The organism is Providencia sp. PROV150 (genome assembly GCF_028481025.1).
Lineage (GTDB): Bacteria > Pseudomonadota > Gammaproteobacteria > Enterobacterales > Enterobacteriaceae > Providencia > Providencia hangzhouensis.
The window spans coordinates 173,015-230,685 of sequence record NZ_JAMPPJ010000015.1 but is presented as its reverse complement, the minus strand read 5'-3'; the positions used below and the strand labels follow the sequence as shown (position 1 = coordinate 230,685).

General features: G+C 41.1%; 47 protein-coding genes (1 of these 47 cut by a window edge). 27 read left to right on the top strand and 20 right to left on the bottom strand.

The genetic code is table 11. From position 1 onward, the window contains the following. The 3 genes in view from rbsC to rbsD are tightly spaced (at most 7 nt apart) and all read right to left on the bottom strand, a layout consistent with a single transcriptional unit that may run on beyond the window. Positions 1-128, bottom strand: the 5' end (the start) of a protein-coding gene (gene rbsC, locus PSE83_RS12830) for a ribose ABC transporter permease (protein WP_004906340.1). 835 nt of this gene lie to the left of the window's left edge; 128 of the gene's 963 nt are visible here — the first part of the coding sequence; its start codon is at positions 126-128; its stop codon lies beyond the left edge, outside the window. Further along, complete coding sequence (gene rbsA, locus PSE83_RS12825; RefSeq protein ID WP_096863684.1) at positions 125-1,639, bottom strand: ribose ABC transporter ATP-binding protein RbsA; 1,515 nt, start codon at positions 1,637-1,639, stop codon at positions 125-127. Before rbsA ends, rbsC begins: the two co-directional genes overlap by 4 nt. Positions 1,640-1,646: 7 nt before the next feature. Continuing rightward, positions 1,647-2,066, bottom strand: a complete 420-nt coding sequence (rbsD, locus tag PSE83_RS12820; protein ID WP_004906336.1) for a D-ribose pyranase — start codon at positions 2,064-2,066, stop codon at positions 1,647-1,649. Between the two features lie 280 nt (positions 2,067-2,346). On the opposite strand from rbsD, the gene ravA reads away from it, so the two are divergent. After that, the gene (ravA, locus tag PSE83_RS12815) at positions 2,347-3,864 is read left to right on the top strand and encodes an ATPase RavA (protein ID WP_036959195.1); all 1,518 of its coding nucleotides are present in this window, start codon (positions 2,347-2,349) and stop codon (positions 3,862-3,864) included. Between the two features lie 2 nt (positions 3,865-3,866). Next, positions 3,867-5,324 (top strand): ATPase RavA stimulator ViaA, encoded by a 1,458-nt coding sequence (viaA, locus tag PSE83_RS12810; RefSeq protein ID WP_096863682.1) that lies wholly within the window; start codon positions 3,867-3,869, stop codon positions 5,322-5,324. On the opposite strand, the gene asnA is transcribed toward viaA, so the two are convergent. Then, on the bottom strand, positions 5,325-6,317 hold the full coding sequence (gene asnA, locus PSE83_RS12805) for an aspartate--ammonia ligase (RefSeq protein WP_004906329.1): 993 nt from the start codon (positions 6,315-6,317) through the stop codon (positions 5,325-5,327). A 161-nt stretch (positions 6,318-6,478) separates the two neighbouring features. Between asnA and asnC the strand changes: the two genes are divergently transcribed. The 15 genes from asnC (at position 6,479) to glmS (ending at position 21,427) form a co-directional block, all read left to right on the top strand. After that, a complete protein-coding gene (gene asnC / locus PSE83_RS12800; protein ID WP_094962010.1) occupies positions 6,479-6,940 on the top strand; it encodes a transcriptional regulator AsnC in 462 nt (153 codons plus the stop codon). A gap of 91 nt (positions 6,941-7,031) precedes the next feature. Next, complete coding sequence (gene mioC / locus PSE83_RS12795; protein ID WP_004906324.1) at positions 7,032-7,472, top strand: FMN-binding protein MioC; 441 nt, start codon at positions 7,032-7,034, stop codon at positions 7,470-7,472. Between the two features lie 377 nt (positions 7,473-7,849). Further along, the gene (gene mnmG / locus PSE83_RS12790) at positions 7,850-9,739 is read left to right on the top strand and encodes a tRNA uridine-5-carboxymethylaminomethyl(34) synthesis enzyme MnmG (protein WP_004906322.1); all 1,890 of its coding nucleotides are present in this window, start codon (positions 7,850-7,852) and stop codon (positions 9,737-9,739) included. Position 9,740: 1 nt separating this feature from the next. After that, entirely contained in the window at positions 9,741-10,361 is a 621-nt protein-coding gene (rsmG, locus tag PSE83_RS12785) for a 16S rRNA (guanine(527)-N(7))-methyltransferase RsmG (RefSeq protein WP_004906320.1), read from the top strand. Positions 10,362-10,962: 601 nt separating this feature from the next. Beyond that, a complete protein-coding gene (gene atpI / locus PSE83_RS12780; RefSeq protein WP_004906317.1) occupies positions 10,963-11,340 on the top strand; it encodes a F0F1 ATP synthase subunit I in 378 nt (125 codons plus the stop codon). Between the two features lie 33 nt (positions 11,341-11,373). Next, positions 11,374-12,192: a F0F1 ATP synthase subunit A gene (gene atpB, locus PSE83_RS12775; RefSeq protein ID WP_004906316.1), complete on the top strand. Its 819-nt coding sequence runs from the start codon at positions 11,374-11,376 to the stop codon at positions 12,190-12,192. Positions 12,193-12,240: 48 nt separating this feature from the next. Next, positions 12,241-12,480 carry a F0F1 ATP synthase subunit C gene (gene atpE, locus PSE83_RS12770; RefSeq protein ID WP_004093904.1) on the top strand — a complete coding sequence of 80 codons (240 nt, stop codon included), beginning with the start codon at positions 12,241-12,243 and terminating at the stop codon, positions 12,478-12,480. A gap of 58 nt (positions 12,481-12,538) precedes the next feature. Then, a complete protein-coding gene (gene atpF / locus PSE83_RS12765) occupies positions 12,539-13,009 on the top strand; it encodes a F0F1 ATP synthase subunit B (protein WP_004906301.1) in 471 nt (156 codons plus the stop codon). A 12-nt stretch (positions 13,010-13,021) separates the two neighbouring features. After that, the gene (gene atpH / locus PSE83_RS12760) at positions 13,022-13,555 is read left to right on the top strand and encodes a F0F1 ATP synthase subunit delta (RefSeq protein ID WP_004906300.1); all 534 of its coding nucleotides are present in this window, start codon (positions 13,022-13,024) and stop codon (positions 13,553-13,555) included. A 14-nt stretch (positions 13,556-13,569) separates the two neighbouring features. After that, a complete protein-coding gene (atpA, locus tag PSE83_RS12755) occupies positions 13,570-15,111 on the top strand; it encodes a F0F1 ATP synthase subunit alpha (RefSeq protein WP_004906297.1) in 1,542 nt (513 codons plus the stop codon). Between the two features lie 51 nt (positions 15,112-15,162). Further along, on the top strand, positions 15,163-16,026 hold the full coding sequence (gene atpG, locus PSE83_RS12750) for a F0F1 ATP synthase subunit gamma (protein WP_004906295.1): 864 nt from the start codon (positions 15,163-15,165) through the stop codon (positions 16,024-16,026). Positions 16,027-16,060: 34 nt separating this feature from the next. Next, positions 16,061-17,443, top strand: a complete 1,383-nt coding sequence (gene atpD / locus PSE83_RS12745) for a F0F1 ATP synthase subunit beta (RefSeq protein ID WP_004906293.1) — start codon at positions 16,061-16,063, stop codon at positions 17,441-17,443. 21 nt (positions 17,444-17,464) lie between these two features. Continuing rightward, a complete protein-coding gene (locus PSE83_RS12740) occupies positions 17,465-17,890 on the top strand; it encodes a F0F1 ATP synthase subunit epsilon (RefSeq protein WP_004906291.1) in 426 nt (141 codons plus the stop codon). A gap of 126 nt (positions 17,891-18,016) precedes the next feature. Then, positions 18,017-19,387: a bifunctional UDP-N-acetylglucosamine diphosphorylase/glucosamine-1-phosphate N-acetyltransferase GlmU gene (gene glmU, locus PSE83_RS12735; RefSeq protein WP_004906289.1), complete on the top strand. Its 1,371-nt coding sequence runs from the start codon at positions 18,017-18,019 to the stop codon at positions 19,385-19,387. Between the two features lie 207 nt (positions 19,388-19,594). Further along, positions 19,595-21,427, top strand: a complete 1,833-nt coding sequence (gene glmS, locus PSE83_RS12730; RefSeq protein ID WP_036959190.1) for a glutamine--fructose-6-phosphate transaminase (isomerizing) — start codon at positions 19,595-19,597, stop codon at positions 21,425-21,427. Between the two features lie 187 nt (positions 21,428-21,614). On the opposite strand, the gene PSE83_RS12725 is transcribed toward glmS, so the two are convergent. Then, positions 21,615-21,794 carry a hypothetical protein gene (locus tag PSE83_RS12725; RefSeq protein ID WP_004906283.1) on the bottom strand — a complete coding sequence of 60 codons (180 nt, stop codon included), beginning with the start codon at positions 21,792-21,794 and terminating at the stop codon, positions 21,615-21,617. Between the two features lie 683 nt (positions 21,795-22,477). Next, positions 22,478-23,017: a TetR/AcrR family transcriptional regulator gene (locus PSE83_RS12720; RefSeq protein WP_172766707.1), complete on the bottom strand. Its 540-nt coding sequence runs from the start codon at positions 23,015-23,017 to the stop codon at positions 22,478-22,480. Between the two features lie 95 nt (positions 23,018-23,112). Between PSE83_RS12720 and PSE83_RS12715 the strand changes: the two genes are divergently transcribed. Continuing rightward, on the top strand, positions 23,113-24,609 hold the full coding sequence (locus PSE83_RS12715) for an MFS transporter (protein ID WP_262961027.1): 1,497 nt from the start codon (positions 23,113-23,115) through the stop codon (positions 24,607-24,609). A gap of 48 nt (positions 24,610-24,657) precedes the next feature. Here PSE83_RS12715 and PSE83_RS12710 read toward each other — a convergent pair whose 3' ends face one another. Further along, positions 24,658-26,067: an MFS transporter gene (locus PSE83_RS12710; protein ID WP_272660901.1), complete on the bottom strand. Its 1,410-nt coding sequence runs from the start codon at positions 26,065-26,067 to the stop codon at positions 24,658-24,660. Between the two features lie 74 nt (positions 26,068-26,141). On the opposite strand from PSE83_RS12710, the gene PSE83_RS12705 reads away from it, so the two are divergent. After that, a complete protein-coding gene (locus PSE83_RS12705) occupies positions 26,142-26,804 on the top strand; it encodes a helix-turn-helix transcriptional regulator (RefSeq protein ID WP_096863658.1) in 663 nt (220 codons plus the stop codon). Positions 26,805-26,841: 37 nt separating this feature from the next. Here the strand turns inward: PSE83_RS12705 and PSE83_RS12700 are convergent, their stop codons facing one another. The 6 genes from PSE83_RS12700 to nagK all read right to left on the bottom strand — a co-directional run bounded on the left by PSE83_RS12700 (position 26,842) and on the right by nagK (position 39,331). Next, entirely contained in the window at positions 26,842-29,355 is a 2,514-nt protein-coding gene (locus PSE83_RS12700; protein ID WP_110592762.1) for a penicillin G acylase, read from the bottom strand. 166 nt (positions 29,356-29,521) lie between these two features. Further along, complete coding sequence (locus PSE83_RS12695) at positions 29,522-30,097, bottom strand: rhomboid family intramembrane serine protease (RefSeq protein ID WP_004906266.1); 576 nt, start codon at positions 30,095-30,097, stop codon at positions 29,522-29,524. Next, on the bottom strand, positions 30,097-35,034 hold the full coding sequence (locus PSE83_RS12690) for a DNA repair ATPase (RefSeq protein WP_272660900.1): 4,938 nt from the start codon (positions 35,032-35,034) through the stop codon (positions 30,097-30,099). The genes PSE83_RS12695 and PSE83_RS12690 overlap by 1 nt, the downstream gene beginning before the upstream one ends. 80 nt (positions 35,035-35,114) lie before the next feature. Then, positions 35,115-37,316 (bottom strand): flotillin family protein, encoded by a 2,202-nt coding sequence (locus tag PSE83_RS12685; RefSeq protein ID WP_004906264.1) that lies wholly within the window; start codon positions 37,314-37,316, stop codon positions 35,115-35,117. Positions 37,317-37,391: 75 nt separating this feature from the next. After that, complete coding sequence (locus tag PSE83_RS12680; RefSeq protein WP_136134570.1) at positions 37,392-38,030, bottom strand: OB-fold-containig protein; 639 nt, start codon at positions 38,028-38,030, stop codon at positions 37,392-37,394. Positions 38,031-38,419: 389 nt separating this feature from the next. Next, positions 38,420-39,331: an N-acetylglucosamine kinase gene (gene nagK / locus PSE83_RS12675; protein WP_272660902.1), complete on the bottom strand. Its 912-nt coding sequence runs from the start codon at positions 39,329-39,331 to the stop codon at positions 38,420-38,422. 251 nt (positions 39,332-39,582) lie between these two features. Between nagK and PSE83_RS12670 the strand changes: the two genes are divergently transcribed. The 3 genes from PSE83_RS12670 to asd all read left to right on the top strand — a co-directional run bounded on the left by PSE83_RS12670 (position 39,583) and on the right by asd (position 41,428). Further along, positions 39,583-39,843 carry a type B 50S ribosomal protein L31 gene (locus tag PSE83_RS12670; protein ID WP_004906261.1) on the top strand — a complete coding sequence of 87 codons (261 nt, stop codon included), beginning with the start codon at positions 39,583-39,585 and terminating at the stop codon, positions 39,841-39,843. 2 nt (positions 39,844-39,845) lie between these two features. Next, entirely contained in the window at positions 39,846-39,986 is a 141-nt protein-coding gene (gene ykgO, locus PSE83_RS12665) for a type B 50S ribosomal protein L36 (protein WP_004906260.1), read from the top strand. Positions 39,987-40,321: 335 nt separating this feature from the next. Then, positions 40,322-41,428 (top strand): aspartate-semialdehyde dehydrogenase, encoded by a 1,107-nt coding sequence (gene asd / locus PSE83_RS12660; RefSeq protein WP_004906258.1) that lies wholly within the window; start codon positions 40,322-40,324, stop codon positions 41,426-41,428. A 70-nt stretch (positions 41,429-41,498) separates the two neighbouring features. On the opposite strand, the gene PSE83_RS12655 is transcribed toward asd, so the two are convergent. The 7 genes from PSE83_RS12655 to dnaA all read right to left on the bottom strand — a co-directional run bounded on the left by PSE83_RS12655 (position 41,499) and on the right by dnaA (position 52,941). Beyond that, entirely contained in the window at positions 41,499-41,846 is a 348-nt protein-coding gene (locus PSE83_RS12655) for a DUF1622 domain-containing protein (protein WP_004906256.1), read from the bottom strand. Positions 41,847-41,915: 69 nt separating this feature from the next. Next, positions 41,916-43,499, bottom strand: a complete 1,584-nt coding sequence (locus tag PSE83_RS12650) for a phosphoethanolamine transferase (RefSeq protein ID WP_136134572.1) — start codon at positions 43,497-43,499, stop codon at positions 41,916-41,918. Positions 43,500-43,709: 210 nt separating this feature from the next. Further along, positions 43,710-46,607, bottom strand: coding sequence for an autotransporter domain-containing protein (locus tag PSE83_RS12645; RefSeq protein WP_164564170.1), 2,898 nt, complete (start codon positions 46,605-46,607; stop codon positions 43,710-43,712). Positions 46,608-46,906: 299 nt separating this feature from the next. Continuing rightward, the gene (gyrB, locus tag PSE83_RS12640) at positions 46,907-49,321 is read right to left on the bottom strand and encodes a DNA topoisomerase (ATP-hydrolyzing) subunit B (RefSeq protein ID WP_004906247.1); all 2,415 of its coding nucleotides are present in this window, start codon (positions 49,319-49,321) and stop codon (positions 46,907-46,909) included. An 18-nt stretch (positions 49,322-49,339) separates the two neighbouring features. After that, complete coding sequence (gene recF, locus PSE83_RS12635) at positions 49,340-50,434, bottom strand: DNA replication/repair protein RecF (RefSeq protein ID WP_004906245.1); 1,095 nt, start codon at positions 50,432-50,434, stop codon at positions 49,340-49,342. Between the two features lie 9 nt (positions 50,435-50,443). After that, a complete protein-coding gene (gene dnaN / locus PSE83_RS12630; RefSeq protein ID WP_004906243.1) occupies positions 50,444-51,544 on the bottom strand; it encodes a DNA polymerase III subunit beta in 1,101 nt (366 codons plus the stop codon). 5 nt (positions 51,545-51,549) lie between these two features. Continuing rightward, complete coding sequence (dnaA, locus tag PSE83_RS12625) at positions 51,550-52,941, bottom strand: chromosomal replication initiator protein DnaA (RefSeq protein ID WP_004906241.1); 1,392 nt, start codon at positions 52,939-52,941, stop codon at positions 51,550-51,552. 785 nt (positions 52,942-53,726) lie between these two features. On the opposite strand from dnaA, the gene rpmH reads away from it, so the two are divergent. The 5 genes from rpmH (at position 53,727) to mnmE (ending at position 57,593) form a co-directional block, all read left to right on the top strand. Next, entirely contained in the window at positions 53,727-53,870 is a 144-nt protein-coding gene (gene rpmH / locus PSE83_RS12620; protein ID WP_004906236.1) for a 50S ribosomal protein L34, read from the top strand. A 21-nt stretch (positions 53,871-53,891) separates the two neighbouring features. Then, positions 53,892-54,251, top strand: a complete 360-nt coding sequence (gene rnpA / locus PSE83_RS12615; protein ID WP_004906229.1) for a ribonuclease P protein component — start codon at positions 53,892-53,894, stop codon at positions 54,249-54,251. Then, a complete protein-coding gene (gene yidD / locus PSE83_RS12610) occupies positions 54,215-54,475 on the top strand; it encodes a membrane protein insertion efficiency factor YidD (RefSeq protein WP_036959180.1) in 261 nt (86 codons plus the stop codon). The genes rnpA and yidD overlap by 37 nt, the downstream gene beginning before the upstream one ends. Before the next feature lie 2 nt (positions 54,476-54,477). Then, positions 54,478-56,127: a membrane protein insertase YidC gene (yidC, locus tag PSE83_RS12605; RefSeq protein WP_004906225.1), complete on the top strand. Its 1,650-nt coding sequence runs from the start codon at positions 54,478-54,480 to the stop codon at positions 56,125-56,127. A gap of 101 nt (positions 56,128-56,228) precedes the next feature. Further along, positions 56,229-57,593, top strand: coding sequence for a tRNA uridine-5-carboxymethylaminomethyl(34) synthesis GTPase MnmE (gene mnmE / locus PSE83_RS12600; protein ID WP_136134574.1), 1,365 nt, complete (start codon positions 56,229-56,231; stop codon positions 57,591-57,593). The last annotated feature ends 78 nt before the right edge of the window (positions 57,594-57,671 follow it).

Sequence of the window (57,671 nt, the reverse complement as noted above, 5' to 3'; positions counted from 1 at the left end):
ACCGTAAAAAAATTCGGGCTTAATGTTGATACGATTGCAATCAAAACTAATAGTGCGATTAATGATTTTTGCTCCATCAGCCATGCTTTGCTGAACCAGCGTTTTGATGATGCGGTAGTTGAACTCATACTGATAACTCCTGAACTGAGCCATAATTTTTACCCACTGCGGCAGCCATTAAGGCTTCCTGAGTCGCGTCTTTGGCTGAAAATTCGCCGCTGATATGACCTTCGTGCATCACCAAAATGCGGTCACTCATTCCTATTACTTCAGGCATTTCTGAAGAAACTAAAATGATACTCAGCCCTTCTTTTTTAAACTGGTTAATTAGTTGATAGATTTCTTTTTTAGCACCAACGTCTACACCACGAGTTGGCTCATCGAGGATCAGTACTTTTGGTCTTGTCATCAAACCGCGCGCAATGGCCACTTTTTGCTGGTTTCCACCAGAAAGATTACCAATTATTTGGTCCATAGACGGGGTTTTAATATTGAATAATCGTATGAAATCGCTAACGGTTTGCTGCTCTTCACCATGCTTGAGGCTTCCCCCCGCACGACTGAAATAACGTAATGCCGTCAATGACATATTTTCTTTCACTGACATGCCTAATACTAATCCATCACGTTTACGGTCTTCTGAAATATAAACAATGCCACTGTTTAAGCCATCTTGTGGTGTTTTCAGTGTTACGGGTTTGCCTTCCAGTTTTATCGTGCCTGATTTTTTTGTCGCCGCGCCGTAGATGATTTTCATCAACTCTGTACGCCCCGCGCCCATCAAACCAGATACACCTAAAATTTCCCCACTCTTCAGGGTGAAATTGGCATTTGTTACACCTGGTCCAGATACATCTTCAAGCTGCAGCCTAATTTTTCCAGTTTCTACCTCAACCCTTGGATATTGGTCTTCAAGTTTACGACCAACCATCATTTCAATGAGTTTTTCTTCTTCTAATTCACTCACGGGTTTCTCACCAATAAACTGGCCATCGCGAAACACCGTTACATCGTCGCAAATTTCAAAAATTTCTTTTAAACGATGAGAAATATAAACAATGCCACAGCCTTGAGCTTTTAAGTCTTCGATAACTCTAAATAAGGATTCTGTTTCCGTGTCCGTTAGCGCATCAGTGGGTTCATCCATGATAATCACTTGTGATTGGAAGCTAAGGACTTTGGCGATTTCCACCATTTGTTGTTCGCCAATAGAAAGCTCTGCAATAGTTTGATGGCTATCATAATCAAGGTTAAGCCGTTTAAGCAGTTTGTCAGACTCACTGAACATTTTTTTCCAGTTAATTTTGCCAAATGCATTAACATACTCTCGGCCTAGAAAAATATTTTCAGCGATGGTTAATTCAGGGATCAGGTTGAGTTCTTGGTGGATAATCCCAATACCCGCCTCTTGGGAACTTTTGGGCCCATTGAACGCCACCTCTTTGCCTAAATAGCGGATTTGCCCGGCATCTTTTTTATAAATACCTGTCAGCACTTTCATCATGGTTGATTTGCCAGCCCCATTTTCCCCCACCAGCGCCATGACTTTCCCTGGATAGACATTCAATGTCGCACCACTGAGGGCTTTTACCCCTGGAAATGATTTATCAATCCCGATAAGTTCTAATAAAGGTTGCATAGTCACCTCAGAAAGTCACACCAGAACAAAGAATAACGTTAGCGAACGGTGAACATTCCCCTGTTCGGATCACCGCTTTACTGTCATGAGTCAGTTGTTTAAAACGTTCATGACTGCAATAAATAATTTCAATCGTATTGTTTTGAGTGACTTCTAACTGTTGTAAGTGAGCCAAAATAGCAGCTTCCATTTGTGGGTTAATGGTGCTGATTTCCTCTGCTAGAATGACTTTTTCAACTTGCATCTCTTGGGTGATGACACTTAAAACTGACATGAAATCTGGTAAGCCTTGCGTAATGGCTAAATCAATACGTTCCGTTCCTTGATAAATGGGTAAACCTGCATCAGCAAGCGTTATTTGGTCTGTATGACCTAATCTTGCGATTACAGAGGTAACGTTGGCATTAAGTAAAACACCCTTTTTCATTTTTCACCGCCATTCCAGTAAGCGAAACGTTTCGCTCATGTAATAATAGTAAAGATAAGTCACAACTCAATATTGATGATTAATATTTGTGATCAATATCGAAACGTTTCGTTCGTGTTGAGAAAGTTTAAAAACAATAACTTATTGAATCACTTATAGCTGAATCGTTTTTTCTGATTTCTTGGGGCATATCAAAGAAAAATGGAAAAATAGGTCGCAGTATGTAATAAAAGAAATTGATAGTTTTAATATCAACGCTTCTACAATAAAAGGAATGAATATGCAGCTTGCTGAACGAATAGCCCAATTAAGCAATTACCTTGAAAGCGGTTTATATGAACGCCAGCAAGCTATTCGTTTGTGCTTATTAGCCACATTAAGCGGTGAAAGCGTATTTCTATTAGGCCCTCCAGGTATTGCCAAAAGCTTAATTGCACGAAGAATGAAATATGCTTTTCGTCACGCAAACGCTTTTGAATACTTAATGACGCGATTTTCAACACCGGAAGAAATCTTTGGTCCTCTTTCAATACAGGCGCTAAAAGATGAAGGACGATATGAACGTTTAACCAAAGGTTATTTACCAGACGCTGAAGTCGTATTTCTTGATGAAATATGGAAAGCGGGCCCAGCCATTTTAAATACCTTATTAACGGCGGTAAATGAGCGCAAGTTCCGTAATGGTGATGAAGAAAAATCCATCCCTATGCGGTTATTAGTAACTGCATCAAATGAATTACCCGATGCAGATAATAGCCTCGAGGCGCTATTTGACAGAATGCTAGTACGTATTTGGTTGGATAAAGTACAAGAGAAACAAAATTTTCGCGCACTGTTAACAGGAAAATCATCGCTGAATGAATCTCAAATGCCAGAGCATTTAAAAATCAGTGATGAAGAGTACCAACAGTGGCAACAAGAAATTCCTAAAATTACGCTACCCGATCACTGTTTTGAATTGATTTACCAATTACGCCAACAATTAGATGCTACAGAGAAGCAGCTTTATGTTTCTGATAGGCGCTGGAAGAAAGCGGTTTACCTATTACAAGCAAGTGCTTTCTTTAATGGTCGCAACAGCGTATCTCCTCTAGATCTTGTGTTATTAAAAGATTGTCTCTGGCATGACATGCAATCGATGAATACTTTACCGCAACTATTGCAATCATTATTACAAGAAGATGGCTGGCAACAGCGAAAATTAACCCGTGAAATAGAGCAAATTTATCAGCAATGGATGTCATCGACCCAAGATCAAAACAACCAAGATGCATTTAAAGTCAATAAAAACAATGCAATGTTTGCTCGTAAGGCATCTTATGTATTGCCTGAAAATATCAGTGACGGCCGAATTACGCTGTTTTTACATCGCCCACTGCAACTGCATAATATGAAAGTTACCTTTGTAACAACTGATAAAAAGTCACTAATAACCTTCTTAAATAAAGGAACGACACTGTCCGCTCATCTAAATGGGATTGGTTTTGCGCAAGACATTGCTGCTGAGGTAAATAATTTAAACCAGATACAGTTATTAGATGTAAGTCATCAATCATCTACTTTATATATTCAAGATAAAACCTCGTCACTTGCGCCAAATACAAATAACCAAGAGTGGCTAGACAAGCTAGATAAAATTCAAGGTGAGATTCAAGCCGCACGCTATCAGTTTGAAAAACAGCAGCCCAACTTATTTATTGAACCACACTGGCTTGCGGATATTGAACAAAGTTTTATAAAGCTCACTGAAAAGCTAAACCAATTACGTAACCAAATCACGGGTAAAGTGGCCGAATAGCGATGATGAGTTTAGCCACATTAGAAATGCTGCTTTCGGTTAATGAAGGCCAATTAATTGAAGAGATAATTATATCTTTGCTAGCAACTCCTCAATTAGCGGTATTTTTTGAAAAACATCCTCGATTAAAAAAAGCTTTACTCAAAGATTTATCGGGTTGGAAAAAGGATCTCAAACAGCGTATGCAAGATGCGCTTGTTCCCGCACAACTTTCAGAAGAATTTGAACTTTATCGTCAGTCCCTTGGGATTTCGACAGATGCCTTTTTTATCCGATTACCTAATGTCATCGCAAAACTTCACCAACTGGATTCCCCTTTTTACCGTGAGGCATATCAGCTACAGAGTGGGAAAATAGAGAACCGCAGTGCAAGACAATCATTATTTGTTCAAAGATGGCGTATTAGCTTAATTTTACAAGTTACAACACTACATAAAGAGCTACTAGAACAGGAAAAAGAACAATTATTGGCAGAATTACAACGCCGACTGGCTCTAAGTGGTAATTTAGAAGATATTCTTGGCGAAAATGATCGTGCTGCTGGCCGGCTGTGGGATTTAACCAAAGGTGTGAACATGACTTCCGCTTATAATGACCAATTATTAAGCCGATACAGTGAATTTTTACGTCAGCAGCCTGAATTAGAAAAAATAGCCCAATTATTAGGCCGTAGCCAATCCGCTCAATCCATTCCTGATGATAGTGTTTTTCTTGAACCAATGACTATCATGGAAAAAGTGCCTGAAACGGTTCCTGAGCAAGTTAATGGCTTAAATCAAAGTGATGATATTTTACGGTTATTGCCTGCAGAACTCGCTATGTTAGGCCTTGAAGATATTGAATTTGAGTTCTATCGAAAATTACTCGAAAAACAGCTTCTAACTTATCGGTTACAAGGAGATAGCTGGCAAGAAAGAAAAGTTCTGCGCCCTATTACCCACCACCATAATGAAGAACAGCCAAGAGGACCATTTGTTGTATGTATTGATACATCGGGTTCGATGGGCGGTTTAAATGAACGCTGCGCCAAAGCATTTTGCCTCGCGCTAATGAAAATTGCGCTGGCGGATAATCGCTCATGCCATGTGATGTTATTTTCCACAGAAATTGTGCATTACGATTTACTTTCTATTGATGGCTTAGAGCAATGTATTCGTTTTTTACATCAAACATTTAAAGGTGGGACTGACCTTGCGGCTTGTTTGCAAGAAACCGCAATAAAATTGGAATCAAAACAGTGGATTGATGCAGATGCCGTGGTGATTTCTGATTTTGTTGCTCAGCGTTTACCGGATGAGTTAATTCAGAAAATAAAGATTATGCAGAAGAAAGGTAAATACCGCTTCCATGCGGTATCTGTATCAAATTATGGGAAACCCAGTATCATGAAGATCTTTGACCATATTTGGCGTTTTGATACTGGGTTAAAAAGCAGGCTGTTACGCCGCTTTAGCCGCTAATTACAGCATACCTTCAACGGATTCTTGCATTTCAGCACCCCATACACCACATTGCACTTGGCCAATGTGTTGACGCTGAAGAAGTAGCATAACTAAGCGAGACTGGCCAATACCACCACCGATAGTTTGTGGCATTTCACCTTTCACTAACGCTTGGTGCCACTCTAATTCCATACGTTTTTCATCGCCAGTTAAACTTAATTGACGAGTTAAACACTCAGGACTTACGCGAATTCCCATTGAAGAAAGCTCAAATGCGTCCTGTAAAACAGGGTTCCACACAATGATGTCGCCGTTCAAACCACAAAAACCGTCTTCATTTTTTGTTGTCCAGTCATCGTAGTCTGGCGCACGAACATCATGTGATTCACCGCTAGATAGCTTACCACCGATACCAATTAAGAATACTGCGCCTAATTCTTTTGCGATTGCGCGTTCACGCCCTTTCGCATCTAAATCAGGGTAGCGCTGTAACAACTCTTCACTGTGAATAAAGTGGATTTGGTCAGGCAGGAACGGTGCCAACCCAAATTCTTTACTTACGGCAGCTTCTGTTTCTTTTATTGCCTTATAGATTTTACCCACTGTCTGCTTCAGATAAGGAAGTGTACGTTCCTCATCTGCCATCACTTTTTCCCAATCCCACTGATCAACATAGACGGAGTGGATTGGGGTTAAGCGATCCTCGTCCGGACGCAACGCTTTCATATGCGTGTATAAACCTTGGCCTTTACTAAAACCGAAACGCCCTAAGGTTTTACGTTTCCATTTAGCCAAAGAATGAACCACTTCAAAGGTTGCACCTGGAATTGATTTCACTTTCACTTGAACGGCTTTTTCGCTGCCAGATAAGTTGTCTTGAGTACCATCCCCTAAGCGGCTTAGGATTGGCCCTTGAACTTCAATTAACCCTAATTCTTTTTCAAGTAAACGTGAGAAATATGATTTCACAAAACTAATTTGTTGCTGATGTTCGATAAATGACTTGTCCATAATTTATTCCCATAATTTGTTAGCTGTATTAGCTGATGTATAGATTAAGCAACAAAATGAGGTATAAATTCAATATCCATCATTAAAAAAAGCCTTTACTGTTTATTTTGAATAAAAAAACAGGTATAAAAATGAATAATCGTTAAAATAGAGGTGAAATAATGCCGGAAAATTATCAAATCGATAATCTCGATCGTGACATACTTCACGAATTAATGGCAAATGCACGCATACCGTATGCTGAATTAGCCAAAAAATTCGTTGTTAGTCCCGGGACAATTCATGTCCGTGTCGAAAAAATGAAACAAGCAGGAATTATTAAAGGCACACGTATTGATATAAACCCAAAACAATTAGGGTTCGATGTTTGCTGCTTTATTGGCATTATTTTAAAAAGTGCAAAAGATTACCCAACCGCACTAAAAAAATTAGATGCCTTAGAAGAAGTTGTCGAGGTGTACTACACAACAGGGCAATACAGCATTTTTATTAAAGTAATGTGCCGTTCTATCGACTCTTTACAAGACGTACTTATCAACAAAATTCAGACCATTGATGAGATACAATCCACAGAAACACTGATCTCCTTACAAAACCCGATCTTACGAACAATCAATCCGTAGAAAAAAAATGATATAACCACATTATCCACAGGTAGATCCCAGCTCATTCACAGCGTACAATAGCGCCCTATTATTGTGAAAGAGAATCACCATGACAAAAGTAACCTTAATAAGTGGCAGTACAATGGGCAGTGCGGAGTATGTTGCCGAGCACATGGCTGAGATTTTAGAAGAACTCGGTCATGAAACCGAAATTCAACATGGCCCGGAGCTTGATGACTTAACACTTGAAGGCATATGGCTGGTGGTGAGCTCAACACATGGTGCAGGTGATCTCCCTGAAAATATTCAACCTCTTTTTGATTCAATAGAAGAAAGTGCTCCTGATCTAAGCCAAGTTCAATTTGGCTCGGTAGGGATCGGTAGCTCTGAATATGACACTTTTTGTGGTGCGATCCATAAAATAGATGACTTGTTAACCAAGCAAGGGGCTAAAAGGATCGGTGAATGTTTGGAAATTGATGTCCAACAACACGAAATACCCGAAGATCCCGCAGGGGAATGGGTTAAAATTTGGGCAAACGGACTCTAATTTGATTAAAATAACAGCAATCAACTGTGGATAACTCAGGGAAGATCCCGGTATTAACCCGTAGTTATCCAGAGTATAAGTTTTAGGTTCCCCATGCCCTGTGTATAAGTACCCTTTTTGATCCCAGCTTATACGCAAATGGATCACGGATCATTCACAGTATATGATCCTTTACACTTTTATGATCTTTAAAGTGAAAATCCACTTATCCACAGAAACGAGTGATCCTAATAAAAGATCTAATAAAGAGATCTTTAAATAAAAAGATCTTTATATTATATAGGGGAGAAACCTAAAGCTTGGTCTCTTCCTCAAACTTGAGTAGAATTCTCTCCTCAAATGCACAATCCGCATTTTCTAACGTTTAAGGTCCACACATGTTTTATCCAGAGCAATTTGACGTCATCGTAATTGGTGGTGGTCATGCCGGTACTGAAGCAGCAATGGCAGCTGCACGTATGGGGCGTCAAACCCTATTACTGACTCACAATATTGATACATTGGGCCAGATGTCTTGCAACCCAGCCATCGGTGGGATCGGTAAGGGGCATCTGGTTAGAGAAATTGATGCCCTTGGTGGTCTAATGGCCACAGCAACAGACAAAGCAGGTATTCAATTTAGAACATTAAATGCCAGCAAAGGGCCTGCAGTTCGTGCAACCCGAGCACAAGCTGACCGTGTTCTTTATCGCCAAGCTGTCAGAATGGCTTTAGAAAATCAGCCTAATTTGATGATTTTCCAACAACCTGTAGAAGACTTAATTGTTGAAAACAATCGAGTTACAGGGGCTATTACTCGCATGGGCTTAAAATTTAAAGCCAAAGCTGTAGTATTAACCGTTGGTACTTTCCTTGATGGCAAAATTCATATAGGTTTAGAAAATTACAGTGGTGGTCGTGCAGGTGATCCCCCTTCAATTTCACTTTCTCAACGTTTGAGAGAATTGCCTTTACGTGTTAATCGTTTAAAAACAGGAACGCCACCACGTATTGATGCAAGAACTATTGATTTCAGTCAGTTAGCTCAACAGCTAGGTGATGATCCAATGCCGGTATTTTCATTTTTAGGTTCACAAGATCAACATCCACAGCAGATGCCTTGTCATATCACCTATACCAATGAAAAAACCCATGAAGTGATCAGAAATAACTTGGATCGTAGCCCTATGTATGCAGGGGTTATTGAAGGGATCGGCCCACGTTATTGCCCTTCGATCGAAGATAAAGTTATGCGTTTTGCCGATAAAGACTCACATCAGATCTTCTTAGAGCCAGAAGGCTTAACAAGCAATGAAATTTACCCTAACGGGATATCCACCAGCTTACCATTTGATGTTCAAATGCAAATTGTTCATTCCATGAAAGGAATGGAAAATGCAAGGATCATTCGTCCTGGTTATGCTATTGAATATGATTTCTTTGACCCTAGAGATCTAAAACAAACGCTTGAAAGTAAATTTATTGATGGCTTATTTTTTGCTGGCCAAATTAACGGTACAACAGGTTATGAAGAAGCAGGAGCCCAAGGGCTACTAGCTGGGCTTAATGCTGCACAACATGCCTTTGGTTTAGAAGGTTGGTTCCCTCGTCGTGACCAAGCTTATATCGGTGTTCTCGTTGACGACCTTTGTACTTTAGGGACAAAAGAACCTTACCGTATGTTTACCTCACGTGCTGAATACCGTTTGATGCTTCGTGAAGACAATGCAGATTTACGTCTGACAGAAAAAGGCCGAGAGTTAGGTTTAGTTGATGATGTTCGCTGGGCGCATTTTAATAACAAAGTCGAATTGATTGAAAAAGAGCGTCAGCGCTTAAAAGATATCTGGGTTCATCCTAAATCGGATAACCACACAGAAATAGATGGAATTTTAACCGTTCCATTATCTAAAGAAGCAAATGGGGAAGATTTACTCCGTCGCCCAGAAATGACGTATAAGATGTTAACTTCACTCAACCTTTTTGCACCGGGTATTGATGATCCTCAAGCTGCGGATCAAGTGGAAATCCAAGTTAAATACGAAGGGTATATTGCTCGTCAAAAAGAAGAAATTGAAAGACAACTGCGTAATGAAAATACCTTGTTGCCTGTTGACCTTGATTACAAACAAGTCAAAGGGTTGTCTAACGAAGTGATGGCGAAACTAAACGATCATAAACCAACATCTATTGGTCAAGCATCGCGAATTTCAGGGATCACGCCTGCTGCAATCTCTATTTTACTTGTTTGGCTGAAAAAACAAGGCATGCTACGCCGGAGCGCTTAACGTGGATTTATTATCAAAACTTAATCAATTGCTAGTAAAAACCGATATCGACTTAACGGAAAAGCAAAAACAGCAGTTAGTTGATTATGTTGGGTTATTAGCGAAATGGAATAAAGCCTATAACCTGACATCGGTACGTGACCCACAGCAGATGTTAATCCGTCATATCATGGATAGCATAGTGGTGAACGGTCAACTCAACGGAACAAAATTTATTGATGTAGGAACCGGTCCTGGTTTACCTGGTGTTCCTTTAGCAATTGTTCGACCTGATTCCCATTTTGTTTTATTGGACAGCTTAGGGAAGCGCATACGCTTTCTAAAACAGGTTCAACATGAGTTAGGGCTAACTAATATTGAGCCTGTTCAATCACGTGTTGAAGAATATCGGATTGAAAATGGTTTTGATGGTGTGATTAGCCGCGCATTTGCTTCACTGAATGATATGTTGGGTTGGTGCCATCATTTACCTTCATCTGAAGGGCGCTTTTATGCACTTAAAGGTGTCATTCGTGATGATGAAATGGTGCTACCAGAAGGTTTTGTGATTGAATCTATTACAGAGCTTGAAGTACCTGAACTTGATGAGCAGCGCCATTTAGTTAAAGTTTCTATAAAATAAAGTTGCTTTCTGTCAAAATATTTTGTCTTTTAGAGCGATAGTCGGTGTGTTAAAAAGCACCGGCTATTTCTATTTTTAGCTAAAGAATAAATACTTATTTTTCACGTGTTATTTACATGGAAATAACGAATAAGTTTCAAAAATAAAGTGTTGATAGAAAAAATGCTGGCTAATTGGCAATTTTTACTTAATCGATTTAGCTAGGTAAATAGTTAACAGTGAAATATTTGATTTATCACGTTTAAATTTAACTTAAAAAACTAATTCTTTAATTGTTTGATTTACAGATTAAATCTATTTTTTGTTGTCAGTAAAGTTGAAAGAATAAATAAAGAGGATAAAGTCAAATGTGATATTTATCACATTAATGTGAATATATGCAGCAATTCATTAACTATTTATTAATTATTACAGCGACAATTCTGCGCCAACTCGAAAAAATTAAATATTTATTCACCTTTTCGCTACTTACTGATTGAATTCATTTCGCCTGCCCGTATAATTTGCACGTTTTTGTCTCTTGACACATTTACGCAAAGGCAGTTTTATACAACACTTAGCGTTTCTGAGGCTGAGAAGAGCTGGGAGTAAACAAAAAGTTATGTCTGTATCCCTTTATGACAACAAACACGCTGCAAAGCAGTTGTCTGTTCAGTTTATAACTTTAGTGATCCTCAGTGGGGCTTTCTGTGCAAATAGTATAGAATGGGGGGCCTCTGCTCTTGCTGGTGGGTTAGCATGCTGGTTACCAAATATCGTATTTATGCTGCTAGCACAATTTCAGAAAGCAAAAGGAGAGGATGAACCTGTCCGCATTGCCTGGTTCTTAGCATTAGGAGCAGGGCTAAAGGTTGTTACAACTATCGCTGTCTTAGTTGTTGCTTTCGGTGTGTTCAAAGCGTCATTAACACCACTGGGTTTGACCTATTTAGCGGTGCTAATTGTTCAGATTGTTGCACCAGCCGTTTTTAAACGGTAAGTATTTTTAAACTACAAAAGGGTAAGAGGCATCATGTCTGCATCAGGAGAAGTGATGACTACAGAGGATTACATAGGCCACCATCTGAAAAACCTTCAGTTGGACCTGAGTACCTTTAAGTTGGTCGATCCCCACGCTAGTCCAACATTTTGGACGTTGAACATTGACTCGCTTTTTTTCTCGGTAGTTCTCGGGGCTCTGTTCCTGTGGCTATTTAGAAGAGTTGCAGCCAATGCGACTAGTGGCGTACCCGGTAAGTTACAGACTGCAATAGAACTGATCATTGGTTTCGTTGATAACTCAGTCCGTGATATGTATCACGGCAAGAGCAAAGTTATTGCTCCTTTAGCATTAACTGTGTTCGTCTGGGTATTCTTAATGAACCTAATGGATTTACTCCCAATTGATTTCCTTCCGTATATTGCTGAGCATTATCTCGGGTTACCTGCATTACGTGCAGTACCAACCGCAGATGTTAGTGTCACATTATCGATGGCTATTGGTGTGTTTATCCTAATCCTCTTCTACAGCATCAAAATGAAAGGAATTGGCGGATTTACAAAAGAGCTCACAATGCAGCCTTTTAACCATCCTGTCTTCATTCCAGTCAACTTGATTCTTGAAGGGGTAAGCCTGCTGTCAAAACCTGTATCACTCGGTCTGCGACTGTTTGGTAACATGTATGCAGGTGAATTGATCTTTATTCTTATCGCGGCTCTGCTTCCGTGGTGGTCACAGTGGTTGTTAAGCCTACCTTGGGCTATCTTCCACATACTGATTATTACGCTACAAGCCTTTATTTTTATGGTTCTGACGGTTGTTTATCTGTCGATGGCATCTGAAGAACACTAATTTAATTTTATCAATAATTGTATTAACTGAAACAAACTGGAGACTGTCATGGAAAACCTGAGTATGGATCTGCTGTACATGGCTGCCGCTGTGATGATGGGCTTAGCGGCGATCGGTGCTGCGATCGGTATCGGCATCCTAGGTGGTAAATTTTTAGAAGGTGCTGCTCGTCAGCCAGATTTAATTCCTCTGCTGCGTACACAGTTCTTTATCGTAATGGGTCTGGTCGATGCTATTCCGATGATTGCTGTTGGTCTGGGCTTGTATGTAATGTTCGCTGTTGCCTAATTAACGTTACGGAACACTGTAAGAACATTAATTCACTAATGAATATGAGGTATTGTCTGTGAATCTAAATGCAACAATCCTCGGCCAGGCTATCGCGTTTGTCCTGTTTGTTTGGTTCTGTATGAAGTATGTATGGCCACCGATTATGGCGGCCATTGAAAAACGTCAAAAAGAAATTGCTGACGGTTTATCTTCCGCAGAACGTGCTAAAAAGAACCTGGAACTGGCGCAAACCGACGCAACCGACCGACTGAAAAAAGCGAAAGCTGAAGCACAAGTCATCATTGAACAAGCGAATAAACAGCGCGTTCAAATGATTGATGAAGCAAAAGCAGAAGCGGAAGCAGAACGTGCAAAAATCGTCGCGCAAGCGCAAGCTGAAATTGATGCTGAGCGCAAACGTGCACGTGAAGAGTTACGTAAACAGGTTGCGATGCTTGCTATCGCAGGTGCCGAGAAGATCATCGAACGTTCCGTGGATGAAGCTGCTAACAGCGACATCGTTGATAAACTAGTCGCTGAACTGTAAGGAGGGAGGGGCATGTCTGAAATTGCTACTGTAGCTCGCCCCTACGCCAAAGCAGCTTTTGACTTTGCTGTGGAAAACCAAGCTGTTGCTAAATGGCAGGAAATGCTAGCCTTCACCGCTGAGGTGACGCGCAATGAACAGGTTGGAGAGCTGCTTTCTGGTTCTATTGCACCAGAAACATTAGCTAAAACGTTTATCTCTGTTTGTGGAGATGAAATTGACGAGCATGTTCAGAATCTGATTCGTGTTATGGCAGATAACGGGCGTTTAACGACGCTACCAGAAGTGTTAACGCAATTTATCCAATTGCGCGATTCTCTGGAATCAACCATTGAAGTTGATGTGATTTCTGCTAACGAACTGAGTGAACAGCAGTCAGCTAAAATTTCTGCAGCGATGGAAAAACGTCTGTCACGCAAAGTTAAGCTGAATTGCAAAATTGATAAGTCTGTTATTGCTGGAGTGATCATTCGTGCTGGAGACCTCGTTATTGACGGGAGTATCCGCGGTCGCTTAGAGCGTTTAACTGACGTCTTGCAGTCTTAAGGGGACTGGAGCATATGCAACTGAATTCCACCGAAATCAGCGAACTGATCAAACAGCGTATTGCTCAGTTCGATGTTGTGAGTGAAGCTCACAATGAAGGTACGATTGTATCCGTTAATGACGGTATTATTCGTATTCACGGTTTAGCCGAAGTCATGCAGGGTGAAATGATCGCGCTGCCTGGCAACCGTTACGCTATCGCACTGAACTTAGAGCGTGACTCTGTTGGTGCGGTCGTCATGGGTCCTTATGCCGACTTGGCAGAAGGCATGAAAGTTAAATGTACTGGTCGTATTCTTGAAGTTCCAGTAGGCCGTGGCCTGCTAGGACGTGTTGTGAATACACTTGGTCAACCAATTGATGGTAAAGGTCCTGTTGATAACGATGGCTTCTCTCCTGTAGAAGTTATTGCTCCAGGTGTTATCGACCGTCAATCTGTTGATCAACCAGTTCAAACTGGTTATAAATCAGTCGATGCCATGATTCCAATCGGTCGTGGTCAGCGTGAGCTTGTTATCGGTGACCGTCAAACAGGTAAAACTGCTTTGGCTATCGATGCAATCATCAACCAACGCGACTCAGGCATCAAATGTGTGTACGTAGCTATCGGCCAGAAAGCGTCTACCGTTTCTAACGTAGTTCGTAAACTGGAAGAGCACGGCGCACTGCAAAATACTATCGTTGTTGTTGCTACAGCATCTGAATCAGCTGCTCTGCAATACTTAGCACCATATGCTGGTTGCGCGATGGGTGAATATTTCCGTGACCGCGGTGAAGATGCACTGATCGTATACGATGACCTGTCTAAACAGGCTGTTGCATATCGTCAAATCTCACTGTTGCTGCGTCGTCCACCAGGACGTGAAGCTTACCCAGGTGACGTTTTCTATCTGCACTCACGTTTACTTGAGCGTGCTGCTCGCGTTAACGCTGAATACGTAGAAAACTTTACTAAAGGTGAAGTTAAAGGCAAAACAGGTTCATTGACAGCTCTGCCTATCATTGAAACCCAAGCTGGTGACGTTTCTGCATTCGTACCAACAAACGTAATTTCGATTACAGATGGTCAGATCTTCCTGGAATCTAACCTGTTTAACTCTGGTATTCGTCCAGCGGTTAACCCAGGTATTTCAGTATCTCGTGTTGGTGGTGCTGCTCAGACTAAAATTATCAAGAAACTGTCTGGTGGTATCCGTACCGCACTTGCTCAGTATCGTGAACTGGCAGCGTTTGCTCAGTTTGCTTCCGACCTCGATGACGCGACTCGTAAACAGTTAAGTCATGGTCAGAAAGTAACTGAACTGCTGAAACAGAAACAGTACGCACCGATGTCAGTAGCAGAGCAGGCACTGTCTCTGTTCGCGGCAGAACGTGGGTTCTTGGATGATGTTGAGTTAGCGAAAATTGGTGCGTTTGAAGCTGCTTTAGTTTCTTTTGCACAGCGCGAGCATGCTGACCTTATGAACGAAATTGGCCCGGCTGGTAGCTATAACGATGATATCGAAGGCAAGTTGAAAAAACTGCTCGAATCATTTAAAGCAACTCAGTCCTGGTAATACTATTCGGCCCAGTTCTTAGGGCCGTCTGGTTAATAAGGAGAAGCAGAAATGGCCGGCGCAAAAGAGATACGTTCCAAGATCGGAAGTGTACAAAATACACAAAAGATCACTAAAGCGATGGAAATGGTCGCTGCGTCCAAAATGCGTAAAACGCAGGAACGCATGGCGGCCAGCCGTCCTTATGCAGAAACCATGCGCAGTGTGATTGGTCACCTAGCGTTAGGTAATCTGGAATATAAACACCCATATCTCGAAGAGCGCGAAGTTAAGCGTGTCGGGTATCTGGTTGTTTCAACAGACCGTGGTCTGTGTGGTGGCTTGAACATTAACTTGTTCAAAAAACTGTTAGCAGATATGAAGTTATGGTCTGAGAAAAACGTTCAGGTTGATTTGGCTTTAATCGGTTCTAAAGCGGTTTCATTTTTCGGTTCTGTGGGCGGCAATGTCGTGACTCAAGTTACCGGAATGGGGGATAACCCAACGCTTTCGGACTTGATTGGTCCAGTTAACACTATGCTACAAGCCTATGATGAAGGGCGTTTGGATAAACTGTATGTGGTGACGAATAAGTTCATCAATACAATGTCTCAGGAGCCAACTATTCTTCAATTGTTACCATTGCCTGCAAGTGATGATGAAACACTGAAGAAGAAGTCTTGGGATTACATTTACGAACCCGATCCTAAGGCGTTGCTGGATACCCTGCTACGTCGTTATATCGAGTCGCAGGTTTATCAGGGCGTCGTTGAAAACCTGGCTAGTGAGCAGGCCGCACGAATGGTAGCGATGAAAGCCGCTACTGATAATGGTGGAAACCTGATCAAAGAGTTACAGTTGGTTTACAACAAAGCTCGTCAGGCCAGCATTACTCAGGAGCTTACCGAAATCGTTTCGGGTGCTTCCGCGGTTTAACAGCTAGGTTTACGAATTACGTAGAGGATTCAAGATGGCTACTGGAAAGATTATCCAGGTAATCGGCGCCGTTGTGGACGTCGAGTTCCCTCAAGATGACGTACCAAAAGTGTACGACGCTCTTGAGGTTGTTAACGGTAAAGAAAAACTGGTGTTGGAAGTTCAGCAACAGTTAGGCGGTGGTGTTGTCCGTTGTATCGCAATGGGTACATCAGATGGTCTGAGCCGTGGTTTAGAAGTTGTAAACTTAGAGCACCCAATTGAAGTACCAGTAGGTAAAGCAACTTTAGGACGTATCATGAACGTTCTGGGTCAACCTATTGATATGAAAGGTGATATCGGCGAAGAAGAGCGCTGGTCAATTCACCGTGCTGCACCTAGCTATGAAGAATTAGCTAACTCAACAGAACTGCTGGAAACCGGTATCAAAGTAATGGACTTAATCTGTCCATTCGCGAAAGGTGGTAAAGTTGGTCTGTTCGGTGGTGCGGGTGTTGGTAAAACAGTAAACATGATGGAACTGATCCGTAACATCGCGATTGAGCACTCAGGTTACTCAGTATTCGCTGGTGTTGGTGAGCGTACTCGTGAAGGGAACGACTTCTATCATGAAATGACCGACTCAAACGTTTTGGATAAAGTATCACTGGTTTATGGCCAGATGAACGAGCCACCAGGAAACCGTCTGCGCGTTGCGTTGACTGGTCTGACTATGGCTGAAAAATTCCGTGACGAAGGTCGTGACGTACTGCTGTTCGTTGACAATATCTATCGTTATACACTGGCAGGTACTGAAGTATCAGCACTGTTAGGCCGTATGCCTTCAGCGGTAGGTTATCAGCCAACGCTGGCGGAAGAGATGGGTGTTCTGCAAGAACGTATTACCTCAACTCAAACAGGTTCTATCACTTCCGTTCAAGCGGTTTACGTTCCTGCGGATGACTTGACTGACCCATCACCAGCAACCACCTTTGCTCACTTAGACGCAACGGTAGTTCTGAGCCGTCAAATCGCATCACTGGGTATTTACCCTGCGGTTGACCCTCTGGATTCTACTAGCCGTCAACTTGACCCACTGGTTGTTGGTCAAGAGCACTATGATGTTGCTCGTGGCGTTCAGTCTATTCTGCAACGTTACCAAGAACTGAAAGATATCATTGCAATCCTGGGTATGGATGAACTGTCTGAAGAAGACAAACTGGTTGTTGCTCGTGCTCGTAAGATCCAGCGCTTCCTGTCTCAACCATTCTTCGTTGCTGAAGTATTTACCGGTTCACCAGGTAAGTTCGTTTCTCTGAAAGACACTATCCGTGGCTTCAGTGGGATCCTGAACGGTGATTACGACCACCTGCCAGAACAAGCGTTCTATATGGTTGGTACCATTGAAGAAGCTGTGGAAAAAGCTAAAAAGCTTTAATCCAGCTGACAGGAGGTTGATATGGTAGCTGCAATGACATACCACCTGACTGTAGTGAGTGCTGAAAAACAAATGTTTGAAGGCATGGTACAGAAAATTCAGGTGACAGGTAGTGAAGGTGAGCTGGGGATTTATCCGCAGCATACCCCGCTGCTGACTGCCATAAAACCGGGCATGGTACGTATTACCAAACAGTTTGGTGAAGAAGAGCTAATTTACCTCTCCGGTGGTATTTTAGAAGTGCAACCAAATGGTGTTATCGTACTCGCTGATACAGCGATCCGTGGTAAAGATTTAGACGAAGCTCGTGCAGTGGAATCTAAACGCAAAGCGGAAGAACACGTCCGTAAAGCTCACGGCGATGTTGATTATGCTCAGGCATCAGCAGAACTTGCAAAAGCAATAGCGAAACTTCGAGTCATCGAGTTAACTAAAAAGCTAATGTAATGATAGCGGTATAGTAAAAAAAGCCAGTTGGTTAAGTCTAACTGGCTTTTTTATTTGAGCGAAATATGTAGTAATTTATAAAGGAAATAGGTTTACTTTCATCCCTAAGTTGGAGTTTCAGGAAAAATGACTGTGCAAAGAAAAAGTGTCGTGATTTTAGCTGCCGGTAAAGGCACACGGATGTATTCAGAGCTACCTAAAGTTTTGCATTTGCTTGCAGGCAAACCAATGGTTCAGCATGTTATAGATACAGCAAAATCCATTGGTGCATCAGATATTCATCTGGTATACGGACATGGCGGTGATTTACTGAAAGAAAAACTGGGTGAGCAAAACCTCAATTGGGTATTGCAGGCGGAGCAACTCGGTACGGGCCATGCGATGCAACAAGCTGCCCCTAGCTTCCAAGATGATGAAGATATTGTCATGCTCTATGGTGACGTGCCATTAATCGCTAAAGATACCTTGGACAGGCTGATTGAAGTCAAACCACAAGGCGGTATTGGTTTACTGACGGTTATCTTAGATAACCCAACAGGGTATGGCCGTATAATTCGTGAAAATAATGAAGTTGTCGGTATCATTGAGCAAAAAGATGCCAGTGAAGAGCAACGTAAAATCCAAGAAATCAATACAGGAATTATGGTTGCTAGTGGCAAAGATTTTAAACGTTGGTTGGCACAGCTGAACAACGATAACGCACAAGGCGAATATTATATTACTGATATTATTGCATTAGCACATAAAGAAGGTAATAAAATTGCAACCGTTCATCCTAAACATTTAAGTGAGATGGAAGGCGTGAATAACCGCCTACAACTAGCTGCGTTAGAAAGAGTTTATCAGAAAGAACAAGCGGAAAAACTGTTATTAGCCGGCGTGATGTTGATTGACCCTGCACGTTTTGATCTGCGCGGAACGCTGACTCATGGTCGCGATATTATTATTGATATTAACGTGATTATTGAAGGTAATGTCACATTAGGGAATAACGTACATATTCAATCTGGCTGTATTTTGAAAGACTGTGTAATCGGTGATAACTCAGTGATTAGCCCATATTCAGTCATAGAAAACTCTGAATTATCAGCTGAATGTACGGTTGGCCCTTTTGCGCGTTTACGTCCAGGTGCTAAATTAGCAGCCAAAGCACACGTCGGTAATTTCGTCGAAATGAAAAATGCCTCTTTAGGTTTAGGTTCTAAGGCGGGTCATTTAAGTTACCTCGGGGATGCCCAAATTGGTGATAATGTGAATATTGGCGCAGGTACCATCACTTGTAATTATGATGGTGCCAATAAACATAAAACCATTATTGGTGATGATGTGTTTGTAGGGTCTGATACTCAGTTAGTTGCGCCAGTTTCTGTTGCCAAAGGTGCAACAATAGGCGCTGGCACGACGGTTACACGTGATGTGAATGAAGACGAACTTGTCGTTAGCCGTGTAAAACAAATGCATATTAAAAACTGGCAACGTCCAGTTAAGAAAAAATAAGTAAATATTGAGGAGAGGTAGCAATATCTTTCCTATTATAAATGCGAATTAATCGCGAAAATTAAAATAGCTACTCAAGGTAGCAATATAAAAATAATATCCCCATTTTCTACAAGGCTGGGGAGCAGTGAAAACTGTACAACAATTAGGTTGCGACAAATGAAGGTTTCTCAAGAAAGGAACCTTTTGTCTAGGAATCAAAAAAATATGTGTGGAATTGTAGGTGCTGTTGCACAACGTGATATTGCAGAAATTCTGTTAGAAGGTCTTCGTCGTCTTGAGTATCGTGGTTATGATTCAGCTGGTATGGCTGTCGTTGATCACGAAGGTCATTTGCAACGCTTACGTGAAGTCGGCAAAGTGCAAATGCTAGCTGAAGAAGCGGAGAAAAACCCAGTATCGGGTGGAACGGGGATTGCACATACCCGTTGGGCGACTCATGGTATTCCAAGTGAACGCAATGCTCATCCGCATACCTCTGGTTATATTGCAGTTGTTCATAACGGCATTATTGAAAACTATTTAGAACTGAAAGATGAACTGAAAAAACTCGGTTATGTCTTTAGTTCAGAAACTGACACTGAAGTGATTGCGCACCTTGTTCACCATGAGCAACAAAAGGGCGGTTCGCTGGTGGAAGTAGTTCAACGTGTTATCCCACAATTGCGCGGTGCTTACGGTACTGTGATTATGGATAGCCGTATTCCTGAATTATTAGTCGCCGCACGTTCTGGTAGCCCATTGGTTATTGGTTTAGGTGTGGGTGAAAACTTTTTAGCATCAGACCAATTAGCGCTGTTGCCTGTGACTCGTCGCTTTATTTACCTTGAAGAAGGGGATGTTGCCGAGGTTACTCGTCGTACTGTTCGTATTTTTGATAAAAGTGGTGAAGCTGTCGATCGCGAGCAAATTGAATCAAACGTTCAATATGATGCGGGCGATAAAGGCGTTTACCGTCATTACATGCAAAAAGAGATTTATGAACAGCCGATGGCGATTAAAAACACCCTTGAAGGGCGTTTTAGCAAAGATAATGGCATTGATTTAAGCGAGTTAGGTCCTCGTGCGAGTGAAATTTTATCTCAAGTTGAACATATCCAAATTGTAGCTTGCGGGACATCTTACAATGCTGGCATGGTTGCACGTTATTGGTTTGAGTCTTTGGCCGGTATTCCATGTGATGTGGAAATCGCTTCAGAGTATCGCTACCGTAACCCTGCGCACCGTAAAAATAGCTTAATGATTACGCTATCCCAATCAGGTGAAACCGCTGATACACTGGCAGCATTGCGTTTATCGAAAGAGTTAGGTTATTTGACCTCTTTAGCGGTATGTAACGTCGCAGGTTCTTCACTGGTACGTGAATCTGAATTTGCTTTGATGACCAAGGCAGGGGCAGAAATTGGTGTGGCATCCACTAAAGCATTTACCACACAGTTAACCGTCTTACTGATGTTAGTTGCGTATATGGGCCGCTTGAAAGGTGCTAATCCTGAGCTTGAAGAAAACATTTCTCACGCTCTACATGCGCTACCGGCTCGTATTGAAAGCATGTTATCGCAAGATAAAGTTATCGAGGCATTGGCAGAAGATTTCTCAGATAAACATCACGCATTGTTCTTAGGTCGCGGTGATCAGTTCCCTATTGCAGTTGAAGGGGCTCTGAAATTAAAAGAGATTTCTTACATTCACGCAGAAGCGTATGCAGCGGGTGAGTTAAAGCACGGCCCATTAGCGTTAATTGATGCTGATATGCCTGTTATCATCGTTGCACCTAACAATGAGCTGTTAGAAAAACTGAAATCAAACATTGAGGAAGTCCGTGCGCGTGGTGGTTTGCTGTATGTATTCGCTGACCAAGATGCAGGCTTTGAAGCCAGTGAAAATATGAAAATTGTTTCGCTACCTCATGTTGAAGAACTGATCGCACCAATTTTCTACACTGTTCCTCTGCAACTGTTGTCTTATCACGTTGCATTGATTAAAGGCACAGATGTTGACCAACCACGTAACTTGGCGAAGTCGGTGACGGTTGAGTAATCAATAAATTTGACTAGTCCTGATATAGATTGACTACTTTTCAGGTATAAAACGCCCGATGAACATCATCGGGCGTTTTATAATTTAATAATAAGTTCATTATATAGCTGTATTTATTTTTGCTTTAAAATAAAACTTAAACTTTCACTAGGCTCTGTGTGTTACCTAATTCATAATTAGATGTAATTTATATTTTCTTAAGTTTTAAATAGTGGCGGGTATATTCGGGAAACTCATTATAAAGCTGTTCACTACCAAGAGAGTTACGTCTTGCTTCAATTGGTAATGAGGCAAAATCTGCATCAATTAAGTATAATTTTCCTTGTTTATCTTTTTTCACGTTGCCATCAACTTGATAGTCATGCAATATTCTTCCTCTAGATTTAACAAATTGATAAGCCTCTTTTCCTGTAACTGATTGCCCATCAATAAATTTTGAAATTAAAACTTGAATACCATTTTTCGAGGTTATGACTCTTGAGTAATCATTGTCATTATTAATTTGGTTTAGTATTCTTCTACTACGACCTAGACAAGCAAAGTAAGTTTCTAGATGATATTTATTTTTAGGGATTTTAATGGCAAAGTTGCCTACTCGATAAGCAACACCATAAGTACCACTACCAATACAATTTTTTTTATCTAATATTAGTGATTCATTATTAATATTATCAATTAATAATTTGTTATTTTCATCAATTTGAAGTATTTTTTATTTGTAATTTCATTAGTGAATATCTTGATGTGCTTGGTATTTTCTAATTTATTCAGATTGGAGCTATTGTTTGGATTAATTGTTTTTTTGTTAATAGTTTCTCTGTTAGATAACTTTTTAATTCTGTTGATAATTGATATTATTGGGTTTTTGTTTATACAAAAATTAATTTTTTTTATCCCATTTAAAAATGGGAAACAATCTGTTTTTACTTCAGTGGGGGTACTTACATTATTCCTTATATAAATACTTGTATCTTTTCTCATCATAATCCTCCATTTTTATTAATTATATAAAATGGTTATATAATGTAATATCAAAAAAAGATAATAGTATTAATTTTTTAGTAAATTTTCCAAATCACTAAATATAGATTGCCATTCATTATCATCAATTTCCATGAATCCCATATAGCGCAGCATAAAAGCGCCTTCTGTTGCTAGAAAAACAATTCTGGCCTGTTTACCTTTTTCTGTTGAGGTGTCTAACTTAGCAAGCCGTTCACGGTACCAAATACGCGTACTTTCCAGATATTCAGGGGTTTGTAATAAGGATGCCATTAAAGAAGCGCCTTTTGCCATCGAGACTTTGTCGTGCTGGTGGGTCGCTTGCATATGCGCAAAAATTTTCCCTTGAGGGGAGTTATCTTGTTCAATTGTTTGATTGAAAATTTCATCATAGGACTGGCCCCAACGCTCAAACATTGCATCGATTAAGGCATCTTTATTGCCAAAACAGTACTGAACACCGCCTTTGGAAATCCCCATTGCTTTGGCGACTGCGTCGATAGTGAGCGCTGTAGCGCCTTGCTGTAGAACAATGTCTTCAGCAGTATCAAGTAATTTTTCTCTATCGATTGTTCGTTGACGTCCCATTTAGAAAAACCTCTTTTCAATACGTACGTATGGATTTATATTGTAGCACGATCAGCACAGAAATCATGATCAAATAAACTCATTGAGAGAATTTTATGTTAACCGATTATAAGCGCTGGATAGTGCTTCTATTAGTTTCAAGTGTACTGTTTCTTATCGTTATTGATGTCACTGTACTGTATACCGCATTACCTAAATTAACCCATGATTTAGGCGCTACGTCATCTGAAAAACTGTGGATAATGAATGCGTACCCACTGGTTGTCGCTGGGTTATTACCTGCAGCGGGGATGCTAAGTGATAAAGTCGGTCACAAACAAATGTTTTTGTTGGGGCTGCCGTTATTCGGTTTAGCCTCGTTGTGTGCTGCGTTTTCACCAACAGCAACAAGTTTGATTTTGTCTCGTGGCTTTTTGGCTGTAGGTGCCGCAGTAAGTATGCCTGCCACCCTTGCGATTGTAAGGCATGTTTTTTTAGACCCGAAAGAAAGGGCGTTAGCAATTGGAATATGGTCGGCAGTTGCTTCAGGTGGGGCGGCAATAGGCCCTTTGATCGGCGGTATCTTACTTAACCACTTTTGGTGGGGCTCTGTTTTTTTAATTAATGTACCCGTCGTTTTATTGGTTATTCCGTTCGCTTGTTATTTAATCCCCAAATGTGGTGGTAACAGCGATAAAAAAATCGATATTTTAGGTTCCATTTTAGTGTTAATTGGTTTAATTGGGGTTATTTATGCGTTGAAAGAGCTCGGTAAACCTTATACCGACTGGCCGGCGGTATTGGTTTCAGGTGTTATTGGGGTTTTCTTTTTGGTGGTATTTAGAAATCGACAAGTGAAATCAACATCACCAATGATTGATTTTACGCTATTAAAGCACCCTAAATTCAATGCAGGGTTGATGATGGCGATTTTATCCATTGTGGTTATTGTTGGTGTCGAATTATTACTAAGCCAACGTTTACAACTGGTATTGGGCTATACCCCATTTCAAGCTGCGTTGTACATCATCCCGATACCCTTAGCGTCAGTATTTGCAGCACCTTTAGCTGGTATGTTCTTACATAAGTTGGGTGAGATTAAACTTACCATTTTAGGGTTTAGTTGTACGCTAATTGGTGTTGTGGGATTGGCTGTCGTTTATCAAACATCAACGGGTATCTTACTGCTTTCATTTCTTTTTCTTATTGGTTTTGGTCTTGGTGCGATATTCACGACAGCATCAACGACAGTGATGTTAAACGCCCCTGATGAAAAAGCGGGTATGGCAGCATCAATTGAAGAAATTGCTTATGAAATTGGCAGTGTCTTAGGTGTCACCTTTATGGGGGGGTTAATGAGTGCTATCTATACGTTAAAACTCTCATTACCTGAAGACATGACTGTCAGCGATAAAGTTTATGACAGTATTGATGAGGCTTTATTAGTTTCTGAATCACTGCCAGTAAATACTGCATCAGCATTGATAAATCAGGCAAATATTGCCTTTGACCATGCTTTCTTAGGGGTGATGGTAGCAACTATTTTTGTTCTGCTGATCAGTATTATTGTTCTGCCTTATTTGTTACGTTCCAAAAAAGCATTAGTAAATTAATTAGGTTGATTTTCCCGCAAAAAGGGAGCTTTTACTCCCTTTTGCTCTTTATTTTATTTTGCGGATTAATACCGTTGCTAGTAATGGGCTAATTGCAAATAGGGCGAATAACCAGATTGAAGCTTGCTGTGCCCCCGCGATCCCCCCAGGGTTAATTAGCCCGCTATTATTGACGACGACTCCTACTAAGGCCGCAGATAGCGCAGTTGCATACAATTGAATGGTAATAATAGAAGATGACGCAAGGTTTTCCTCTCCCTCTGGCGCATTCTTAAAAACACGTAATACCAGATGTGGCCAACACACACCAATTCCTAGACCAACCCCTGCCATGGCGATGAGATAAATAACGAATAATGGCCATGATTCGATAAGTTGTTGATTATGAGTTAGAACAGCAAGCGCAATTAAAGAAATAAATATGATGACCGGGCCTGTTCGAATAATTCGGATAACAATAGCACCTGTTTTATTGGCACTAAAGAGTGCCCCAAGAGTCCAACCCGCAGCCATTATTGCGGTTAAATAACCTGCTGTGAGCGGAGAAAACAGATGGATGGTTTGTAAGAAATAAGGGACATAAATTTCTGTTGTCATGCCTCCAACTAACAAACACATGGTTAAAAATATGACGCCAAGTGGACTTTTGAGTGAATAGGCTCCCGTCGGTAATAAACGTTTTTCATTTTTGCCATCGAGTAAGGCAATCGTCAGCAGTATGGCTAGGCCAATTAATAAACCAATAAGGTTCATGAATAAGCTGTCAGACAAACTTCCAATTGAAATAGCAAGAACGGATATCACTAACAAAGAAATCGCTAAGAATGGGATTTTGTTAGTTTTTGGTGCCTGGGATTGTTTTTTGGGGAGTTGATTGATGACAATGAGCGCTAGAAAAATAGCGACAGGTAGTAAAGCCCAAAATGCCCAACGCCAATGGCCACTTTCAGCAAAAATACCTCCAATTGCAGGGCCACAGAGTGTTGCTATTCCCCACATACCCGAAACGACACCCATGGCTCGGGACCATAAGTTTTCAGTAAAAACAATGCGAATTAATGCGTAGCTCAGAGCAAATAAAATACCGCCACCCAGTCCTTGTAATGCTCTGCCTCCCAGCAACACTAGCATTGATGGGGAAGCTGCACACCAAATAGACCCTAAAGAAAAGAGAATGAGTGCGAATAAATAAGAAAATTTAGGCCCAAAGCTGTCTAATACTTTACTGGAAAGGGCTGAACCGACAATTGATGTTGCCACAAATAAAGTGGTATTCCATGCATAATATTCAAGACCGCCAATATCATTAACAACACTAGGCAATATGGTTGTTACGATATAAATATTGATAGCGTGTAGCGCAACACCACCAGTTAAGGCGATAGTGAGTAATGCATTGGTGCCACTAAGTAAATCAGCCCACTTGGCTTGAGGTACGGTTGATGTTTCATTGCTCATAGAGAGACCCGCTAGACGGAATAGTAGGAAAAGATGTATTATACAAGTAATCGCTTGGATAATAGAGTCGCATAATGATTAATGCAAGTAATTACTTTGATAATTTAAATCTAACGCAGGCTGTGGATAAGGTTCTATTTTGTATCAAAACTAAAGGACCAATTTCTACCGCAGTGATCGCAAATGACTTAAATATGACTGGGGAAGCTGCAAGGCAACACATTCAAAAACTCACTTCGTTGGGGCTAGTTGAAGGTGCGCAGTGCTTATCACAAACAGGGGCAGGGCGCCCTCGGCAAAATTGGGTGTTAACGGAATTAGGGCATCAACGTTTTCCTGATACTCATGCGCAACTTGCTCTTCAATTAATTAATTCTGTTCAAACTATTTTTGGTGATGAAGGGCTAGAAAAGCTGATTAGCCAAAGGGAAATGGAAAGCCGAGAAAAATATTTTGCCCGTTGTAAAAATTTACCATTAGCTGAGCGGCTTGAAGAGCTGGCTGAAGTGCGTAGCGAAGAAGGGTATATGGCGAAGGTTGAACAAGATGATGACAGTTGGTTGTTTATCGAAAACCATTGTCCAATTTGTGCAGCAGCCACCGCTTGCCAAAACTTTTGTCGTTCGGAATTGGCGTTGTTCAGTGAGATTGTGGGTGATGATGGTAGCATTGAGCGCGAACAGTACTTATTAAATGGTGCTGGACGTTGTGTGTATCGTGTGAAGGTTAAAAGCTAAATACCGAGACACCTTGGTATTTAGCTTAATAATAGTATTATCTCTCAATTATTAGTGTTTCAGTTGACTCAACATGTGGTGCCAGCTCTTCGCTATCAAGCCATAGCGGCTTTTTACCAAACTGTTGGTATAATGAGAGTTGGTCTTGGTAGTGAGGTGACGGTTTTCCTTGCGGGGAAATAAAGCCACTTTGCCCTGGAGCAACAACATCCCATGCATTCACTCCTTTTTCGGTAAATACGATTAGGTCGTTTTCCGTTCCCCGGTTGTGATATTCATTTTGATGAAAATTTTCTTGAGGTAAGGCTTGTGGTACACCAAAAAAATTATTTTCACGGAAGGTTAATGCCGTGGCTGGTGTTTGCCAATTAGCTGGGTTATCACCGTATTTTACTCTCATTTTTTGGTAGGTCGCATTCAGTGCTTTTTTAATTACATCATTCCGCGATTGTCCTAAAAATAAATCGATAGGCTGAGGTATTGGTGATTTATCTTCTAAGAGAGATTCATACAGTAATTTTGCGCCTGTACTGATATTTAACGACCCAGTAGGGCCTTCTTGTGTCGTTTCATAACCACTTGCTAGATACCATTTATCAAATGGTGCGGGGACGGTTTGGCCTAGGGTGGCTTTAAGCATTTCTTTTAGCCAGATATCGAGAATAGCAGACCCAGGGTGAATATAGTGTTTCCCATCACTTGATAACTGGTTTATACCATCCCATTGCTGGAGAATAGACACTAATTTGACCGCATTGTCAGTTGACGGCAAACCTTGTGTCGCTTGAGCTAAAAAAGGGGTAAACAAGCGATGATTGAGGTCGACACGGCTAGTTTGCTGCAAAATCGTCCACATATCATCAGCTGTTAACTTATCATAGGCCTCAATGCGGCTATCGATTTCTGTCACCCTGTCTGCACTTCCCCATAAGAAGGCAAACAAGTCGCTAGCGGGATAATTTTTAGCTGGGGAGTTATTCCAGTTGGCGATGTAGCCGGATTTGGGATTATAGACTTTAGGATTATTTGCAAAGGGCTGTATCCCTTTCCAGTCCCATTCTCCCGTGCCTGATACGGGTAAACGAGGGTCATGGTTTATTTGGCGCTCGGGGTAGTGCCCGGTATGGACATAGCCAATGTTTCCGTCTTTATCCGCATAATACCAATTGATTGTCAGTGCTTGGTTTTGTGCTTGGTCTAGCCATTGCTGCCAGTTTTGTGCTTGCCCTTGCTTCACCCAAGCCATTAAGGATGTAAGCTCTTTGCCATCCCATGCGCGAGCTTTGCTGTATGCGGTGTGAGTTGTATTATCTCGCTTGACCACATTACCATGAACAGTACGGTACACATCAAAAGTAATGGGTTTTTCACCTTTTACATTCAATGTCTCTTGGCGCGATAGCATTTGTTTCCACTGCCCTTGGTGGAGGTAGCTATTTGGGTCTTCAGGTGAAATCTGTTCTGCAAAAATATCAACGCCGTCACCAAAACCAGCCGTAGAGCCCCAAGAAATTTGCCCGTTATGACCGAATAAAATAGCGGGATAAGCAAACGGTGTATTTCCAACAAGATTAAACCCTGCTCCATGTAAACCTATACCGTATGTATATGCTGGGTTAAACCAACCAAATTGTGGACCATTAAGTAAAATGGCTTTTGCGTCAGAAGCTTTTGTTTTTCCAACAAGCCAAACATTGCTGGTGGTTGGGTACCCAGCTAGCCCATTAGCACCACCTTGCTCATATTGCTGAGCGATTAGCGCATTATTTTCCTGAGAAGAAAGCGCAATTAATTTTCCCGTTGCATCTTTTGCCGTGCGTTCAAACATTGGAGCAGTAAGTCGGTAATCACTAATTTGATTCAACTGCGTTATATTTTTTGTTTTTTGTGAGTCTGAATAGGTAAATTCTTCTGATGATATTGTTGTGGGTGCATTGGGATTATTAAGCCAATTAATTTGGTTAAAGAACGCTACTCCCATTTGTTCACCATACTTATCTTTAAGCGCAGTGAGTAATGCCAGATTATCAATTTCACTATTCATATCAGAAAAGCGGTTTGCCATTGTACCGACCATAATCATCGCAACATCAAAACTTGTCCATTGGGATGGTAAAAAATCATAATCAATAAACTGTTTAGGCATTAAGTCATCAGGTTTAGCATTGATTTGTTTAATCCATGCATTCATGCCATCTGCATAACCTCTTAAAATATCTTGTTCTTTAGAGGGTAGCTGCGTGATTTGTTTGTGGATGGAATCAGGCCAATAGTTATTTCTGATTTCTTTATCAAAAGAAATGTAATCTTTACCTAATACTTCGGAAACCGTACCTTGAGTACTGCGTTTAGCCATTTCCATTTGGAATAATCGGTCTTGTGCCACTGCATAGCCGTATCCATAGAAAAGGCTATAAGTATCACTGGCATAGATGTGAGGAACGCCGTAGTTATCTCGTTCAATTTTAATTTGAGTTGACTGAGAAAATGATGAGAGCGATAGCGAGCTTAAACTAAAAGCAATAGCGATTGAAATGAGATGTTTTTTCATTTATTGAGTCCCATGTTGTTATTATTTTTTGAGACTAGCATTATTATATTGTTAATAAACGGTTAATTTATGGTTAATTGTTAATATATGAATCATGATCACAAAAAAGGATACATAAATTTAGATAAATTACAAAAAATGAGTCACAACTGTGTTGGGATACTATTTAAGGTGAGAGATTATGGGTTTTTTGATGGAAACGATGACTTAGCCATGCATAGATGACCCCAGCAATAGCCCCTGCTATATGGGATTCAGTTGAGATGTACAAGTGAGTCGGTAATAAGCCGCTAGCCATTGTGCCAAAATAGAATAGCACTAATAACGCGATAGCTATATCAACCCAGCTTCGGCGGAAAAAACCTTGGGCGATGAGTAAGCCCCATAAACCAAAAACCCAACCACTGGCACCGATATGAATAGCATTACGACCTAATAACCAAACAGCAAAACCCCCAACAACAATAATAAATAGTGATGCAAGCAAATATGCCTTAATAGTACGGTGCAGTAATAGGGCACTTAGTATGATAAATGGCGGTAAATTACTGAATAAATGCTCCCAATTACTATGGATAAATGGGGCAAAGAATATACCGATAAGCCCAGTCGCTGTGCGTGGTATAATTCCGAATGAAGTTAACCCCCCAGCCATTAAGCTATTAATAAGCTGTACCGCAATAAAAATTGCGACAATGCAGACTAATAGCTTAATGCGAGGATGCCCTTGTAAATATTTCATTAGTGGTTACCCAGCGCTTGTACACTTTCAACAAGCGACGCTAACTGACCAACAACCCGATCACCAATATCTGTATTATCACCACCTAAAGATTTATTACGCATAAAGTCTTTCTTAATTTGTTGCCAACGTGCTGCATCTTTTTCGGTAAGTGTTCCTCGTAACTCAGCGAGTTTGAGTAAGTTTTCTTCTGCGCCGGTTGTGAGCAGCTGTGCCTCACCCAAGTAGTGGTCATCTAGTAATCTTTCAAGTTCATCATTATTCATAACGGAAGAGACTTTTTCGCTGAGCTTATTCATATTACGGTAACTACCTTGCAAGCGAAATGCGGGTTCTGTCCGGTATTTATCGGATTGTGCTGCACTGGCGATATAGTGTTGATTCACTTTCAATACAACATCTCGTAACTTGATTAATTTACTGATTACCGATGTGATTTCATTAATTTCTGCATCAGAGTACGGGTAACTTAAAGTGTTGGTAGAGACAGATTTACCCATCGCTTTATCAACAAATAAGTACAGGTCGTTCAGGTCTCGTAATGCAAGAGGGGCTAATACTGGGTTTGATGTCAGGCTGTTTTCTATATAACTCAGGGAAAATGCTTCATCCATACCACCTAATACCTCACCAAGGTTATAAATATCAGCGCGGTTTGCAAGCATATCAGGGATTCGGAAAACTTCCCCTGACTCGGTATAGGGGTTACCTGCCATAACGACACAGAATTTTTTACCCCGCATATCATAAGTTTTGGTTTTGCCTTTCCAAACGCCTTCAATACGCCTTGTTCCATCACATAAGGAAATAAATTTTTGTAAAAACTCAGGGTGAGTGTGCTGAATATCATCAACGTATAACATCACATTATTACCCATTTCTAAAGCTAAATTGAGTTTTTCTAGCTCTTGTCTTGCCGTTGCATTAGGCGCTTGTTCAGGGTCTAGAGAAAGCACATCATGGCCAAGAGCAGGGCCGTTGACCTTCATAAAAATTAGCCCTAAACGGTCTGCGGCATATTCCATTAAGGTAGTTTTACCATACCCAGGTGGTGAAATCATCAAGAGCAGCCCCATGAGGTCAGTGCGTTTACCTTCCCCTAAAGCTCCAATTTGTTTTGCCATGTTATCGCCGATGATAGGCAAATAGACGTCGTTTATCAGTTTATTACGCACAAAAGAGCTTAATGGTTTTGCTTTATATTCATGCAGTTTTAAACGGCTACGTTCTTCAGTAACAATCTGTTGGCGAAGGGCTTGATACTGACGAAATTCGGGGATAAAACGTTTCCGTTGCCCACGCATACGACTGAAGTAGTTATCTAAACTCAGTGATAGAGTTTGGTTTTCAATGGTCGGATGTTCGCCAAGTAACCCGTTAACTTTAAAGTAAAGATCGGCTTCACTAAAGCGAGCAGAAGCCACTTTGTCTAAGATAATAATGGCAATAGCACCGGGTATGTATGGAGCAAGGTGAGCAAATTCAGGGGTTGAACACAGCCCTTGTAACCAGTTTTGAACTAATGACCAGCGCTGGGCATAGCGAGTCCCTAAATTTTGTTGTGAGCGATTAAAATCTCCCCACATATGGGCTTCTTCTAAGCGGCTCTGGAGTGCTAAAACTAATTCTCTTGCATATTTGCTATAGACGAGTTCTATAGGGGTTCTTGCTAGTGCAAAGCTAAGATATTCGGCGGCTTGAGTCTGCTCATAGGCTTGGCATTGAATGGGGTTATCTTGTAAAAACAAGCTAATTTCCGCTTCGATTTCGGCTTGTAGGTCAAGTAATGCATTGTCATTATGGAATAATTGGTGAATATTCATGGCGGTTCTTGCACGTTCAGGCCATAAAGCGGGATAATCGTCTTTTTGAGCGAGTTCCCAATAAATAGCTGCGATAGCACGAGCTGTTGGGCTATACCGTAATAAATCGGCGCTTTCACCGATTGGTAGTAGTTTTTTCAGTAAAGCAACAGCATCGTGGTCATGAATACCTTTTTCATAACCTTCTTTATAACGTGGGCTCGCAAAATCACGGACAATTTTTTCAAGTTTTTCCGTTGACGTTAATGCGTTTTTTAGGATGTCAAAATTTAGCCCTTCTTGGCGTTTTGTTGCTGCATAGATAATTGAATAAGCAAGGTATTCGGCCCGGTAAACTGCATCAGATTCAGACTCTAATGAGGCGCTCCAATAAGGTTTTAGTTGTGATAGTTGTTCATTTTCTATTGGTTCTTGGAAATCTGTCCCAGTGAGATAAACCCATAGTTGCTCATTTTTCGGTAAAATGGTGAGATCAAGCTCTTGGGTGTTTACACTGAATCGGTGACGCCCGAGCTTAATGACATTTCCACCATCTTCAAAAATATCTGTTTTATCACGCAAAATTCGAATGGCTTGGTCCCGAGAGGATTTCAGGCGAGCGTCAATATCATCAGCTTTAACGTTGTCGTTAATCTCTCTTAATTTTTCAATAATTTCACGGGTTTTAAGTGCCAGAGGGTCTGAGGCAAAGAAAGCATTGAGTTCATCTTGAGACTGTAAACGAGTTGTTCGGCGTTGCAGACTGTCTAGTAGACGGTCTGCCGCAGTGACTAAATTTTGTGCGCGGCGTTGGCGGTCATCAATAAGAACTTGTTTATGAGATTCAAAGGTTTCGAGTAATTCTTCCCGCTTAGTCAAAATATCATCAAGAAATTCATCATGATTGCTAAATTGACTTTCGAGTTCTTCTAACTGAACAAGCAATCTTGATAACTGATCATCGCAACGTTCAGGATCAGTGGCAAGAGACAGAGCATTGGTAATGCCTTGGCTGAATAGGCGAAATTGTGCGCCAAATTGAGCGACTGTTTCCACACTGCTTTGTGATTTTCGTTTTTGTTGTAAACGAGCTCGAGATTGGTTTAGCTGAGCATAGATTTGCGAAATAGCATCAATAATGTGGGTTTGTTGTGTAACATCGTTGAAGCTTAGTGATGCCATTAGGTTTGAAAGCATATCTAAGTCAGCAGACATTTTTTCCATATCCTTCATGGGAATGTCTAACTGGGCACTGTTTTGGGCTTTTTCTATTTGTTCTTCGAAAACAGTTAATTGTGTTTTAAAGGGCTGTAATGCTTTATCACTAGCAAGAAAAACAGCGGTTTCTTGTGATACATATTGTTGATTTTTCTCTATTTCGCTTTCCATTTCGCTAAGTTTTTCTAAATCCATATAGCGAAATTCACGCAGTGAAATCAAATGACCGCGTTGAGCACTCAGGGCATTTAAGCCATCAACAAATTGTTGAATATCAGCCCAACTTTCAGGCAACGTTAATGAAATCAATGATTTTTGGCGGCTGATGGCTTCATTCATTGACTTGGCAGATTGCTGCCGTATGCTTTCGACCTTTTCGTATTCATCAAGGACGAGCTCACTTGTTTGAGTGATTTCTTTAAGCAATTTACCAATACCAAGGCATTGCTCATCACCAAACCAGTAATAAATATCCAGTAAATTTTTTGCTTGTTGGCTAAGTTGTTCGTAGCGAGCGATAGAAATTTGGCTGCCTTCTATTTCTTTGGATACATGCAATATTTCAGAAATACCACGAACTAAGTCTGCATTGCCTATACGGCCTAAAAAACCGCTACGAGTGGGTTGTTTGTCGGCAAACTCTTCTGAGTAAAATGGGGTCTGCCAAACTTGCATTGGGTGAACGCGAGTCGCTTCTTCCCCTTCGCCTTCAAATAACACCATTTTTCCATCTTCAAGCATGGCATAACCATGCCCAATGAGTGGAATTGAAAGTGTTCGTTCAATTAAATTGTAATTGAATAGGGCAATACGACCTTGATTTGGAGAATAGAAAACATATAGAACATCCTCTCCATTTGGGGAACGACGTAAACGGCGAAAACGCATTCCATCCATAGACTGCTCAAACGTTTTATAATCACCATTTTGTAAGTAGTAACCGCCAGGGAAAATAATACCGTGGTCTTCTGGTAACTGGACGCACGCTTGCCCAATAGCATCAATACGTTGTACGGATTGGGATAACGTGTTGTAAACTAAATAACGCCAAGTTTCTTCCCGATAAGGTAAAACTTTTAAGATAATTAAACTGCCAGTTTGTGCGTATTCAATTTGGGCGTCGTCTAGTGATTGGTTTTTATCAAGAACCGCTTCTCGGTAAATCCCCAAACCATCTTCAGTGTTATTTTCACACTTGATGGTTAAATCACCGCCGATAGTTTCAATGAATACTGTGTCAAGAATATTGATGTGAGGGTATCGGCCGTTAACGGTGTCTTCTCGCGTGGTTTTTTGCCATTCAAAGTCATAGGCTGGTGGGAGAGCGATATCGCGTTCACCCCGGTTATCAATATACTCAATTTTGCGTTTGTCGCTGGAGATTGACCAGCGAAAAACTCGCACGTCCGTGATGCGATCGCCAATTTGAAAACTAGCAAGAAGTTTGCCGTCCCGTTCAACAAGTTGCAGTAACTGTGTGTTCTTATAATAGGTATAGAGTTCAGTAAAATCTTGAACAAAGCGATTATCACTCAAGAAGGTATCTTCATAAGGGACTGCTTCAATATCAAACTCATTGTCGTTTTCAATTAACCGATATAGTGAAAATACATCTTCGAGGTGCGTTTCTTTTTTTAGGCCGAGGAATACGTTATAGCCAAATAAAAGCCACTCGCCAACGCGGACAATGTCCCTTGCTTGGCAATTATTTTCAGTACGAATGCGAATGCGGCCAATGATATCCATTTGGCTCTGGCCGAATTCATCCAACCGCATTTCATTGAGTTGAGCGGCTTTTTGATGAAGTTGTTGCCCTTGGTCGGTCAGGCGTTTGCGTAATATTTCATAAGCACCACCTTCTGCAACAGCACTATCGAGTATTTCTTGTTCGCGATCCGTATCCTGAATATCTGACATTGCGCAGCGAATTCCCTTAACTAAGACAATAAAAATGAAAAACAATAGGGGTAGGTTCACTACCCCAATGCGCTAAAGGTTTACAGTTGGTCATCCGTTGGTGGAATCGGTTTTGATATGACCGTTTTTGCTGGCTGATTAACCCCTTTAGCTGCCATAAAACCGTTTATAAGATCTTGAACTTCGGGGTTTTTCAATAATGCGGCAATATCAACTTTTTTGTCTTCTTTGCTACGATTAATGAGTTTTTCAACATTTTCTTTTGCGAAACTGCTTTTATCCATAAAACCATCAACGGCTTTTCCGAGGCTTAGTGCTTTAGAGAAGGTGTTGAAGAAGCTGCCATCACCGCCCACAATTTCAATATTGGTTTTGCTAAGCGCTGCAGCCAATACATCAGCTTGCTCCCGGGCAATTTCTTTATTGGCGTCGATAGATGCCATGGCTTGTTCAAATTCTTTCTCAAGGCGCATACGAAACTCTTCATGAGAGCGAGCGGTATCGCTGAGATGATCCATAGATTTAAATTTGTCAGTTAAACCATCGGCTTCAGCTTTCAAGCGTTGGCGGATAACTTCTGCTTGTGCTGAACCTAATTGGCCTTCTCCTCGAGCTTGTGCTGCCAGTTTTTCTTCCAGTACTTTCGCATCAGCCAAGCCTAGTTTTTCTTTGGCATTGGCTTGTTGTTCTTCACCACGAGCTTGAGCGGCTAATTTCTCTTCAAGGATTTTCGCTTCAGCAAATCCTTGTTGTTGTTCTGCTTTGGCTTTGGCTTCCATTACCTGAGCTTCCGTTAAGCCTTTTTCTTTCAGCCCACGTGCTTCCGCTAACAATTTCTCAGCTGTAATGTTGGCAAGAACAAGACCTTCTTTTTCTTCCGCCTCTGCGGTTGCTTGGCGAACTCGAGCTTCTGCTAAACCTAATGCCGCATGTTCAGCTTCAACCCCTTCAGCTAAGCGTTTTTTGGCTTCAGCTTGTTTTGCTGATGCTTCTAATTCTGCTTGTGCCATGGTGCTTATTTCTTCTGCACGGTGCTTAGCACTGGCTTCATCGGCTTCGGCTTTTTTCACTTGGCGAACTAACGATTCTTCCGCTTCTGCTTGTGCATTAATCACTGTGACTTGGCGCATACGTTCAGCTTCAGAGACTTCACGAACTTCTTTGATTCGTTCCTCTTCCTGTGCCACGGTTTTTTCAACTGCTACACGTTCACGTATAACATTGGAGATATTTTTGCGTTCTTCTTCGAGTGCTTTTTCTTTTTCTATGCGCTGTAATTCAACTTCTCTTTCACGGGCAACAATTTCAAGCTCACGTGCTCGGCTCACTCGCTCTTCTTCGATAGCTACAGCACGAGTACGGTTTTGTTGAGCGACTTCAACTTCACGCATGCGGTTTTCTTCACGGATTTCAATTTCTTGCTGGGTTTGAATACGCGCTTGCTCTGCTTTAAGGCGTTCTTCTTCTTGAACACGTAAAGTTTCAGCTTGTTCACGGGCACGAATATTATCAATTTCACGTTTTTGGCGAGCTTCGGCATCGGCTTGTTGGCGCTCTAAAGCTAAACTTGCTTCGCGGGTTTCAACGTTTTTCTTTTGAATTGCGAGCTCTTGGTCACGCTCTTTTTGGTTGGTCTCAATATTGTGAATTGCGGTGATTTCAGTAATTTTACGAATACCTTCGGAGTCAAAGATATTATTTGGGTCTAAGGCTGATTTAGGTGTTTGTTCTAGGTAATCAATAGCTACATCTTCAAGGGCGTAGCCGTTAAGGTCCTTTCCTATCACATCAACAATGCGGTCACGGAAGTCTTGTCGGTTTTCAAATAAAGTGGCTAAATCCAGTTGCTTACCTACTGTTTTTAAGGCTTCAGAGAATTTTGCACTGAATAACGTGCTGACCGCTTGATGGTCTGATGCACGGTCAACACCGATAGCTTTTGCAACTTTCAGCACGTCTTCCGTCGTTTCATTCACTCGCAAATAGAAAGCAACGGTGATATCAGCACGTAAGTTATCATGACAAATTAAGCCATCTTTACCGCGGCGATCAACTTCAAGTGTTAGCAAAGAAATACGCATGAATTCTTTTTTGTAGATGACAGGGTAAACTAATGCCCCTGTAAAATGCACTTTAGGCTGTGATGACATGTCATTGACAATCAAAGCAGTACCTTGTGGGACTTTGATATAGAAGGCTTTGAATAACCCAAAGAACCCTAAAATAACTAGGATGATCCCCCCGATAATTGTTAAAAAGGGCATTAGTGCAGCCAAGTCCATATTGATTCTCCATTGGTTCTGACGATGACGTCATTTCGATTATGCAAGCAAGATATTTATTTTTAAAAAGAGAAGTTATCCGTGGCGAAATTCATTTTCACTGACAACTTGATAACTGTGCGATGCTGCGTCATAGCTAATGATGACTACACGATCACCGCGTTTTAACTGTTCTGAGGATGGGGCGCGTATTTGTAGAATTAACCCCGCTCCACCATCTTCTAATAGTGCCTCGCCATTTTGTTCAGTTACCGCTCCTGACCGCACGGTGGCGTATTTACCAATAAGCTGTTGTACTGTTTTTGGTTTATTGAGGCTTATTAGTTTTTTGCGCACAGGTTTTAAGCACAAAGCAGTTAAATGAAGAGAGATAAATAGGGTGATCGCAAAAACGGCGAAGCTGACGAGATAGCGTAATAAGTCAGTATCAATGAAGCGAATAAAGATATGTACGCTGAAATAACTGATTACCCAGCCAAAAAGAGTAAATAACGTGACAATAATAGTGACAGGGATCCCTGCTAAGCCAAGCTTAGTTAACCAGCCAGCAAAACCGGTTGCATCAATACCGGCATCAAATTCGGTATCAATATTAAATACGTCGATATCCAATAAACCAAAAGCGGCACATAACCAATAAAATAAAACAATGATTAGCAAACCACTAAAGATAATTGTTGGGAACATCAAACTGTTATGGAAAAACAAACTCATAGGGTTTTCTCTTTATTATTAATACATTATTGAGTTTACGTGAAAAGTAACGTTTGTTTAATTTATCACCATAAAATAATTTAACTTAATAATATATTTTTTAATTAATAGCAGTATCAGACTAGTCTATAAGCACTTTTATTTTTTGGAAGTTTCTTATAACACTGGTTGTTTATCCAGTTTTATTTGGTGAAGTTATTCCTAAAGTCTTATCGATAATAACAGGGCATTGATAGGAGAGAATTTTACCATTAATCGTTAAGTTGATGATAATCATTCTCAAACAAAGAATGGGGGTTTAAAGTACAAAATGGGGAGAATAGAGTTGATTAAGGTGATAAATTTGCGCTTCACTGTTTAAAGCATCTATGAAGCGCAAAAAAGTAAGATTAGTCTATCAAGTTCAGGAATGCCGCACCTCGTGCACCTCCAGAGTCACCATAACGTGCTTTTTCAATTGCAGGTAGTGTTGCGATGTCATAAAGGTATTGTGGAAGCACTTCTGGTAGTTGTTTATAGATCTCTTCAAACTGTGACAAACCTCCGCCAATAACCACTAAATCGGGGTCAAAAACAGTGACAATTTGCCCCATAAACATCGCAAGTAATGACATATAGCGGTTAACATGTTCTTTTGCTTGAATATCACCTTGTTTATATTGTTCGATAATTTCGATAGCGGAACGTTTTTCATTGGTGAATGAGGAATAAATACGCTCAAAGCCTGGGCCTGATAGGTAGGTTTCAAAACAAGCAATTTGGCCACAGCCGCAAGTTATTTCAGGAACTTTTTCCCCTAATAGCTTGGCTCCACGAACGCTGAGGTTCATGTGGCCTATTTCCCCTGCGATCCCATTTTTACCGGATAAAACTTTGCCATTTATAATAAACCCACCGCCCACACCAGTCCCTAAAATTAAACCAAGGACGGTAGGGTAGCGTTTGAAATCAGGGTCCCAAGCTTCTGATAATGCAAAGCAATTTGCATCATTTTCCACTTTTACTGGGCGTTGTAATATATTAGCAAGATCATGAATTAAAGGTTTGTATTGTGCAGTAGGGACATTGGTTGTAAATACGGTTCCTTCAGCATGGTTTACGATACCGGGGACGCCAACACCAACTTTTCCTTGGCAATTAAATTTTTCATCTGCTTCGAGTGTGAGTTCGAGAAACGTATTTAAGAGCGTTTGGTAGTCATCTTTGGGTGTAGGAACACGCTTTTGCCAGACCTGATTTAATTCGTTGTCAAAGACAGCAAGTTCAATTTTTGTCCCGCCCATGTCAAAGCCGTAATACATTTTCATCTTCCCCTAATGGTTTATTTATTAAAAAGATAACGTATCTATTTGATAAATAATAAATGATGGAATCTACTGGTCTAATTATACAAAAGTTCATCAGAGGATAAATTACTGTTTTGGTTTTTATTTTGTATATGGCATCTTTTCTTAACTTTTAGCCTTTTTGAACCTTATTGAATAAAAAATAATTGCACCACTATTTTAAATGCGTTATTGTTATATTATAACATTACATTTAGGTGGTTATTATGAAACAGGGGATCCATCCACAATACCGCACCGTGGTTTTCCATGACACAAGCGCAGACGCCTATTTTAAAGTAGGTTCAACAATAAAAACTGAAAAAACAATCGAGTATGAGGGTGAAATATTTCCATATGTCACGCTTGATGTCTCTTCTCAGTCACATCCGTTTTATACCGGTAAACAGAAAATGATTTCTCAGGAAGGTAAAACGGCACAGTTCCAGAAACGCTTTGGTCGTTTTTTACAGTCAGAGGGTAAATAAAGATGAAAGTACTGAGTTCATTAAAAACGGCAAAAACCCGTCATCCAGATTGCCAAATTGTTCGCCGTCGTGGGCGGGTGTATGTCATTTGTAAAACAAACCCGCGCTTTAAAGCGGTTCAAGGCTGTAAGAAAAAACGTTAACTATTGAATTTAAATATAATTATAAAATTTCCTGTATCGCTTTATATTCTATTTGCTTAGCCATTGCAGATTATTGCTCTCTGCCGTGGCTTTTTTTATTTGTTTTTTTGTCCACTGATTCCCTCGATTATTAGCATGATTACTAATCTTCTTATTATTAGTGATGAAATTCACTTGCACATAGATGCATATTTTGTCAGGTTTAATACATTCGAAAAATTTCTAGCTTCAATTTTTGTGAATACTGAATGAATGATAACAATGACGGTATTTACTTTGTGGAGTCGAAACTAGAAATTTCTTGGTAAAAATTTAAACGAACAGGGTGAGTAAAAATGAAAAATGTAGGGTTTGTTGGCTGGCGAGGAATGGTCGGCTCAGTATTGATGCAGAGAATGGTAGAAGAACGTGATTTTGATGCGATTCATCCTGTTTTCTTTACCACATCACAACATGGTGCCGAAGCACCTGTTTACGGTGGTCATCGTGGTGTTTTACAGGATGCCTTTGATATTGATGCATTAAAAGCGCTGGATATTATTATTAGCTGCCAAGGTGGTGATTACACTAATGAAGTTTATCCTAAACTTCGTGAGTCTGGTTGGAATGGTTACTGGATTGATGCGGCGTCTTCATTACGTATGAAAGATGACGCGATCATTATTCTTGACCCAGTGAATAACCAACATATCCAAGATGGGTTAAATAAAGGCATTAAGACCTTTGTTGGTGGTAACTGTACGGTAAGCCTGATGTTGATGTCTTTAGGTGGGCTGTTCACTAATAATTTAGTGGAATGGGCATCTGTTGCAACTTATCAAGCAGCATCAGGGGCAGGGGCTCGTAATATGCGTGAGCTTCTGGCACAAATGGGGTCTTTACATACTCAGGTCGCTAAAGAACTCCAAGACCCAGCTTCTGCTATTTTAGATATTGAGAAAAAAGTCACAGATTTCACTCGTAGTGGCACAATGCCAACGGATGCGTTCGGTGTACCATTAGCGGGCAGCCTGATCCCATGGATTGATAAAGCATTAGAAAACGGTCAAAGTCGTGAAGAATGGAAAGGTCAAGCGGAAACGAACAAAATTCTTGCAACAGGCAATAACATTATTCCAGTTGATGGTTTATGTGTACGTATTGGTGCGCTGCGCTGTCATAGCCAAGCTTTCACATTGAAGCTGAAAAAAGATGTTCCGTTGAATGAAGTTGAGCAATTGCTTGCCTCACATAATGATTGGGTGAAAGTGGTTCCTAATGACCGCGAAATCACTATGCGTGAGTTAACTCCAGCGGCAGTTACTGGTACGCTTAGCACTCCTGTTGGTCGCTTGCGTAAACTGAATATGGGCCCTGAATACTTATCTGCCTTTACGGTTGGTGACCAATTATTGTGGGGAGCCGCCGAGCCTCTTCGCCGCATGCTAAGAATTTTATTATAAGCGCGGCACAGCGATAAGTCGTATTCGATAAACCTGCATAATTCAATATGCAGGTTTTTTTGTACCTAAATCAGTGACGAGTCGGTTCATTCTGCGGTGGCTGGTGTTCTAACTCTTTTGCCAAGAAGTAGTTCAAGAATGTTCGGATCACGGCAATAATACCTAATTTGATAAGGCTATCTAAATCAGGGTCGACGGTCGTTGCTAAAATATCCGCAGCGAGTTGGAACTCCAATGCAGTCGCTAACCAATCACCAAAACAATAGCGAGCGGTACGTGCTTTTTGGGTTTTCATCCACACGATTAGGGTCTTGATTAACCCAATCACCACGCAGATGACTGAAATTGCTTCTAAAAGTAACTGGAGTACGTGAACACTAGACACCAGTAATTCACGTAAAAAAACTAAATCGAACATTAAAACCTCGATAGGTAAGCAGGATTCATATTTGTTAACTATGGGCAAATATTCGCAAAATATCGAGTTTTATTGTGGATCTATCGTCTCAGAAGGTAATTGGCTAATGGATAAAATATTTCGATTGCCATCGATTACCTGAATATTTTTATTGGGTTGATAACATTCACGTAAAGGTGATAAGCAAGCTTGCTGTGAACCTTGTTGTATATTAAGCCAATCACTGATTAGCCAATAATTATTCGCAGTAGAATAGGGAGACTGTAAATTTTCTGGGCTGATACTTGGTTTACTGGCGCTTTGACTGTACCAAATCAGCAAGGGGATTTCATAGGCTTCTTTTCTTGGGTTGTTAACGCCATGGTGGTAGTGAATATTGTTATCGCTGTCTAGGCGTTGCAATGCGTGGTCTGAATAGTACATTAAAGTCGCAGGTTTCCCTTCGAGTTGTTGCATTAGGCTTTCGATAAATTTATCGGTATAAGCAATTGAACTGTCGTAGCAATCGTCATCGTCTTGGCCGCTAAATTTTTTTAGCTCATCTTCAGGAAAACGGTTACAGGCAGGTTCATGGCTGCCATAAGTATGTAACACAATGAGTTTTTTCTTATCAGTAGGGTCATTGATCGCGTTATTGAAGTCATCTTGCAGCTCTTCATCGTAGCCGACAAATTCGTTCCACGTTTTCTTTTGTGACATAGAAGCAATAGCAGAAATGATACTGGTACGTTTATTGGTTTTTCCCTGGTTGCTGACCCAATAGGTTTTAAAGCCCGCATGATTGGCTAATGAAATGATATTGTCCGAATAGTGTGATTTATCCTGCATTTGCTCAAAGCGAATATTAGACAGTGAAATAGGGACTGACAAGATAGTCACAGGTGCAGGGGAATAAGCTTGTTGAAACGCCAATATTTGTGATTTGCGCTTATTTAAGTTAGGCGTTGTATTATACTGATAGCCGTAAAAACCCATATGATCACGGCGCAATGACTCACCAATGACAAGCACATAGATTTCAGTTTCAGATGCTTTTTTCTGGTAGTTAAATGCGACCTTTTGTGATGATATTTTTTTTATGCCTCTGTTTTCATATAAATTTTTGACTAAAGCCGCCGCATTGTAGAAAGGGGTATTTAAGAAGTATTTTTCTGTGATCAATAATGCGCTATCAGGCTTGCTTAGTAATGAGGCGTAATAGGTTGGAATAGCTAATAGATAGCCACAAAGTAGAGCCATACTTGTCGTTGTTATACGACGATTCATGTATTTTGCACATTGATGAATACATGCTAAATAAGCAGAAAAAACAAATAAATAAAAAATAACATAACCAATGTTATAGGAAAGCATTCCTACGGTTTCACTGCTATTGGTATTGATAAAAGTTTCTGCAATCGAAGAAGAAAAGCGGATATCGTGTTTTTGATAAAAGAAGAATGAAACAGATAAATTGAGAGCCCACAGGAGTGAAACAAACACAGTGAAAATTTTGCCAAGCAAAAAGCGATAAATACCAGCACATAACAGTATTATCAGCGCCCCTGAAATGACGATGGCAATGTCAGCCATAATGCTGGCATCTCCACTGAAAAATACAGGGGTGATAGATATCAATAATGCATAAATTGAAATAATAAGTTGGCGTATCATAGTGTTATTTTACGTATTTTTGACCTTACCTGAGGTTATAGAGACAATTAAAAAATAGTTAATTAACATCTAATTAACTTAGGGCGTTGTTTGTTTATAACATAAAAAAAGATAAGATAATCAAAATAGTGGCGTAAAAAACTGTAAAATCTCGTGATGTTTAGTCATGACCTGCCCCCCACAAGTTGCGAGGGGAGGTAAAGTATTGAGTTAGAAAGTTACCGCAATTTTGGCATCAATATTGTTATCGTGATAATTTTTTGATAAAAATTTATTATAATTAATTGATAGCTTAGTATTTTCTTTTATATTGATATCGGTACCGACTTTTAATGCGACACCATGGCGTGATGCAGGAACACTATGCGTTGTAAATGAGCTCGTGGTATCGGTAAAATTCAATTTTAGTCCTCTATTTAAATTTCCGTATTGATATTGCCAGTTAAGCTCACCGTGTAAACCGATATTTGATGTTTTACTCAATTTCCATTGGTTATCAAGGCGTAGCCCAAGGGTTGATAACACCGTATTGATGCGCTGTTTACGTGCCTGTAGTGATGTGCTGTTGATGTTCTCATTAATAGCATGATTCATTGCGCTGATATAAGTGAGATTGGTAAATGGCTCAATATTTATCCCTTTTGAGTTAATTGGATAGGCCAGCTCCATAAATGCTTGATGTGTATTGGTATAATAGCTCGATGAGTGACTTGTACCATCACTGATTGAGCGTTCGGTATGAATGAGATGTGAAGTGTGACCGAGCCCTGCACGAACCGCGATAGGTTGCCATAAAGCGCTACCATAAATGGCGGCATGGTAGTTATTACTGTTAGCGTGGTCAAAGTGGTTAGATAAGTCACTTTGGCTAAAACCTGCGGCGATACCTAATGTCATTTTTTCGTTAATAAAACGTCGATTTGCCCCAAGCAATAAACCATAATTTGATGATTTATACCCAGTGGCATTGTTATCGTCGGTCGTTTTATCCCAATCATAGAGCATTTTGACCCACACATTGCCTTTGTTTTCGCTACCCCATGATTCAGATAAGCGAGCTTGCTCAAGTAGTGTTTCTTTAATCTGACGGCTATTATTTATTTGATTGGATAATACGTCAGCGTATATTTGGCCTGTGACATTGCTAAATATCGTTTGAGCTTGTTGTTTTGTTTGGCTTTTCAACGTTTGTTCATAAAGCGCATGGTGCGTAGGAAGTGTTTCAATGGCTTCAGCCACTGCGATTTGGTTTTGTGTTGCTGCCGTGCTGGAAAATGCCGTGTTATTACGCCCTATTTTAAGTGTGACTTCTTTGGGGGAGTAATTTAGCGTCGTTCCAATAAACTGGTAATTAGGTACAACGGCATCAAATTGGCCATCAATCCCTTTTTGAGCAGTTAATATCGTATATTGTGTATCAAATAGTTGGTTGATATCTTGCTTAGAAAGCGGGCTATTTTGATTTTCAAGAGTGACACTGACGGTCCCGCCCTTTAATGAAGCTGAGCCTTGGCTGATGATCTTATCGTTTTTACCTGCTGGATTGATTTCAACCAAATAATGGCTATCTGGTGCAAAACTCACGGAATCAACAATATTAATTGTGCCAACTGAATGGCCAGGTGCAACAACAGCGCCTTGGTTGGCGGTTAATTGATGAATGCTTCCATTGCCCGTTAGTAAACCGTGGTGGTTAATATTAACGGAAGCTCCGATTTTGCCGTTATCTAGGACCAGCGCGCCTTTATTGATATCTAATGAAGAGTTTAAGGTTTTTTTCAGGGTGACGGTTCCGCCATTAATATGGGATTTTTGCGAGTATTTATTTTCACCCGTTAAGACTAAATGGCCTTGGTTTACTGTAAAGCCTGCGAAGGTATTGTTGCCAGATAATACTAATGTTCCTTGGCCCTGTTTCGTTAACTTTCCTGTGCCTTGTATATTGTTTGTCCATTCATCTAACTTTCCAAAATTAGCAATATCAAAGTCATTAGTGTTTTGGTTGACGATAAAGTTTTCATATAAATAAGCGGGGCCATGATAAGCCGCAGGTAGGTTAATTAATCCCCAATAAGAGTTCGGATCATTTTCTTTGATATTCCAACCTGCAATTGACTGGCTTGGATATGCTGTGCTGGCTAAAATATTATTCCATTGTGCATTATTCAAGTAAGGGAAACGTAATCGAAGTAAATAACCCGCCGTTTTAGGGATATTTTTAGGGTCGATCATTGGTGTATCTTGTATTTCTTTTTTTCCATAATAACCAATGTGGTCATTGGTAATAGGGGAAGAAACGGTTAGGCAATTTTGTATGTTATTTGAACATGATGATGAAATGTCATTACGAATATTTTTTGCCGATTCAACAATGAATTTGGTGTTTTTTTCATCGGATAGTAGCTGTGATAATAAATAATAATTACCTACACGGGAAGCGATGGTATCGGTGGCGAAGTGTGCGCCAACAATCACGCGGCTTTCACCGTATTCAATCGCTCGGTTGAACGTTTCACTGCCTTTTTCAGGGAAAATCATCGCTAATACGGCAGCTTGTTTAAAACCATTCCACGTATGGCCACTAGGGTAAGATGAGCCCTGTATTTGTGAGTAGCCCGCAATATAATGGCCTTCATCATTCAGCACTTGATAAGGGCGACCGCGTTTAAAATGGTCTTTAAGAATAAAATCGACTGACCGAGTACGCTGCTTTTTTTTATCATAAGCACGAGTACTTGTGTCATGTAATAAATTGATTTCTTTGTATTGGCTATGGTTTCTTAGGTTAATATCATGTTCGCCAAACAGGATGGTTTGATAACTATTAAACAAATAACCTGAGTTTTGGGATTTATCCGCGAGTGCTAAATTTTTCCTTTCACCTGTAATACTGATGTATTCGTTGCTAATCAGCCTATCTCGCTCAGCAACTTCGCTACCTTCTTTAGGTGTATCATTAATAATATTGTGCTTTATATCTTCAAGCCATGCATTTCTTGTATCGATAATATTTTTCTCTAATTCTAAAAGATTCGTTTTTGCTGTTAGAGTATTGGTGAATATGAATGGCAATAAGGTCATTGATGCTGAAATAAAAATTTTTCTCATTATAACTCCGCCGATGCTATTGGTAAAAATTTCATTTGGCGGAGTTTATTTATAATATATTTATCTTTTATGACAGTTTTAAAAATAAAAAAACGTTATTAATTAAAGTGATAAGTTTTATTTTTAATTGTTTTGTTTTTTACGAAGAGGCTTTTTATTGATTGGTTTTGTTTTTCTATTATTTTATTATTGGTTTGATTAAATGGTAAAAATAAAATAATAGCTATAAAAAAAATCATAAAAAAATAACCCCAAACTTTCGTTTGGGGTTATTGAATAACGTTTAATTAGCAGAATAGTTAAATATCAATATTTGCTGCTTTTAATGCATTCTCTTCGATAAATGCACGGCGCGGCTCAACAGCATCACCCATTAATGTGGTGAATAGTAAGTCGGTTGCAATTGCATCTTTCACCGTTACACGCATCATACGGCGCGTCTCAGGGTTCATGGTAGTTTCCCAAAGTTGCTCAGGGTTCATTTCACCAAGACCTTTATAACGCTGTACGTATAGGCCGCGACGTGACTCACGTGTTAACCAAGCCAAAGCTTCTTCGAAGTTACTGATATCTTGACGGCGTTCACCACGCTTGATGTAAGCACCTTCTTCAATTAAGCCACTGATTAAGTCACCTAAATGAGTGATACGGCGGTATTCACTGCCATGAACAAAATCAAAATCGAGATTATAGTCGGTATCAACACCATGGGTGCGAATACGAATAGTTGGTTCGAATAATTGACGTTCACGGTTTTCGTTAATGGTATAACTATATGTGCTACCGAATTGCTCGTTATCTTCTAAGCGCTTAACCAGAGTTTTAGCCCATTCTTCCACTTTTTCGCTGACTTTTAAATCATCTTCAGTCAAGGTTGACTGATAAACCAAGCTGTTAAGTAGGGCTTGAGGGTAAAGGCGCTCAAGACGACGAATAATACGGTGTGCGGCATTATATTCGACAACCAGTTTTTCCAGTTCTTCGCCTTTCATTGCTGGAGCTTCGGCACTTAAATGCAGTTCAGCACCATCAAGGGCGATAGAAATCAGGTAATCGTCCATCGCATCGTCATCTTTAATGTATTGCTCTTGTTTACCACGTTTCACTTTATACAGAGGTGGTTGAGCGATAAAGATATGACCACGTTCAACAATTTCAGGCATTTGGCGGTAGAAGAAGGTCAACAGTAACGTACGAATGTGCGAACCATCGACGTCCGCATCCGTCATGATAATGATGCTGTGATAACGCAGTTTGTCTGGGTTATATTCATCACGACCAATACCACAGCCTAATGCCGTAATCAGGGTCGCAACTTCTTGTGAAGAAAGCATTTTATCGAAACGCGCTTTCTCTACGTTTAGAATTTTACCTTTCAGTGGCAAAATGGCTTGGTTCTTACGGTTACGGCCTTGTTTTGCAGATCCGCCCGCGGAGTCCCCTTCCACAAGGTACAGTTCAGATAGCGCAGGGTCACGTTCTTGGCAGTCAGCCAGTTTACCTGGCAAGCCAGCTAAGTCTAACGCGCCTTTACGGCGAGTCATTTCGCGGGCTTTACGTGCTGCTTCACGTGCGCGTGCTGCATCGATGATTTTACCCACAACGATTTTCGCGTCGTTTGGGTTTTCCAGTAAATACTCAACTAATTTCTCATTCATCATCGTTTCAACCGCCGTTTTCACTTCGGAAGAGACCAATTTTTCTTTGGTCTGTGATGAGAATTTAGGGTCTGGAACTTTTACTGAAATAACTGCAATCAGGCCTTCACGTGCATCGTCACCGGTTGCGTTGACTTTGCTTTTCTTCTGATAGCCTTCTTTTTCCATGTAGTTATTCAATGTACGCGTCATTGCTGCACGGAAACCAGCGAGGTGAGTTCCCCCATCACGCTGAGGAATGTTATTGGTGAAGCAGTATACGTTTTCTTGGAAACCATCATTCCACTGCATTGAAACTTCGACGCCAATACCGTCTTTTTCAGTTGAAAAATAAAAGACAGAAGGGTGGATAGGGGTTTTGTTACGGCTTAAATACTCAACAAAGGCTTTAATACCGCCTTCATAATGGAAATGGTCTTCTTTGCCATCGCGTTTATCGACGAGCTTAATAGAAACACCTGAGTTTAGGAACGATAACTCACGTAAGCGTTTTGCTAAGACGTCGTATTCAAATTCAGTCACACCTTTGAAGGTGTCCATGCTTGGCCAAAAACGAACGCGTGTTCCTGTTTGGTCGGTTTCGCCGACTACAGTCAGAGGCCCTTGAGGCTCACCGTGTTTGTAGATTTGCTCATGAACTTTGCCATCACGGCGGATAACTAATTCTAATTTTTCAGATAAGGCGTTAACAACGGAAACCCCAACACCGTGTAAACCACCGGAGACTTTATAGGAGTTGTCATCAAATTTTCCGCCAGCGTGCAGAACGGTCATGATAACCTCTGCGGCGGAGACGCCTTCTTCTTCGTGGATACCTGTAGGGATACCACGTCCATCATCCTGTACGGAGATAGAGTTATCGGCATGGATAGTGATCACGATATCATCACAAAAGCCTGCGAGGGCTTCGTCGATAGCGTTGTCGACAACCTCGAAAACCATGTGATGAAGACCTGTTCCATCGTCTGTATCACCGATATACATGCCCGGGCGCTTACGCACCGCATCCAGTCCTTTTAATACCTTGATACTTGAGGAGTCATATGTATTCGACATCAACGTTTCCTGCTCTTTCTATTCCTGAGGTTGAACTTCTATTTTGCCATGTTCTACACTAAACATCTTGCTATTTGCATCTATCATATCATTAACTTGCTCAGGTGTAATGGCACTGACAAACACTTGCGCTTGTGTAGCTTTGAGGCGGGCTGCCAGCAATTGGCGACGGCCTGCATCAAGTTCAGAAGCAAAATCATCCAGTAGATACAGGCATCGTTGCCCGCTCTGATGGGTGAAAAATTCACCCTGCGCTAACCTTAATGCACACATAAGTAGCTTCAATTGCCCCCGCGAAAGCATATCTTCAACAGGGGTTCCATTTGCTCGTATACGCAAATCCGCTTTATGTGGCCCTGAAGCGGTATAGGTTAGCGCTCTATCACGCTCAAATTGGCGCTCTAATTGTTCTGAATAATCAATTTCTTTATCCCAACCACGTTGGAAGGATACCGAGAGTGAAAATTCGGGTAAAAACTGTTGGCAAGTTTGCTCAATATTTTCGGCAATACCTGCAATATAGTTATGACGCCATTGGCTTATTTGCTCAGAAAGCGGTGCCAGTTGTTTATCCCAATGACGAATTTGCTCATAACGGGTAACTTGTCGTAAAGCGGCATTACGTTGCTTTAATAACCGTTTTAAATCTGACCATACTGAAAAAAACAGTGGGTCATTGTGAAAACAACCCCAATCAATAAAAGCCCGCCGATATTTAGGACCACCATTTAGCAAGGTAAACCCTTCTGGGGTAATCAATTGCATTGGCAATAATTTTGCTAGTTCTGCAATTTTATGGCCATCAGTACCGTCTATTCGAACTTTACTGTCACCATCACGGTTTTTGCTTAAACCTAATGAAAGGTCGTTTCGCTGTTCATCTAAATGGCTAAGTTTACCATGAAGAATGAATTGTTCTTGCTCATGACGAATAACTCTGTTCGCTTGAATGCTGCGAAATGCACGACCATGACCGAGTGTATATATGGCTTCCAATATGCTAGTTTTTCCGCTCCCATTGGGGCCAATTAAAAAATTGAACCCATTAGCAAGGGAGAGATCCGCATTTTCAATATTTCGAAAATCACGGATCAATAAACGCGAAAGGATCATAAATACCGATTACAAGCGCATTGGCATGACAACATACACGGCTGCTTTACTATCAGCGTCTTCAATCTGCACACTGGAAACGGCGTCGGTTAACAGAAGTTGCACATTTTCACTTTTTAGCGCATTTAAGACATCTAAGATGTAGCTGACGTTAAAGCCAATTTCCATTTCAGTACCTTGGTAGCTTACATCAACAATTTCTTCAGCTTCTTCTTGCTCTGGGTTATTGGCAGTGATGCGTAATTGGTTTTCACTGAAATACAGACGGACACCACGGAATTTTTCATTCGATAAAATAGCCGCACGCGAAAATGCTTGTTTAAGTAAATCACAGCGTGCTTCTAAGGTTTTATCTGGGTTTTTCGGTAGTACTCGGCGGTAATCAGGAAAACGGCCATCAACCAATTTAGAGGTAAAGATAAAGTCCCCCACGTGAGCGCGAATATTATTACTGCCGATTTGCAGCTGTAGAGGAGTATCACCGCCATCTAACAAACGCATTAACTCAATTACCCCTTTACGAGGCACTATCACTGAATGAGAAGGTAGCGATTGACCAATATCCATCGCGCACACGGCGAGCCTGTGCCCATCGGTTGAAACGGTTCTGAGCATTTGATCTTCGGTTTCAAATAGCATGCCGTTGAGGTAATAGCGGACATCTTGGTGCGCCATTGAAAACTGAGTTGCTTCAATTAAACGTTTCAGTATTGATTGCGGAAGAGAAAATTCCACTTCGCTTTGCCAGTCATCCAAGTTTGGAAAGTCAGCGGCCGGCAATGTGGATAATGAAAAGCGGCTACGCCCAGAACGGACGAGCAGTCTGTCATCATTCAGCTCTACATGAATTTCAGAACCTTCAGGTAACCCACGCCAGATATCAAAAAACTTGCGTGCGGGCACGGTCGTTGCGCCAATTTCATGTTCCCCAGTTAGGGCAACATTGGCCATCATCTCCATTTCAAGGTCGGTTCCAGTGAGTTGGAGGGTGCCTTCTTTTACCTGTAATAAAAGGTTACCTAAAATAGGCAGAGTTGGACGCCCACCTAAAGGACCACTAACCTGTTGTAACGGTTTTAATAACTGCTCGCGTTCTATTGTAAATTTCATAGCAATTAAGATGATAATGTTCTGATTAAATTAGAAAAATCTTCTTTGATGTCATGGCTTTCTTCCCGTAATTGTTCAATTTTACGACAAGCATGTAACACCGTGGTATGGTCACGGCCGCCAAAGGCATCCCCGATTTCAGGTAAACTATGGTTAGTCAGCTCTTTCGCCAGTGCCATTGCCATTTGACGCGGACGTGCGACAGAACGGGAACGGCGTTTAGACAGTAAATCTGCTACCTTAATTTTATAATATTCAGCAACTGTTTTTTGAATATTATCAATAGTTACCAGTTTTTCTTGTAGTGCTAATAGGTCACGCAGTGCTTCTCTGACAAAATCGATAGTAATCGCGCGGCCAGTAAAGTTTGCGTTGGCAATGACACGATTTAACGCCCCTTCTAACTCACGAACGTTCGAACGAAGGCGCTTGGCGATGAAAAAGGCCACTTCACCCGGAAGTTGAATCTCATTTTCATCTGCTTTTTTCATTAAAATCGCCACGCGAGTCTCTAACTCAGGAGGCTCGATTGCCACGGTTAAACCCCAGCCAAAACGCGATTTTAAGCGATCTTCCACACCGTTAATTTCTTTTGGGTAACGGTCGGAGGTCAAAATAATTTGTTGATTACCTTCAAGTAGCGCATTAAAAGTATGGAAAAACTCTTCTTGCGAGCGCTCTTTGTTAGCAAAAAACTGGATATCGTCAATAAGCAATGCATCTACAGAACGGTAATAACGTTTAAATTCTTCAATTGCGTTGTTCTGTAGAGCTTTGACCATATCTTGAACAAAACGTTCTGAATGCATATAAACCACGCGAGCGTTGGCTTTATGCTGCATAATACTATTGCCGACAGCATGTAATAAGTGGGTTTTACCTAAACCAGTCCCACCATAAAGAAATAATGGGTTGTAGGCCCCACCTGGATTTTCTGCCACTTGCCTCGCTGCGGCGCGAGCCAATTGGTTCGATTTACCTTCAACAAAGTTATCAAAAGTGTGCTTAGGGTTTACATTTGAACGATAAGCAACTTCTGGTTGTACTTTGGCTGAGTTGTCCCAACTCGGTTTAATTGGGGCTGACGGAACGGCAAACGCAGGTACTTGTTGAGCGGTACGAGCTTGTGTTGCTGCCGGTGCGACTGTAATCGGTTTGTTGCCTACCTCAAAGTGTAGTGCAGGCGCGTCAGTTCCACAAAAGTCATTCAATAATTCATTGATATTATTGATGTACTTGTCTCTAACCCAGTCGAGAACGAAACGATTTGGGGCATAAAGTGCCAGTGTATTGTCGTTTAATTCAGCTTGAAGGGGGCGTATCCACATACTGAATTCTGTGGCAGGTAGTTCATCCTGCAATCGGGCAAGACATTGCTGCCAAAGCGAAAGTGACACGTTGGACTCCCCTAAACAAGGTCAATGGAACAAGAAGTACGGATGTAAACAAAGAAATTTCTCGGGCTTACTTTTAATCGCATGTAGTTTAATAGCATGTAGTAGCATGACCCAAAAATGTTTTAGATTAACTCTTACTTACTGCATATTGCCGATCGTTAGATCAGAAATAGACCTGCGATCATACCGCAAAATTAGTCAGAGATCTCCATTCTTTTACACAGTTTTTATGCTTTTTATCCACAGGTAAATGTGATAAGGCACCCGTTATAAAGAAGAAATAGACCGGGTTATCTTAATTTGCTGTCATTTTTCCACATGCTGGGGATAACTTTAGACGATTTACGGTAAATATTCTGTATGATCAAAAAATATTTTTAGATCTCTTGAAGATCCTTGCGCTTTGGGGCGGAGTCCGTATAATCTTCCTCCCTGTGTACAGTACTGATGTGATTTTTACACGAAACTGAGGTAAACTTGTTGGGCTATATCGCTCTATTTTAACGTTAATGTTAGGCAGGGCGGGGGCAAAAGCAGGTTTTCAGCCAGTATGCGGATGTAATCATTCGTCGGCTGTCACAACATATGTCGGCAAACCGGTCAGCCAGGCTATAAATAAAAGTGGTTTGATTGCGTCATTTCATTGACGTGACCCCCTATGTTTTATTACAATCCTGCCTCTTTCTATATTGTTGCGATAGAGGCACAGGTGTAAATCAGTTTCCACTGGTTGCCAACGCGTTTACTGAATCAGTAATAAATTTAAAAGTTAGGTAGAAATCGTTATGAAACGCACTTTTCAACCGTCCGTACTGAAGCGCAACCGTTCACACGGTTTCCGTGCTCGTATGGCCACTAAAAATGGTCGTCAGGTTCTGGCTCGCCGTCGTGCTAAAGGCCGCGCTCGTCTGACCGTTTCATCTAAGTAATAAAGCTAGCCCTCTATTCAAGTGGTTACGCTCGCTTTTACCCGGGAGTTACGTTTGTTAACTCCCAGGCATTTCGATAATGTCTTTAAGCAGCCGCAGAGGGCGAGTTCCCCAGAGATAACAATCCTTGGTCGCCTAAACGAGCTGGGGCATCCCCGCATCGGTCTTACCATCGCCAAAAAAAATGTTAAACGAGCTCATGAGCGAAATCGTATTAAACGGTTAGCGCGTGAATATTTTCGTCTGCATCAACATGAGTTGCCTTCAATGGATTTTGTGGTATTGGTAAGGAAAGGGGTCGCTAATCTGGACAATCAACAGATCACGGAAGCATTGGATAAGTTATGGCGTCGTCACCGTCGCTTGGCTCAAAAATCCTGATCATGCTGATCAGAGGCTACCAACTGGCAATTAGCCCGTTGTTAGGGCCTCGTTGTCGCTTCAATCCTACTTGTTCAAATTACGGAATTGAGGCATTGCGCAGGTTTGGTATGCTAAAAGGGAGTTGGTTAACGGCGAAACGCGTATTAAAATGCCACCCTTTACACGCTGGTGGAGATGATCCTGTCCCACCTAGAAAAACTGATGATAATAGAGAATTATAACGATGGATTCGCAACGCAATCTTCTACTCATCGCTTTGTTGTTCGTGTCGTTCTTAGTTTGGCAGGCCTGGGAGAGCGATAAAGTTGCTCAGGACGTTAAAACTGTTCAAACTTCGCAACAAGCGGATATGCCAAGCAGTGATGCTCAAGCCGTAACTGGCAGTGGGCAAGGTAAGCTCATCACAGTCAAGACTGATGTACTGGATATTCGCATCAATACTCGTGGTGGTGATATCGATGAGGCTGACCTGTTAGCCTATCCTGCGACCCTTCATTCGGAAAGCCCTTTCCGTTTACTGGAAACTAACCCAGGTTTTGTCTACCAGGCACAAAGTGGTTTGATTGGTCTTCATGGCCCAGACAACCCAGCAAATAATAATGGCGAACGTCCGCTGTATAGCGCAGATTCTACAACTTTCACATTAGAGAAAGGCCAAGACGTCTTGCGCGTACCAATGACATTTACTGATAACAACGGTGTTGTGTATCAGAAAACGTACATTGTAAAACGTGGCCAATATACTGTTGAAGTTGAATACAGTATTCAAAACCCAACAGCTCAACCACTGAGCCTCGCTTTCTTCGGTCAGTTAAAACAAACTATCGAGTTACCAAAAGAGCGTGATACCGGTAGCAGTAACTTTGCTCTGCATACTTATCGTGGTGCGGCGTATTCTTCTGATGAAAACAACTATAAAAAATATAGCTTTGGTGACATCGAAGATAAAAACCTCGACTTGACCACTAAAGGTGGCTGGGTGGCAATGTTGCAACAATATTTTGCAACGGCGTGGATCCCTGCAAGTGCAGAAAAGAGCACTTTCTATACCATCGACCTAGATAAAAAGTCTGCCATCATTGGTTATAAGAGTGAACCAATGACTATCGCAGCTAATGGTGCAGGTACTTATTCATCAACGTTATGGGTTGGTCCTGAAATTCAGTCTGAAATGGCCGCAGTTGCACCACATTTAGACTTAACCGTTGATTATGGTTGGTTATGGTTTATCTCTCAGCCACTGTTTAAACTGCTGAAATTCATTCACGGTTTTGTGGGTAACTGGGGTATTGCCATCATCGTTATTACCTTTATCGTTCGTGGTATTATGTACCCGCTGACTAAAGCACAGTACACCTCGATGGCGAAAATGCGTTTACTGCAACCAAAACTGGCTGCAATGCGTGAGCGTATTGGTGATGACAAACAACGTATGAGCCAAGAAATGATGGCGATGTATAAAGCAGAAAAAGTAAACCCACTGGGTGGCTGTTTACCTCTGCTGATTCAAATGCCTATCTTCCTTGCACTTTACTATATGTTGATGGGTTCTGTTGAACTGCGCCACGCACCGTTCTTTGGTTGGATTCAAGACTTGTCTGCACAAGACCCGTACTACATCCTGCCTGTATTGATGGGTGTGACAATGTTTGTGATTCAGAAAATGTCACCGACCGCTGTGACTGATCCAATGCAGCAGAAGATTATGACGTACATGCCAGTCGTGTTCACTATCTTCTTCCTGTGGTTCCCATCAGGTCTGGTTCTGTATTATATCGTGAGTAACTTAGTCACCATCATCCAGCAACAAGTGATTTACCGTGGTCTGGAAAAACGTGGTCTGCATAGTCGCGATAAGAAAGAAAAGAAATAAATTGAATTTTAGGTGAGCCTTCTGCTCAGCTATCGATATAATATTAAGGCGGCCATTTAATGACCGCCTTAATTTTTTTATAGGAATGACAGAGAAACATCATGCAAATCAACGATACTATCGTCGCACAGGCAACACCTCCCGGTCGTGGTGGTGTCGGTATTTTACGTGTATCTGGCCCGAAAGCGGCACAAGTTGCTGAAATCGTGCTAGGAAAACTCCCTAAACCACGTTATGCGGACTACCTGCCATTTCGTGATGAGGAAGGCTCTGTTCTTGACCAAGGTATTGCGCTTTACTTCCCTGGACCAAATTCATTTACGGGAGAAGATGTCCTTGAGTTACAAGGACACGGTGGCCCTGTTATTCTTGATTTATTGTTAAGAAGAATATTAACGATTGATGGCATTCGTATTGCGAATCCAGGTGAGTTTTCTGAACGTGCATTTTTAAATGATAAGCTCGATTTAGCGCAAGCTGAGGCGATTGCTGACTTGATTGATGCGAGTTCAGAGCAAGCGGCACGTTCAGCGATGAATTCGTTACAAGGGGCTTTTTCTTCCCATATTCACCAATTGGTGGAAGCACTCACTCACTTGCGCATCTATGTGGAAGCCGCTATCGATTTCCCAGATGAAGAAATTGATTTCCTGTCTGACGGTAAAATTGAAGCTAAACTCAACGAAGTCGTGGCAGATTTAGAACAAGTTCGCTCCCAAGCACGCCAAGGCAGTTTATTGCGTGAAGGCATGAAGGTGGTTATTGCTGGGCGCCCAAATGCAGGAAAATCGAGCTTGCTAAATGCATTGGCGGGCCGTGAAGCTGCGATTGTGACGGATATTGCGGGAACGACGCGTGATGTGTTACGTGAACATATTCATATTGATGGCATGCCATTGCATATCATTGATACCGCAGGCTTACGTGAAGCCAGTGATGAAGTGGAACGAATTGGTATTGAGCGTGCTTGGAAAGAAATCGAACAAGCGGACCATGTGCTGTTTATGGTAGATAGCACCACAACCAATGCTACAGAGCCGCAAGAGATTTGGCCTGAATTTATGGCGCGTTTACCTGATGAACTTCCGGTCACCGTCATTCGTAACAAAGCAGATATGACAGGCGAACCGGTTGAGTTTATTGATAATACCCGTTATCCGTTAATTCGTTTGTCTGCGCGCGAAGAAAAAGGCGTTGATTTGTTGCGCGATCACCTAAAAGAAGCCATTGGCTTTAACAGTAATACAGAAGGTGGTTTCCTTGCTCGTAGTCGTCATTTACAAGCACTGAATGCAGCAGCCGTTCACCTTGAACAGGGCTATGACCAGTTAGTGAATGCTCGCTCCGGTGAGTTACTGGCGGAGGAATTACGTTTAGCTCAGCAGGAACTTAGCGAAATCACCGGTGAATTTACTTCTGATGATTTATTAGGCCGTATTTTCTCAAGTTTTTGTATCGGGAAGTGATACGGTATCACCTATCATCTATCGTCTATAACCTACACGGTATTACGTGTAGGTTTGCTTTATCGGTACTCCCCTCCA

What these genes read in the sequence shown, in the direction of transcription:
- rbsA (WP_096863684.1), bottom strand. Translation starts at nt 1,639, where the DNA reads ATGCAACCTTTATTAGAACTTATCGGGATTGATAAATCATTTCCAGGG.
- rbsD (WP_004906336.1), bottom strand. Translation starts at nt 2,066, where the DNA reads ATGAAAAAGGGTGTTTTACTTAATGCCAACGTTACCTCTGTAATCGCA.
- ravA (WP_036959195.1), top strand. Translation starts at nt 2,347, where the DNA reads ATGCAGCTTGCTGAACGAATAGCCCAATTAAGCAATTACCTTGAAAGC.
- viaA (WP_096863682.1), top strand. Translation starts at nt 3,867, where the DNA reads ATGATGAGTTTAGCCACATTAGAAATGCTGCTTTCGGTTAATGAAGGC.
- asnA (WP_004906329.1), bottom strand. Translation starts at nt 6,317, where the DNA reads ATGGACAAGTCATTTATCGAACATCAGCAACAAATTAGTTTTGTGAAA.
- asnC (WP_094962010.1), top strand. Translation starts at nt 6,479, where the DNA reads ATGCCGGAAAATTATCAAATCGATAATCTCGATCGTGACATACTTCAC.
- mioC (WP_004906324.1), top strand. Translation starts at nt 7,032, where the DNA reads ATGACAAAAGTAACCTTAATAAGTGGCAGTACAATGGGCAGTGCGGAG.
- mnmG (WP_004906322.1), top strand. Translation starts at nt 7,850, where the DNA reads ATGTTTTATCCAGAGCAATTTGACGTCATCGTAATTGGTGGTGGTCAT.
- atpI (WP_004906317.1), top strand. Translation starts at nt 10,963, where the DNA reads ATGTCTGTATCCCTTTATGACAACAAACACGCTGCAAAGCAGTTGTCT.
- atpB (WP_004906316.1), top strand. Translation starts at nt 11,374, where the DNA reads ATGTCTGCATCAGGAGAAGTGATGACTACAGAGGATTACATAGGCCAC.
- atpE (WP_004093904.1), top strand. Translation starts at nt 12,241, where the DNA reads ATGGAAAACCTGAGTATGGATCTGCTGTACATGGCTGCCGCTGTGATG.
- atpH (WP_004906300.1), top strand. Translation starts at nt 13,022, where the DNA reads ATGTCTGAAATTGCTACTGTAGCTCGCCCCTACGCCAAAGCAGCTTTT.
- atpA (WP_004906297.1), top strand. Translation starts at nt 13,570, where the DNA reads ATGCAACTGAATTCCACCGAAATCAGCGAACTGATCAAACAGCGTATT.
- atpG (WP_004906295.1), top strand. Translation starts at nt 15,163, where the DNA reads ATGGCCGGCGCAAAAGAGATACGTTCCAAGATCGGAAGTGTACAAAAT.
- atpD (WP_004906293.1), top strand. Translation starts at nt 16,061, where the DNA reads ATGGCTACTGGAAAGATTATCCAGGTAATCGGCGCCGTTGTGGACGTC.
- PSE83_RS12740 (WP_004906291.1), top strand. Translation starts at nt 17,465, where the DNA reads ATGGTAGCTGCAATGACATACCACCTGACTGTAGTGAGTGCTGAAAAA.
- glmU (WP_004906289.1), top strand. Translation starts at nt 18,017, where the DNA reads ATGACTGTGCAAAGAAAAAGTGTCGTGATTTTAGCTGCCGGTAAAGGC.
- glmS (WP_036959190.1), top strand. Translation starts at nt 19,595, where the DNA reads ATGTGTGGAATTGTAGGTGCTGTTGCACAACGTGATATTGCAGAAATT.
- PSE83_RS12720 (WP_172766707.1), bottom strand. Translation starts at nt 23,017, where the DNA reads ATGGGACGTCAACGAACAATCGATAGAGAAAAATTACTTGATACTGCT.
- PSE83_RS12715 (WP_262961027.1), top strand. Translation starts at nt 23,113, where the DNA reads ATGTTAACCGATTATAAGCGCTGGATAGTGCTTCTATTAGTTTCAAGT.
- PSE83_RS12710 (WP_272660901.1), bottom strand. Translation starts at nt 26,067, where the DNA reads ATGAGCAATGAAACATCAACCGTACCTCAAGCCAAGTGGGCTGATTTA.
- PSE83_RS12705 (WP_096863658.1), top strand. Translation starts at nt 26,142, where the DNA reads ATGATTAATGCAAGTAATTACTTTGATAATTTAAATCTAACGCAGGCT.
- PSE83_RS12700 (WP_110592762.1), bottom strand. Translation starts at nt 29,355, where the DNA reads ATGAAAAAACATCTCATTTCAATCGCTATTGCTTTTAGTTTAAGCTCG.
- PSE83_RS12695 (WP_004906266.1), bottom strand. Translation starts at nt 30,097, where the DNA reads ATGAAATATTTACAAGGGCATCCTCGCATTAAGCTATTAGTCTGCATT.
- PSE83_RS12690 (WP_272660900.1), bottom strand. Translation starts at nt 35,034, where the DNA reads ATGTCAGATATTCAGGATACGGATCGCGAACAAGAAATACTCGATAGT.
- PSE83_RS12685 (WP_004906264.1), bottom strand. Translation starts at nt 37,316, where the DNA reads ATGGACTTGGCTGCACTAATGCCCTTTTTAACAATTATCGGGGGGATC.
- PSE83_RS12680 (WP_136134570.1), bottom strand. Translation starts at nt 38,030, where the DNA reads ATGAGTTTGTTTTTCCATAACAGTTTGATGTTCCCAACAATTATCTTT.
- nagK (WP_272660902.1), bottom strand. Translation starts at nt 39,331, where the DNA reads ATGTATTACGGCTTTGACATGGGCGGGACAAAAATTGAACTTGCTGTC.
- PSE83_RS12670 (WP_004906261.1), top strand. Translation starts at nt 39,583, where the DNA reads ATGAAACAGGGGATCCATCCACAATACCGCACCGTGGTTTTCCATGAC.
- ykgO (WP_004906260.1), top strand. Translation starts at nt 39,846, where the DNA reads ATGAAAGTACTGAGTTCATTAAAAACGGCAAAAACCCGTCATCCAGAT.
- asd (WP_004906258.1), top strand. Translation starts at nt 40,322, where the DNA reads ATGAAAAATGTAGGGTTTGTTGGCTGGCGAGGAATGGTCGGCTCAGTA.
- PSE83_RS12655 (WP_004906256.1), bottom strand. Translation starts at nt 41,846, where the DNA reads ATGTTCGATTTAGTTTTTTTACGTGAATTACTGGTGTCTAGTGTTCAC.
- PSE83_RS12650 (WP_136134572.1), bottom strand. Translation starts at nt 43,499, where the DNA reads ATGATACGCCAACTTATTATTTCAATTTATGCATTATTGATATCTATC.
- PSE83_RS12645 (WP_164564170.1), bottom strand. Translation starts at nt 46,607, where the DNA reads ATGAGAAAAATTTTTATTTCAGCATCAATGACCTTATTGCCATTCATA.
- gyrB (WP_004906247.1), bottom strand. Translation starts at nt 49,321, where the DNA reads ATGTCGAATACATATGACTCCTCAAGTATCAAGGTATTAAAAGGACTG.
- recF (WP_004906245.1), bottom strand. Translation starts at nt 50,434, where the DNA reads ATGATCCTTTCGCGTTTATTGATCCGTGATTTTCGAAATATTGAAAAT.
- dnaN (WP_004906243.1), bottom strand. Translation starts at nt 51,544, where the DNA reads ATGAAATTTACAATAGAACGCGAGCAGTTATTAAAACCGTTACAACAG.
- rpmH (WP_004906236.1), top strand. Translation starts at nt 53,727, where the DNA reads ATGAAACGCACTTTTCAACCGTCCGTACTGAAGCGCAACCGTTCACAC.
- yidD (WP_036959180.1), top strand. Translation starts at nt 54,215, where the DNA reads ATGGCGTCGTCACCGTCGCTTGGCTCAAAAATCCTGATCATGCTGATC.
- yidC (WP_004906225.1), top strand. Translation starts at nt 54,478, where the DNA reads ATGGATTCGCAACGCAATCTTCTACTCATCGCTTTGTTGTTCGTGTCG.
- mnmE (WP_136134574.1), top strand. Translation starts at nt 56,229, where the DNA reads ATGCAAATCAACGATACTATCGTCGCACAGGCAACACCTCCCGGTCGT.